At 59.0% G+C, this 44,925-nt stretch carries 42 protein-coding genes, 3 tRNA genes and 1 pseudogene; 28 read left to right on the top strand and 18 right to left on the bottom strand.

The genetic code is table 11. From position 1 onward, the window contains the following. The coding region (locus LN415_03595) for a PKD domain-containing protein (GenBank protein ID MCJ2556173.1) at window positions 1-2,762 on the top strand (2,762 nt) is incomplete at its 5' end. Window positions 2,763-2,766: 4 nt separating this feature from the next. Here LN415_03595 and LN415_03590 read toward each other — a convergent pair. The 3 genes from LN415_03590 to LN415_03580 all read right to left on the bottom strand — a co-directional run bounded on the left by LN415_03590 (window position 2,767) and on the right by LN415_03580 (window position 4,104). Next, window positions 2,767-2,855 (bottom strand) — tRNA-Asn (locus LN415_03590). 41 nt (window positions 2,856-2,896) lie between these two features. Next, entirely contained in the window at window positions 2,897-3,199 is a 303-nt protein-coding gene (locus LN415_03585) for a hypothetical protein (protein ID MCJ2556172.1), read from the bottom strand. A 62-nt stretch (window positions 3,200-3,261) separates the two neighbouring features. Next, window positions 3,262-4,104 carry an isoaspartyl peptidase/L-asparaginase gene (locus tag LN415_03580; GenBank protein MCJ2556171.1) on the bottom strand — a complete coding sequence of 281 codons (843 nt, stop codon included), beginning with the start codon at window positions 4,102-4,104 and terminating at the stop codon, window positions 3,262-3,264. Between the two features lie 109 nt (window positions 4,105-4,213). Here LN415_03580 and LN415_03575 point away from each other — a divergent pair, with 109 nt between their 5' ends. Genes LN415_03575 through LN415_03565 form a run of 3 tightly spaced genes read left to right on the top strand, consistent with a single transcriptional unit; the run spans window position 4,214 to window position 6,961 of the window. Continuing rightward, on the top strand, window positions 4,214-4,936 hold the full coding sequence (locus tag LN415_03575; protein ID MCJ2556170.1) for an ABC transporter ATP-binding protein: 723 nt from the start codon (window positions 4,214-4,216) through the stop codon (window positions 4,934-4,936). Beyond that, window positions 4,933-6,402, top strand: coding sequence for a hypothetical protein (locus LN415_03570; protein ID MCJ2556169.1), 1,470 nt, complete (start codon window positions 4,933-4,935; stop codon window positions 6,400-6,402). Before LN415_03575 ends, LN415_03570 begins: the two co-directional genes overlap by 4 nt. Next, complete coding sequence (locus LN415_03565) at window positions 6,368-6,961, top strand: hypothetical protein (protein ID MCJ2556168.1); 594 nt, start codon at window positions 6,368-6,370, stop codon at window positions 6,959-6,961. The genes LN415_03570 and LN415_03565 overlap by 35 nt, the downstream gene beginning before the upstream one ends. Here LN415_03565 and LN415_03560 read toward each other — a convergent pair. Next, window positions 6,958-7,248, bottom strand: a complete 291-nt coding sequence (locus tag LN415_03560; protein MCJ2556167.1) for a hypothetical protein — start codon at window positions 7,246-7,248, stop codon at window positions 6,958-6,960. The genes LN415_03565 and LN415_03560 overlap by 4 nt on opposite strands. A gap of 120 nt (window positions 7,249-7,368) precedes the next feature. On the opposite strand from LN415_03560, the gene LN415_03555 reads away from it, so the two are divergent. The 6 genes from LN415_03555 to LN415_03530 all read left to right on the top strand — a co-directional run bounded on the left by LN415_03555 (window position 7,369) and on the right by LN415_03530 (window position 11,625). Further along, the gene (locus tag LN415_03555) at window positions 7,369-7,680 is read left to right on the top strand and encodes a hypothetical protein (GenBank protein MCJ2556166.1); all 312 of its coding nucleotides are present in this window, start codon (window positions 7,369-7,371) and stop codon (window positions 7,678-7,680) included. Between the two features lie 106 nt (window positions 7,681-7,786). Further along, window positions 7,787-8,284, top strand: a complete 498-nt coding sequence (locus tag LN415_03550) for an ArsR family transcriptional regulator (GenBank protein MCJ2556165.1) — start codon at window positions 7,787-7,789, stop codon at window positions 8,282-8,284. Between the two features lie 11 nt (window positions 8,285-8,295). Beyond that, window positions 8,296-8,799 carry a hypothetical protein gene (locus LN415_03545; GenBank protein ID MCJ2556164.1) on the top strand — a complete coding sequence of 168 codons (504 nt, stop codon included), beginning with the start codon at window positions 8,296-8,298 and terminating at the stop codon, window positions 8,797-8,799. Continuing rightward, window positions 8,796-9,809, top strand: coding sequence for a tRNA (cytidine(56)-2'-O)-methyltransferase (locus tag LN415_03540; protein MCJ2556163.1), 1,014 nt, complete (start codon window positions 8,796-8,798; stop codon window positions 9,807-9,809). Before LN415_03545 ends, LN415_03540 begins: the two co-directional genes overlap by 4 nt. A 51-nt stretch (window positions 9,810-9,860) precedes the next feature. After that, window positions 9,861-10,922, top strand: coding sequence for a hypothetical protein (locus LN415_03535; GenBank protein MCJ2556162.1), 1,062 nt, complete (start codon window positions 9,861-9,863; stop codon window positions 10,920-10,922). Between the two features lie 31 nt (window positions 10,923-10,953). Further along, complete coding sequence (locus LN415_03530) at window positions 10,954-11,625, top strand: hypothetical protein (protein ID MCJ2556161.1); 672 nt, start codon at window positions 10,954-10,956, stop codon at window positions 11,623-11,625. Here the strand turns inward: LN415_03530 and LN415_03525 are convergent. Further along, window positions 11,622-12,020, bottom strand: a complete 399-nt coding sequence (locus tag LN415_03525; protein MCJ2556160.1) for a ParB N-terminal domain-containing protein — start codon at window positions 12,018-12,020, stop codon at window positions 11,622-11,624. The genes LN415_03530 and LN415_03525 overlap by 4 nt on opposite strands. Before the next feature lie 116 nt (window positions 12,021-12,136). Then, window positions 12,137-12,391: a PRC-barrel domain-containing protein gene (locus LN415_03520; GenBank protein MCJ2556159.1), complete on the bottom strand. Its 255-nt coding sequence runs from the start codon at window positions 12,389-12,391 to the stop codon at window positions 12,137-12,139. A 146-nt stretch (window positions 12,392-12,537) separates the two neighbouring features. Here LN415_03520 and LN415_03515 point away from each other — a divergent pair, with 146 nt between their 5' ends. Continuing rightward, window positions 12,538-13,806 (top strand): fibronectin type III domain-containing protein, encoded by a 1,269-nt coding sequence (locus tag LN415_03515; protein MCJ2556158.1) that lies wholly within the window; start codon window positions 12,538-12,540, stop codon window positions 13,804-13,806. Here LN415_03515 and LN415_03510 read toward each other — a convergent pair. After that, the gene (locus tag LN415_03510; GenBank protein MCJ2556157.1) at window positions 13,803-14,033 is read right to left on the bottom strand and encodes a hypothetical protein; all 231 of its coding nucleotides are present in this window, start codon (window positions 14,031-14,033) and stop codon (window positions 13,803-13,805) included. The two genes, LN415_03515 and LN415_03510, sit on opposite strands and share 4 nt — an antisense overlap. A 50-nt stretch (window positions 14,034-14,083) precedes the next feature. Then, window positions 14,084-14,233 (bottom strand): hypothetical protein, encoded by a 150-nt coding sequence (locus tag LN415_03505; protein MCJ2556156.1) that lies wholly within the window; start codon window positions 14,231-14,233, stop codon window positions 14,084-14,086. 229 nt (window positions 14,234-14,462) lie between these two features. Here LN415_03505 and psmB point away from each other — a divergent pair, with 229 nt between their 5' ends. The 4 genes from psmB to LN415_03485 all read left to right on the top strand — a co-directional run bounded on the left by psmB (window position 14,463) and on the right by LN415_03485 (window position 22,406). Beyond that, window positions 14,463-15,095, top strand: a complete 633-nt coding sequence (psmB, locus tag LN415_03500) for an archaeal proteasome endopeptidase complex subunit beta (protein ID MCJ2556155.1) — start codon at window positions 14,463-14,465, stop codon at window positions 15,093-15,095. A 31-nt stretch (window positions 15,096-15,126) separates the two neighbouring features. Then, window positions 15,127-17,037 (top strand): beta-CASP ribonuclease aCPSF1, encoded by a 1,911-nt coding sequence (locus tag LN415_03495; GenBank protein MCJ2556154.1) that lies wholly within the window; start codon window positions 15,127-15,129, stop codon window positions 17,035-17,037. A 165-nt stretch (window positions 17,038-17,202) separates the two neighbouring features. Next, window positions 17,203-21,882, top strand: a complete 4,680-nt coding sequence (locus tag LN415_03490) for a hypothetical protein (protein ID MCJ2556153.1) — start codon at window positions 17,203-17,205, stop codon at window positions 21,880-21,882. A 71-nt stretch (window positions 21,883-21,953) separates the two neighbouring features. Beyond that, window positions 21,954-22,406 (top strand): OB-fold nucleic acid binding domain-containing protein, encoded by a 453-nt coding sequence (locus tag LN415_03485; protein ID MCJ2556152.1) that lies wholly within the window; start codon window positions 21,954-21,956, stop codon window positions 22,404-22,406. On the opposite strand, the gene LN415_03480 is transcribed toward LN415_03485, so the two are convergent. Further along, a complete protein-coding gene (locus LN415_03480) occupies window positions 22,407-24,053 on the bottom strand; it encodes a TCP-1/cpn60 chaperonin family protein (GenBank protein MCJ2556151.1) in 1,647 nt (548 codons plus the stop codon). It lies immediately after the preceding gene. A gap of 165 nt (window positions 24,054-24,218) precedes the next feature. On the opposite strand from LN415_03480, the gene LN415_03475 reads away from it, so the two are divergent. The 6 genes from LN415_03475 to LN415_03450 all read left to right on the top strand — a co-directional run bounded on the left by LN415_03475 (window position 24,219) and on the right by LN415_03450 (window position 28,224). Beyond that, window positions 24,219-24,500: an AbrB/MazE/SpoVT family DNA-binding domain-containing protein gene (locus LN415_03475; GenBank protein ID MCJ2556150.1), complete on the top strand. Its 282-nt coding sequence runs from the start codon at window positions 24,219-24,221 to the stop codon at window positions 24,498-24,500. 13 nt (window positions 24,501-24,513) lie between these two features. Beyond that, on the top strand, window positions 24,514-25,341 hold the full coding sequence (arsM, locus tag LN415_03470) for an arsenite methyltransferase (GenBank protein MCJ2556149.1): 828 nt from the start codon (window positions 24,514-24,516) through the stop codon (window positions 25,339-25,341). 108 nt (window positions 25,342-25,449) lie between these two features. After that, a complete protein-coding gene (trxA, locus tag LN415_03465) occupies window positions 25,450-25,797 on the top strand; it encodes a thioredoxin (GenBank protein MCJ2556148.1) in 348 nt (115 codons plus the stop codon). 33 nt (window positions 25,798-25,830) lie between these two features. Further along, the gene (locus LN415_03460; protein ID MCJ2556147.1) at window positions 25,831-27,615 is read left to right on the top strand and encodes a DUF5591 domain-containing protein; all 1,785 of its coding nucleotides are present in this window, start codon (window positions 25,831-25,833) and stop codon (window positions 27,613-27,615) included. A gap of 43 nt (window positions 27,616-27,658) precedes the next feature. Continuing rightward, complete coding sequence (locus LN415_03455) at window positions 27,659-27,895, top strand: hypothetical protein (GenBank protein ID MCJ2556146.1); 237 nt, start codon at window positions 27,659-27,661, stop codon at window positions 27,893-27,895. A 254-nt stretch (window positions 27,896-28,149) separates the two neighbouring features. Continuing rightward, window positions 28,150-28,224, top strand: a tRNA-Gly gene (locus LN415_03450). 17 nt (window positions 28,225-28,241) lie between these two features. Here the strand turns inward: LN415_03450 and LN415_03445 are convergent. After that, on the bottom strand, window positions 28,242-28,445 hold the full coding sequence (locus LN415_03445) for a hypothetical protein (GenBank protein MCJ2556145.1): 204 nt from the start codon (window positions 28,443-28,445) through the stop codon (window positions 28,242-28,244). 233 nt (window positions 28,446-28,678) lie between these two features. Between LN415_03445 and LN415_03440 the strand changes: the two genes are divergently transcribed. Beyond that, window positions 28,679-32,860 carry a tetratricopeptide repeat protein gene (locus tag LN415_03440; GenBank protein ID MCJ2556144.1) on the top strand — a complete coding sequence of 1,394 codons (4,182 nt, stop codon included), beginning with the start codon at window positions 28,679-28,681 and terminating at the stop codon, window positions 32,858-32,860. Window positions 32,861-32,891: 31 nt separating this feature from the next. Here LN415_03440 and LN415_03435 read toward each other — a convergent pair whose 3' ends face one another. From LN415_03435 to LN415_03425, 3 genes are all read right to left on the bottom strand, one after another. Further along, the gene (locus LN415_03435) at window positions 32,892-34,037 is read right to left on the bottom strand and encodes an acyl-CoA dehydrogenase (protein MCJ2556143.1); all 1,146 of its coding nucleotides are present in this window, start codon (window positions 34,035-34,037) and stop codon (window positions 32,892-32,894) included. A gap of 53 nt (window positions 34,038-34,090) precedes the next feature. After that, window positions 34,091-35,161 (bottom strand): hypothetical protein, encoded by a 1,071-nt coding sequence (locus LN415_03430; GenBank protein MCJ2556142.1) that lies wholly within the window; start codon window positions 35,159-35,161, stop codon window positions 34,091-34,093. A gap of 251 nt (window positions 35,162-35,412) precedes the next feature. Next, window positions 35,413-35,979: a ribonuclease H-like domain-containing protein gene (locus LN415_03425; GenBank protein MCJ2556141.1), complete on the bottom strand. Its 567-nt coding sequence runs from the start codon at window positions 35,977-35,979 to the stop codon at window positions 35,413-35,415. A gap of 96 nt (window positions 35,980-36,075) precedes the next feature. Between LN415_03425 and LN415_03420 the strand changes: the two genes are divergently transcribed. Genes LN415_03420 through meaB form a run of 3 tightly spaced genes read left to right on the top strand, consistent with a single transcriptional unit; the run spans window position 36,076 to window position 39,096 of the window. Continuing rightward, complete coding sequence (locus LN415_03420) at window positions 36,076-37,755, top strand: methylmalonyl-CoA mutase family protein (GenBank protein MCJ2556140.1); 1,680 nt, start codon at window positions 36,076-36,078, stop codon at window positions 37,753-37,755. Between the two features lie 9 nt (window positions 37,756-37,764). Next, window positions 37,765-38,157 (top strand): cobalamin B12-binding domain-containing protein, encoded by a 393-nt coding sequence (locus LN415_03415; GenBank protein MCJ2556139.1) that lies wholly within the window; start codon window positions 37,765-37,767, stop codon window positions 38,155-38,157. Further along, the gene (gene meaB / locus LN415_03410; GenBank protein ID MCJ2556138.1) at window positions 38,158-39,096 is read left to right on the top strand and encodes a methylmalonyl Co-A mutase-associated GTPase MeaB; all 939 of its coding nucleotides are present in this window, start codon (window positions 38,158-38,160) and stop codon (window positions 39,094-39,096) included. Window positions 39,097-39,111: 15 nt separating this feature from the next. On the opposite strand, the gene LN415_03405 is transcribed toward meaB, so the two are convergent. The 4 genes and pseudogenes from LN415_03405 to LN415_03390 form a co-directional block, all read right to left on the bottom strand. Next, window positions 39,112-39,186, bottom strand: a tRNA-Arg gene (locus tag LN415_03405). Window positions 39,187-39,229: 43 nt separating this feature from the next. Beyond that, a complete protein-coding gene (locus LN415_03400; GenBank protein ID MCJ2556137.1) occupies window positions 39,230-40,126 on the bottom strand; it encodes a peptidylprolyl isomerase in 897 nt (298 codons plus the stop codon). A gap of 49 nt (window positions 40,127-40,175) precedes the next feature. Further along, a pseudogene (locus tag LN415_03395) lies at window positions 40,176-41,075 on the bottom strand (transcription initiation factor IIB). Between the two features lie 266 nt (window positions 41,076-41,341). After that, a complete protein-coding gene (locus tag LN415_03390) occupies window positions 41,342-41,824 on the bottom strand; it encodes an adenosine-specific kinase (protein ID MCJ2556136.1) in 483 nt (160 codons plus the stop codon). A gap of 75 nt (window positions 41,825-41,899) precedes the next feature. Between LN415_03390 and LN415_03385 the strand changes: the two genes are divergently transcribed. The 3 genes from LN415_03385 to LN415_03375 all read left to right on the top strand — a co-directional run bounded on the left by LN415_03385 (window position 41,900) and on the right by LN415_03375 (window position 43,924). Further along, window positions 41,900-42,703, top strand: a complete 804-nt coding sequence (locus LN415_03385) for a TIM barrel protein (GenBank protein MCJ2556135.1) — start codon at window positions 41,900-41,902, stop codon at window positions 42,701-42,703. 477 nt (window positions 42,704-43,180) lie between these two features. Then, on the top strand, window positions 43,181-43,447 hold the full coding sequence (locus LN415_03380) for a hypothetical protein (GenBank protein ID MCJ2556134.1): 267 nt from the start codon (window positions 43,181-43,183) through the stop codon (window positions 43,445-43,447). Window positions 43,448-43,768: 321 nt separating this feature from the next. After that, entirely contained in the window at window positions 43,769-43,924 is a 156-nt protein-coding gene (locus LN415_03375; protein MCJ2556133.1) for a hypothetical protein, read from the top strand. Window positions 43,925-44,246: 322 nt separating this feature from the next. Here LN415_03375 and LN415_03370 read toward each other — a convergent pair. Next, a partial coding sequence (locus LN415_03370; protein MCJ2556132.1) for a hypothetical protein occupies window positions 44,247-44,925 on the bottom strand: 679 nt, incomplete at its 5' end.

Genomic DNA, 44,925 nt, shown 5'->3' with positions numbered 1-44,925 from the left:
GGCCCGCCGGAACGCCTTGGACGAAGGGCACCGATGGATTCGGGTACTGGTGGGGGAGCGATGTCTGGAGCGGAGAGATCCTCCATATGACCTCCGACCAGCCCATAACGGTCATAAACGGGGACTATGACGAACCGCAGACCTTCGGCGCCTTCCTTCCGTACACGTTCATCGGACCGCAGCCCCCGGTCGCGGACGCCGGAGAGGACCAGGCCGTGGACGAGGGAGATACAGTCACTCTCGATGGCTCGGGCTCGTTCGACCCAGACGCTGAAGAGAACGAGGTGTCCGAGGTCCTTCACGTTTCGATCTTCATGCAAGACGAGGTCCAGAAGATCGTGGACAGCGTCGATCCAGGGGACCTCTTCGATATCACGCAAGTCAGCCTGCACGAGTTCAACACCGGTACGCCGGTAGACTTGAGCGACTACGACGCGATTGTCTTCGGAATAAACGACTGCTATGAGCAACCCGACGAGGGCGTGGAGCGGATAGCCGAGCTCAAGATGTTCGTCGAAGGCGGCGGTGGGATCGTCTGGACGCACGACGCCCTGGAGTACAAGTTCGACTACGGTCCCCTTGCTGAGGTCCCTGCGGGAGTTGACGATGTCGGTGCCGCTTGGAGCAGCGGGAACACGGTCCTCTTTCCCATGGACCACGAAGTGATGCACGCTCCCTTCGAAGTGGCAGTGCCCGGACAGATAATCCCCGTGCAGGACACGCACACCGTGGGTGGTGAGGTCACGACTGCCATGGCGGTGGCGATCTTTGCCGGCTCTCCGCCCGCGAACAACAACTTCTACCTGACTGTTCACGAATACGGCGAGGGCAGGGTCTCCGTGAGCGAGATCGGACACGTTGTCATGGGGTGCGACGGCACGGGTTTCACGCTCCCGTCTGAGGAAGAATCCAGACTCTTCGTGAACACGCTCAACTGGACGAGCAGGCCCGGAGGACCTGACCTCCAGTATGAATGGGACCTTGATGATGGAGTCGACTCGGACGGAGATGGTGATTACACGAACGATGCCGACGCGACAGGCGTGATCGTCAACCACACGTACGGCGACAACGGCATCTACAACGCCACGCTGACGGTGACCGATGCGCAGGGACTCCATGACAGTGACACCGTTCAGACAGCCGTGCTGAACGTACTGCCGGATGGACAGATGGGTACGCTCTTCTCGGGCGACGAAGGCTCCGAGATACTGTTCGAGATATCCGTGTCCGATCCAGGAAGCGATGACATCACCGTCCTGTGGTCGTGGGGAGACGGGACGAGCGATGCGGAGACGCACTACAACGACGGTTTGGCACCGGACCCATATCCGAGTCCTGAAGTGAACCCGGTGAGCCTCGACTTGGCACAGACGCACTCGTATGGTCACGCTGGAGCCTACGGTGTCATCGTTACATTGACGGACGATGACGGCGGCGAGACTGCCGTCTCCGCTCAAGCGAGCATCTCCAACCTGCCGCCCGAGGTGGTGATCAGCGTCGTCGCCCCCAATCCCGCGAACGAGGGCAGCTTCGTGAACTTGGACGGCTACTTCGATGACCCGAGCTGGCTCGATAGCCATACCGCAACTTGGGACTTCGGCGACGCCTCGTCGACATCTGGGAGCTTCGCTCCGGGGATCGGATCCTCACACCATGAGATGGACGCCGTCCAGCACGCCTACGGGGACAACGGCGTCTATTCCGTCGTATTGATGGTCGAGGATGATTTCCTCGACTCGGATTCCGACCAAGTGAGTGTCATGATTCTGAACGTCGCACCGAGTGTCTCGGCCTGTGTCAGCGGTACTGGATTCGAGCCCACGACACTCTCGTTTGACGGCAGCTTCGCAGACCCTGGCTGGCTGGACACCTGGGAATGGTGGTGGGACTTCAGGCCAGACCACGACTCGGACGGCGACGGCGATCCCGCGAATGATAGAGACGTTGAGGGGCAAACACAGGTCGCGGGACAGCTCCCGACCGTCCAGTGGACGTTCAACGACGATTACGACGGGCCCGTATACCTCTACGTACTCGACGATGATGGTGGGCTCGGAACGACCGCCGTCGATGTCACGATCGAGAATGTCGCCCCGCAGATGACCACGGAGCCCGTGTACTTCTTCAACGCATCCTTCGGTCTGAGAATAGCGGGAGAGAAGTGGCACGATGTCACGATTCACCTCTTCGAGGACGACGCGGAGATATGGACCGCCACTCTCGTGAGGTATCCAGGAAGCCCGAACGAGCAGATGGCGTGGTTCGAGAACTTCTCCGTCAACCTGTCCAGAGCGTATAGGGCCGAGGTCTACTACACTCCCACCGACGATCCGGTCAACGGGCAGATCTGGGGAGCGACTCCCGCCTGGTTGATCGCGGAGTTCGGGGACGGCTCGGAGTCAAGGATACACCACACGTTCAACGTGAGGCACGAGGACACATGGTTCTGGGATGTCCGGAACGTCTCGGACCTGTTCCTCGGGCACAACGTCACGTTCCTGGCGGATGGCACGGACCCGGGCAGTGATGACCTCGTGTTCGAATGGGACTGGGGAGATGGCTCCGTCAGCACCGTTCCGTACTACAACGACGGGGCGGCACCTGACACGTACCCGAGCTTCTGGTTCGGGACGTATCCGTTCACGGCGCACTGCGTCGCCACCCATGCCTTCGGTGGTCACGGGACCTATATCATCACGGTCAGCCTGCGTGACGATGACGGCGGAGCGGTCACGACAACGTTCCTGATAACGATATGAGAAGCGCCGCCGACCGGATTTGAACCGGTGACCCTCCGGTTTCTGCTGCAGCTATTAACAGCCGGGAGCTCCACCAGACTAAGCTACGGCGGCAACGAGCGTCCCATAAGGTGGACAACTAAAATAGCTTTTCGTCAGAGGGATTTCCTGAGTTCATCAATGATGTTCAGCGTCTCGTCAAGGCTCTTCTTGACGCGGTCTAGATACTCGGCGACCTTGTCCGTGACGAGGGCCCCGTCGGGTGTGGGCAGGATCAGACCCTCCTCTTCCAGGATGCGAAGGGAATACCTGACCTTGTGGCGCGGGTAGTTGAACATCTCGGAGAGCTTGATGATGCCGATGGGCTGGTTGTCCCTGATCGTCTTGAGCATCTCCACGTGCCTTTGGAGGAGCTCGATCCTCGATTCGAGGGTGCCTTCCTCCAACTCTTCCGTCATCTCCACCGAAAGCCTCCTGGCCTGCACCCTTGATGCGTTTCAGGGCTTAAAATGTTGCGGGGCTATATCTCTCCGATCCACGACGCCATCTGTCTGTTGCTGACCGCGGCCGAGTCGGACCGTGACACGGCCACGACCCCGACGGGGATCTCATGCGGGAAGAGCGTCATCCCCCACTCGCACGCTTCCTTTGCGGACATGCCCTCGCCCATCTTGTCGTGGACCCTGAGCGACATGACCTGGCGGACTATATCCTCCCCTATGCCCGTGGCGGAGACCGCTCCATGTCCTCCGCAGTATATCCCGGCGCCGATGATGGGCGTGTCCCCGACCCGCCCGGGAAGCATGAAGGAAGTCCCGCCAGTCGAGTTCCCCGACGCCATCTTCCCTTCACCGTCGACCGCGACCGCGCCAACGGTGCCGACGCGATAGTCCCTCCACTTGCCCGCCCAATCGGGAACGTCGCCCTCTTCGAGCTTCTTCTTGATCGTCTTCAACCACTCGACGGACTTCTCGGTCTTCGGGTCGAAGTACTCGAACCCCTGCTCCCTCGCGAAGGAGAGCGCACCCTCGCCCGCCAGCATGATGTGCGGGGTGTCCATCACCTTTCTCGCGACGGAGATCGGGTTCTTCACGTCCTCGATGCCGGCAACGCAGCCGCAGTTCATGTCGGAGTCCATCAGGGACGCGTCCATCTGCAACGAGCCGTCGAGCCTGAGCCGTGAGCCCAATCCCGCATTAGTGCGGGGATCGTCCTCCAGCACGATTATCGCCTCGACGACGGCTTCGATGGCGTCCCCGCCACCCTCCAGGACGGCCATGCCCGCCTCACCGGCTCTCTCGGCGAGGCCCAGAGCGTCATCGGTGGAACCCGCCCCGCAATTGGTGACCATGCGAAGAGTCATTGCCGCCGAAATGCAGAGGAGACGATTAACCCTTTTCATTGAGCCGGTTCAGAATCGATAACCGTATGAGAAACGCTAAATAACCGCCGACCATAGAACCAGCCGTCTCATGTCCGTCATTCAGACAGAGAACATATCGAAGAGGTTCGGCGATTTTTCAGCCCTCAAGGACATCAACATCACGGTCGACGAGGGCGAGCTGTTCGGCCTGTGCGGACCCAACGGAGCGGGCAAGACGACCCTGCTGAGGATACTGACGGGGCAGCTCGTGCCGTCGGAAGGGCATGCCAGCGTGCTCGGCACGGACCCGGTGAAGGAGCCCATCGGAGTCAAGAGCATCATGGGGATCGTGCCCGAGGTGGAGTCCCCCCCGAGCTATCTAACCGCCTACGAGTTCCTCTACTTCGTCTCCAAGGTGAGAAAGATCGAGGCGAGCGAGGGCAAGATAAGGAAGTGGATGGACTTCTTCGACCTGACCGAGAACGAGGGCGTAGTGTGCCGCGACCTGTCGAAGGGGAACAGGCAGAAGCTCATGCTCGCGGGGGCGTTCATGCACGAGCCCAGGGTCCTCTTTCTCGACGAGCCGCTGATCAACCTGGACCCGCTGTACCAGAGGAAGGTCAAGGACTACCTGTCCGGCTACGTGAAGAAGGGAGGGACCATCTTCATGTGCACGCACCTTCTGGAGATGGCCGAGAAGATCTGCAGTTCCGTGGCGATTATCAACGGGGGAAGCATAGTCGTCCGAGAGGGCATCGACCAGCTTGTCGGCGAGTTCGGAAGCCTCGAGGATGCTTTCATCAGCCTCGTCGGGAAGAGTGGAAACCGATGATGGAGTTCACCAGGCTCTTCCTGCGGGAGGAGTTCAGGATGCACACGTACTACACGAACCCCCGCATGTTCCTCGCCTTTCCGTTCATCGTGTGCATGTTCTCCTTCGGCGTTGCCCTGACCTCCGACAGGATCCTCGCGGACACCAACCTCGACGAGGTAATGCTCCTGCTCCACGTGTCGGTCTTCCTCTACGGCCTGAGCGTGGGGGCCTTCGGATTCATGGGAAGGGAGTATGTGGAGAGGCAGCACGGCCGACGGAAATACCTGGTCGCGAGCCCTCTGACCCTCCCGATATCGTTCAGGAAGACGTTCCTAGGGATGTATCTCCGAGACGTGATATTCTACGTGCTCCTGCTCCTGCTTCCCGCGACGCTCGGACTGCTGTTCTCCGTTCCGTTCAGCGGCTTCAGATGGACATCGATCGTCCTCCTCTTCCTGGCCGCCCTCGTCTCATTCCTCATCGGGATCTCGCTCAGCTTCTTCGCTTCCGTCGTGTACATCAGGAACCACGCCGCCTTCATCGGTGTCACGGTCCTCATCGTTGGGCTCTTCGTGGCCCAGGTCGGATTCGACGCCATCCCGCTCACGTTCCTTCTCCCGGGACTCGCCATGCAGCATTCGCTGCCACCGTACTCGTACGCGCTGACGAGCGAGCTGGTCCTCTCCGCGCTGGGCGGCGTTGCGCTCATCGCCATCTTCGTCGCGGCCGCATATGCCCTGATACCGACGAGGTTCAGCCCGGTGAGCCCGAAGACCGAGACGAGGGACCTACCCCGGATGTTCGAGAAGCTCGCCTTCGCGAAGCAGTACCGTCACCTCCTGGCGAAGGAGCTGGTCGACCTGAGGAGGAGCGGGACCATAACCAAGATGTTCTTCAGCTTCGTCACTCCTCTGCTCTTCCTGAGCTTCACCGCGTGGTTCGTCAGAACGGGGCTCGCGATCCCCGTCGGATTCAACACGGTCTTCTATGGGGCCATGGTCGGCTTCTTCGGTGTCATACTCTACAGCTGGCTCAACAATGTGGACATCATGGAGTACTTCGAGACGCTGCCCGTCCCGCCGACGAAGGTCATCAAGACGAAGATCATGGCGTTCCTCATGCTCACCTCCTGGATAAGCCTGATATTTCTGTTGGGGATCAGCTTCCTGAACGATGACATGTCCCTGCTGTGGCTGGCCATACCGGTCATGTTCGTGGTCTCCATATACATGGTCGTGATGACCGCCTATCTCACTGGTCTGCGGACGAACACCTTCCTCTTCGACGCCAACATCCTCCTCAAGTTCACCGCGATGTCCATGCTGCCAGACGTCTGCCTCGTCATCATCTCCTTCACGATAGACAGGAGCCTCTTCTTCGCCTCGCTCGGGATCCTCGTCGTCTGCTCAATATTAATATTGACGACCTTCATCCTGTACAAGGGGATAGATGACAAGTGGAAGAGAGCTGAGTTCACGGATTAGGGCCGAGGAGTCTGCCGTGAGAAGGCTCGTTCATCTCTGTCTCCCAGTCTTCCTGCTCTACTACATAATCCCAGATGACACTTGGATAGGGGTAGACAAGAGGCTCGTTCTGCTGGGCGCCCTGTTCGTCTTCATCATCTTCGAGTTCCTCAGGCTGGCGTATCAGATCCGCGTGTTCGGAACCAGGGAGTATGAGATGGACAACGTGGCGGCCTACCTGTGGGCGGGGATCGGGTTCACGGTGGCCTTCCTCCTCTTCGATTATGCGCTCGTCGTTCCAGCGCTCCTCGGTATGGCGTGGATTGACCCGCTCAGCGGCTTCCTCCGCAGCAGGAAGAGCGGACTGTACCCGTGGCTGCCCTTCGCCTCATATCTCGTCCTTGCGGCAGTCGCCTTGACCGTCGTCTCGAGTTTCGCCCCGCTGAGCATCGTCCTCATCGCCGCTGCGGGCGCCGCATCTGGCATCGCCGCCGAGCACAGAAGGGTCAGATTCGTGGATGATGACTTCCTGATGCTTGTCGTCCCGCTCGTTGTGATGACCGTCGTGTCGTCGATCTAGACGATCTCGAGCTTGCCCTTCCTTCCGATGCTGACCTGCAGGTCGCCCTGCCATTCCTTTACCCATCCGTTCGATATCCTGATCTTGTCACCAACACCGACCTTGTCAATCTCATCATTCCAGAGGGTGAGGGAGACGCCGCCACCCATCCCGTCCTCGCACTTGACATCGCAGACCCTACCGCTCGATCCGTACCTGCTGGTGAAGTCCCTCGCCTCTCCCTTGGAGACGACTGAGAGCTCGATCGTATCGAACGAAGAGTTGGCCTTGAGATCCTTGATAAACATGGGAACCACCGACACGGGAATTGCGACCAAAGACTTGAACCTTACTATCTCGGGGCGGCGTCCCGCGGGCAATGGACTAAGTCTATATATCCCCAATCCATTACTATCCACGGTGCACTCATGAGAGAGATTGAACGCATTTTCGAGAGCATAGACCACGAAATCCGCGACCTCAAGGATGCGGAGAACTCCAACATGGATGAGGTGAAGAAGATACTCAACCGCCAGGCGGAGGTCATCACCTTCCTGGTCAGCCGTGTCAGGGACATGGAGACCCGCCTGGAAAGCGAGACGAAGTGGGACAAGGAAGTGGAGGACATCATCAGGATCATGGCGATTGACGATGCCAGGATCTGGAAGTTCAGAAAGCACCGGGACATATACGAGGACATAGCCAGAAAGGGCGTCGAAGGAGTGGACAAAGAGCTCTGATCCTCGCGACCAGACTGTCCGGATGCGGTGCTGGCAGATGTCGCTTTCACGACGGATGATATAAAAGCTTTTATTCGGTGAGACCAATATACCCATAGGTCGAATAATGAATCGCATCAAATTCGTGAACGAGCCAGCAGAGCTTGTCCCCATCCTCATGGCGGTCGACAAAGAGGTCAAGAGGGAGGTCCTGAAGGACGTGTCCGATAACTGGCGGACCGCGAGAGAGATCGAGGAGAAGTTCGGAGAGGAGGGTCTCGAAGCTCTCAAGTTCTTCGAGAAGATGAACTTGGTCGAGACGAAGTGGCAGACGAGCGAGTCCGACCCAGATCCCGAGAAGTCCTACCATGCTTTTTACACGTCGTTTCACATAAACGCTTCATCGCCCGTGAACGAGATGTGCGACATTCTAGCGGCAGTCGTGATGCCGGAGAACGAGTATCGCAAGATCGAGGATAAGATACTCAAGGAAGTGGACGAAGAGGGGAAGTTCTCCGGGGACATCGCCGACGACCTGGGAGTCTCGCAGACGATGCTCAAGGGTCTCATAAAACGATCCGCCAAGCTGGAGTACAAGGGTCACCAGATTAGGAAGCTGAAATAGGAGCACCTGATATGGAAGGCGATTCCGAGAATCCGTTCGAGAATCGTCCTACCGACGATGAGTCGTCCTACGAGGAGAGCCCTTTTGAGAACGTTCCTTCCACGGCAGAGGACGAGTTCGACGACCTCCCCATAATGGCGGACGAGTTCGACAGGAGCAAGCTCGCCATGATATCCGGGGTCGGTTTCGTGTCGCTTGCCATATTCCTCTACTTCTTCGTCATCCTCACATGGGACACGATGCTGATGATGCTGTCCATCACGGCGATTGTCGTATCCGCCCTCGTGGCCCTCTTCTACATGCTCGACGATCTGAGAATCAGGCCCAAGTCCATGACGGAGAGGGGTGCGCACTTCCTTGCGGGAATATCCCTCGGCGTCCTCGTGCTCCTGACCATTTCAACCGCGATGGTCTACCAAAGCGACGTACTGATGGCCATGCCCGTATTCGTGGTCATGATCGTGACCAACGCCAGCGTCGCACTGTTCCTCTATTCTATGATGTGGGAAGAATGATCTCCGTCCTACGGCTCGGTCACAGGATTCCCAGAGACCGCAGAGTCACGACGCACGTTGCCTTGGTCGCGAGGGCCTTCGGCGCGGACTGCGTCCTGGTCTCCACGAAGGACTCGGTACTAGAGAGGAGCGTGAGGAATGTCGTGGAGAAGTTCGGCGGGGACTTCCACATCTCCACGGGCGTCAGCTGGCGCAAGACGCTCAAGGAGTGGCGGGGGACGGTCGTCCACCTCACCATGTACGGAGAGAGGCTGAAGGACGCGCTGCCGAAGATCGGAAAGAAGGACCTGATGATTGTGATCGGCGGGGAGAAGGTCCCTCCCGAGGTCTACGACATCGCGGACGTCAACGTCTCCGTGGGGAACCAGCCTCATTCGGAGGTCGCCGCGCTGGCCGTCTTCCTCGACAGGCTGCTCGAGGGCAACCCGCTCGAGCGGGAGTTCGGGGGGAGGATGAGCATCGTCCCATCCAAGAAGGGCAAGAATGTAATCGAGAGGGCCGGAGAACTCCCGTCCCGGAGGGATTGTCTCGAAGCCCTCCGAGAGGCCGGATGCGACCGTGCGGTTGTCGAGCACTGCAAGAGGGTCTCCAGGCTGGCGAAGAAGATCGCCTCCCTGTGCGGTGCGGACGAGAGCCTGTGTGAGCTGGGCGGGCTGCTCCATGACATCGGTCGCGGGAGGACCCACGATATAGACCACGGACACGCGGGCGGGCAGATCCTCCGGGAGAAGGGTTTCCCGGCGGTTCTGGCGGGGATTGTGGAGAGGCACGTTGGAGCGGGCATCCCGAAGGACGAGGCCAAGAAGATCGGCCTCCCCGCCAAGAGCTATGTCCCCAAGACGCTGGAAGAGAAGGTCGTGGCCCACGCTGACAACCTCGCGGAAGAGGGAAAGATAGATGTGCTCATCGACCGGATGGAGGAGCGGGGTCTCCCGACCGCCGCGAAGAGGATAAGGCGCCTCCACGACGAGCTCAGCGAGAAGTGCGGGATGGACCTGGACGACCTGTGAGACAACATACTTATATCCCCGCATCAATCCAAACACTGGGTCGAGAAAGAGATGCCACTTAGGTCCCGCCTATCGGTTCTTCTGGTCATTATCCTCTACCTTGGGACAGCGGTGAGTGTGACCGCCGAGGCCGAGGAGCCTGCCCTCTCGGTGGGCAACGAGTGGGAGTATTCCGTTCACATGTCGCTGGATAATCTCATCGGCCAGGTGGAGGGAGGGTTCGAAGACGTGTCCGTCGAGGGGACGATCAGGATGGCCGTCGAGTCCAGACGGATGGTCGAGGTTCTCGGCAGGACGTACGATGCATGGATCATCGCCCTGGGAGGGGATTTCGAGGTGACGTTCACGTACACTATCCAGGATCTGGGCCCTCTCACGATGACCGCGCCAGCGTACTTGAAGGGGTCCCTCTTCCTCGACAACGAGTCCTTCGAGTACGTCAAGTCGTCGCAGGAGATAACGTCGAGGTTCTCCAAGTTCTCAGTGCTCTTCGAGATGGCCGTCGAGGTGGAGACCTCTTTGGACATAGAGAGCGACACTTGGCATTTCCCCTTCGACGCCGGGGACACTGGGATGACCACGGGACAGGGTCAGAGCCATGTCCACTACGTGGCAAAGGTGAACGGCGACGTGGTTGAGGAGGACGAGGCGACGGTGCCATTCGCGTACAGCTCTGCCTACGAATGCGAAGGGCTCCAGCAAGTGGATGTCGAGGCGGGCAGGTTTCAGGCGTACGAGCTGAACGTCTCCTCCCCCGGGATGTACCTCTTCGGCTACTCCGAGGGCTACAGGCGCGAGTTCTATTCGAACGAGGTCAACAACAGCGTCGAGGTCGACATATATGACAGCGAGGACGAGCTTATAGGAGTGTGGAGCCTCGTTTCCTACGGGGAGGGCCAGGACGGATCGGGCGACTGGACCGCTGGTCTGCTCATCGCGCTTGCGCTTCTCCTGATCGTCGGACTGATCGTCGCCCTCCTGCTGAGAAAGAGGTCCCGAGAGGCAGCAGCTGAGCGGACTCCATCCTCCGGCGAAAGGGTGTGCAGAAGGTGCGGATCGGAGATTCCAGAAGGACAGGGGGCGTGCCCGGCCTGCGGAAGAACAATACGGTGAAATAGCGGTAGAGGAATAACAGGTGAGCACAATGAACGTAGGCAAGTCCCACATCGGAACGGTCCTCGCCATCGTCTGTCTGGTACTGCTCGTGTCGAGCTTCTTCCTCCCATGGTGGACCATCGAGCGCGAGGAGAGGTCCCCCACGGTGAACCCTGTCATCTATGTCAACAGCACGCACGACTTCAAGCTTCTATGGGTCTCCACATACCACAAGGACACGACCCTCGGTGAGCCCCACGAGAGGAGTTGGGACGCATCCTACTGGGAAGTCGAAGACTCCGCCCTCGGTTTCCATTCCGTGATCATGGCCTCGATGGTGACGCTGGGGATTGTCTTCATCGTGCTCTTCTTGGTTCTGAACCGTCTGTCGGAGCGGAAGAAGGCCTACAGACTGATCGCCCTGGGACTTGCGTTCGCTGTGGCGCTCCTCGTCCTGGGATCTGCAGCCTATATGAACGTGAACCTCCCCTCCGCGGTCGGGGACTCCGGCGAAAACCTGGAACAGACTCTGGAAACAGTCCTTCCGGACATTCACACGTTCGCGGGCACTGACCTGAATGAGACATTCGCACGAAGCGTCCAAACGACATGGGGACCACAGATCGGGTGGTATGCGGCCTTCGTGACATGCGTCATAATGCTGTTCTCGATCTGGTTCGTCGAGTCTCCTCCGAAAACCGAAGAGGAGCCGGAGGACTAGCGGAGTTTCGGGAGCTCCACCGGCCTGTCCTCGAGAATCACCCTGATGATGTGCCTGGACGTCTTTGGCGGGTACACGTTGTCGCTCAGGCCCATGGCGATGATCTCGTCCTTCGATATCTCATTGACAACTGCCCCGGGCCAGGTCACGACCTCGATTGCAGTGTCCATGTAGTCGACGAGAAATACGGGTATCCTCTTGCATCCGAGCCGCTTGAGGGCCTCGAACCTGTGATGGCCGTCCAGAATGACGTAGGTCTTCTCGTCCACGACTATGGGCTTGAAGAGGGCGCCGTCCTTGGCGATCTGGTCCGCGAGGCAGTCGAGGATGTCGGGCTTTATCTCCTCGTGGCTGTGCAGAACCTCGATCTCCAGGATCTCGAAGCGGGACCTCATCCAAACTCCCTCATCCTCGGAATACATGATTCCCTGCAAAACGAACCCCCGCCCGTGAGGACTCAGCATGCCCCATGCGTCCGAATATGGCTAGAGGACTTAAAACATTTCCTGGGCTACTTCCCCTTCTTGATGCTCACGCGCTTGGGGAAGTACTTCAGTATTATGACGTCGCCCACGCTCTGTATCCATCGATAGGGAACGGCCACCGATCTCGCACCTTCGACGAGCAACGGGTTGGGTTCTCCGATGAACAGTCTCTCGACCGTGGACTTCTCGACGTTCACTATCAGGTTGTTCACGTTACCGAGGAAGACCCCTTCGTGAGTGTAAACCTGCAGCCCTATAATCTCAGAAATTTCCTCCAACATGGCAATCCCATCTGTCCCCTGTATGCGAATCTCAGTATTTTATGTTTTGTGTGGAAGGATTCCACGCCTCTGGGATGAGCGGGCAGGATGGACTCCGCGGACCTGCCGAAAGGTTTTAAAGCCAAGGATTCATCAAACGGATGACAATGGAGATCGGAAGCAATCGGAACCGCAACCTGGCCATCATCGTGATCGTCGTCACAGCGACGGTTGTCGTGGCGTCGATACTCTACGTCCTTCAGATGGAGCTTCCGGAGGACCGCACGCCCCCGAGCAAGGTGGAGGGGCTTGAGATATACGACCTGCGTGACGGCAGGCTCTTCCTCTTCTGGGACGAGGCGACAGACAACAGAAAGGTTGTTGTCTATCAGATATACCGGGACGGCAATCTGCTCCCGAGCGAGCCGTCGTACCCGTTCTATGTTGACACTGCCCTCATTGATGGCACCCTATATTTCTACCAAGTACGGGCGGTGGACAGCTCGGACAACGTGGGTGACTTCTCTGGCACGGTCTCGGGCATGCCCACACCCTCTGACAACGTCCCGCCCAGCCGCGTCGAGGGGCTGGTGGTGGAGAATGCATTCGACGGAAAGCTCAATCTGACATGGGACGAGGCTTTCGACAATGTCGCGGTCGATCACTACACGATTCACAGGGATGGCGTCGCTCTCATCGATGAGCCGCTGACAACATTCTTCCAGGACACTGACCTCACGAACAATCAGATCTACGCCTACGAGGTCGCCGCAGTTGACACCTCGGGAAACGAGGGGCAGAGGTCGGTGCAGGTGAGCGGCATGTCCACGGAGTATGATTCCGAGCCCCCGTCCAAGGTCATGGCCCTCGTTGTCACGGACGCGAGGGACGGGAAGCTCAACCTCACTTGGGACCCAGCCACTGACAATGTTGGCGTTGCGAAGTACTATGTCTATCGGGACGGTTCGAGGCTCACCGACGAGCCTACAGGGACAGCGTTCCAGGATACTGGGCTAGTGGACGGCCAGCTGTACGAGTTCGAAGTGAGCGCTCTGGATTTCCAGGGCAACGAGGGTCCGAAGTCCGATCCAGCAACGGGAGCCCCCACGTCGTCGGTTCCAGGAGTGTCCGTCTTGGGCTCTTTCTACGACAACGTCACGTGCAACATCACCGTGGACTTCGTCTCCGAGGCCTTGGACATAGGCCTCTTCGGGGCCTTCCTGAAGACCGATTCGAACGAGACGGACAGAATGGACCCACTATCGGACGGTACGTCAGCGGGGAACATCACGTTCCTGGACATGGACTCGGACGGGCTGCTGACCGTCGGGGACGTGTTCGTCATAAGCGTCTCAAGCGGACACATCTACGATCTGTCGGTATTCTGGCGGGCGACCGACGACAACTTGGACACGCATTCGTGGGCCGTACCTTAGTCCATCCACCAAAGCCAACCCTTGTGCTCGATGGACAACTCTCCGTTTATCTTGCCGCTCAGCCTCATCTTGTTGAGGAAAAGGGCGGCCGAGTCCGGGCACTCGGCGTTCTGCGACCTGAAGACCTCCTCGACCTGGATCGTGGTCATGGGACCTTCCTCCTTGAGGATGTCCAGGATCATCTCCTCCGCGGTCTCTTTGCTGACCTTGCTACCTTTGCCTGACATCGATCTGCCCTCCCCAGAAGACGAGGAAGGCGGGGCTGCTTTCCCGCGCCTTACTCCTCTGGCTCTTCCGGCGGTGCCTCGTAGGTCTCCTCTGGCGGGTTTGTCTCGGCTCTGCTCTGAGGCGACACCATAATCAGTGTGCTCCCGAGCAGGAGGACGGCCATCAACACGACCGTAAACATACTTCCATTTCTTCTCATCTTTAGACCTCTCATAACATATCCCATCCCATAACCTTTCGACGAAAATTGACAACCGACTATAAAAATGTAGCCTTGAACATGTCATGAGTGATTACAGCAACCAAGGACCCTGACCAGCGCCGAATCTCATGGCCTGAACACGAATAGTCTCAAAATAGTTATATAGCAGGACAACAATAGCTCAGGCGTCAGTTTTCCCAGTTTTCGAGGGTATGATATGACGCAGATGGCAAATGAGGTTAAGACAGGGACAACCACACTAGGTATGGTCTGCAAGGAAGGTGTGGTCTTGGCGGCTGAGCGAAGGGCAACCATGGGGACGCTAATCGCTCACAAGGCGACGAAGAAGGTGTTCAAGCTGGATGACAATCTGGGCTTGACGACCGCCGGTCTGGTGGGAGACATCCAACTGCTGGCGAGGTATATCACCGCAGAGGTCGAGCTCTTCAAGCTCAAGCGGAACGCTCCCATGCCAGTGAAGTCGTGCGCTACGCTTCTCTCGAACATCCTGGCGGGAAGGAGGTACTTCCCCTATTGGGTGCAGCTCGTCATCGGCGGCGTGGACGATGATGGTAATCACGTGTACTCCCTGGACATGGCAGGAGGGAGCATACCCGACAAGTACGTGACGACAGGCTCAGGATCTCCCTACGTGTACGGAGTGTTGGAGGACCACTACAAGGACGACGTGAGCCTGGACAACGGCATAGACCTCGCGATAAGGGCCCTGACGGCCGCCATGAAGAGGGATGCGGTCTCGGGTGACGGGATTGACATCGTTTCCATAACGAAGAAGGGTTACGTTCACCTCGATGACAAGGAGGTCGAGAAGAGGAAGTCAGCGATGAAACTGAGCTAGCTCTTCTCTATACGTATTCAAGTGAAACCAAATGAGCGTGGAAAGTATTCTTCGGGACGCTGAGAAGGTAGTCCGAAAGGTCGTCCCCAAAGATGTGGAGATAACGGAGATTGAACTCGAAGGTCCAGTCGTGGTCATATACACCAAGAGCATGGAGGAGTTCGCGGAGAACAACGACATCGTCAGGCAACTGGCGCAGGGAATGAGACGAAGAGTGGCCATAAGGCCCGACCCCTCGCTCCTCTCCCCGACCGAGGAAGCGGAGAAGAGCATAAGGGAGATAATCCCTGAGGACGCCAAGATCACCGACATCTATTTCGAGCACGAGAACGGCGAGGTCACGATAGAGGCCCTTTCTCCCGGTCTGGTGATCGGGAAGCGCGGGACCATTTTGAACGAGATCAAGAAGAGCATCGGCTGGGCGCCCAGGGTGGTGAGGACCCCGCCGATACCGTCGAAGACTGTCGCGGATATCAGGAGCTTCCTCAGGAAGTACCGCGACGACAGGGAGGCGTTCCTGAAGCGGGTGGGGAGAAGACTCGCCCGCGACACCGCGGAAGGAGAGAACTGGGTGAGGTTGACGACCCTTGGCGGGTTCAGGCAGGTGGGAAGGTCATGCTCGCTGCTGATGACAAGGGGAAGCAAGATAATGATAGACTGCGGCGTCGACGTCTCGTCCGATAACAACGGAAGCCCGTATCTCCAGGCTCCTGAGGTCATGCCCCTGGAAGCGCTCGACGGCGTTGTCGTGACCCACGCTCATCTCGATCACTCCGGGCTCGTTCCCGTCCTGTTCAAGTACGGATACGACGGGCCCGTCTACTGCACGCCCCCCACGCGCGATCTCATGTCGCTTCTCCAGATCGACTACGTCAAGGTCGCCTTCGGGGAGGCGAAGAAGTCCCCGTACGACTCCAGCCACATAAGGGACACGGTCAAGCACTGCATCCCGCTGAAGTACGGCGAGACCACTGACATCTCGCCCGACGTGCGGCTGACGCTCCAGAACGCCGGTCACATACTCGGCTCATCGATCGCCCACTTCCACATCGGGGACGGATTGTACAACGTCGCGCTCAGCGGGGACATCAAGTTCGAGAAATCGTGGCTGTTCAACGCTGCCACGAACAGGTTCCCGAGGCTCGAGACGCTCGTCATAGAATCCACTTACGGAGGCTATCACGACCTGCAGCCGAGCAGGAGGGAGGCCTCGGGCCAGGTGAAGGGCATAGCGGCGAGGATCCTCAACAGGGGCGGCAAGATGCTCGTCCCCGTCTTCGCTGTAGGACGATCGCAGGAGGTCATGCTGGTCCTGGAAGGGCTGATGAGGATGAAGCGCATCCCCACCGTCCCGATATATCTGGACGGGATGATCTGGGAGGCGACGGCCATTCACACGGCCTATCCGGAGTACCTCAACAGCTCGCTGAGGACCCAGATATTCCAGACCGGGCAGAACCCGTTCCTTGCGGAGGTCTTCAACCGCGTGGACAGCCAGGAGATGAGGGAGAGGATCATCAACGACACGGACCCGTGCATCATTCTGGCGACTTCAGGCATGATGAACGGAGGGCCTGTGATCGAGTACTTCAAGGCATGGGCCGACAACCCAAAGAACGCGCTCATGTTCGTGGGCTATCAGGCGGAGGGCACGATCGGCCGCAAGATCCAGAAGGAGTGGAAGGAGATAACCCTGAACGACAGGGGCAATGTCCTGACTCTGAAGATCAAGATGGACGTGGAGGTCGTCGACGGCTTCAGCGGGCACTCGGACAGGCTTCAGCTCCTCAACTACGTGGGAACGCTCGAGCCGCGGCCCGAGCGGGTGATCATCGGCCACGGTGAGGAGTACAAGTGCTCCGACCTCGCGAGCAGCCTGTACAAGAAGTTCGGGATGGAAACGAGAGCGCCCATGAACCTCGAGACAATCAGGCTGAAGTGAACCGCCCAGCGTGGCTGGCTTTTCTGCGGGATTGTGCACGCCAAGGCTATAACTGGGTAATATTGATATACGCATAGACGAATATGCCCCGCTAGGAGGAGGCAGGGCATGAAGAGATTAACGCTAGTTTGGGCCTCGTTATTGTGTTTCTTGCTTTTGAGCAGCGTGCTTCTCGTTCACGTGGAATCGGATGATTCCCCGGGGCCGACACCGGCGGCAAGGTGCCGTGGCGGTTCGAGCCAGAGGGCCGTGCTCGTGGACGTGAATACTGCGGACTGGTGCGTTTGGTGCCCAGGTCAGAAGCACTCTCTCGATAGGCTGTACAACGAGCTGGGACATGATAATCTGGTGATCTTGGAGTATCACGCTTCTGGTTCAGATGAGTTAACGAGTGCGTACTCCCAGCAGAGGAGCTCATACTACAGGAATCCCGGTCTGGCATTTCCCGCCGTAGGCTTCGACGGGGGCGGTCCGTACAATGACAACCGCCTTTGGGAGTCCGGATCGGCCATGAAGTACGGGAAGTATGACGAGGACAAGGCTCTGTACAACCAGGAGAGGCAGGGGAACGCCATGAGCAACATGACCATATCTCTCACTGGGAACATAACCGCGAACACCGTCAACGTCAAGGCGACCATCGAGGCCACCGACCCGATAACCGTCGGCAATCTGTGGGTGCGATTCGTGCTCTACCAGAACAACATATACCACAGAGATGGAAACACCAACGAGAACAACGGCATCCTCCACAGAGTGTTCAACCATGTTGTCAGGGATGGGTCACAGACGGCTCTGCCGCCTGCCTTCAGCATGGGTGATACCTTTGAGACTGAGACGATATTCACCATCAACCCGTTCTGGTACCCGTCGACAGATCGAAGAGAGCTCGGAGTCGCTGTTTTCGTCCAGACGGACAGCAAGACCCCCTGGATCACTGACCCGAACCGCTACAACGCAGAGGTCATGCAGGCCGCATCCATGGAATTCGTCCAGAGCCCGATCGTGTTGATAAACAAGGACCTGAACGACCCATACGATGACGGATTCGACCGCTATGACGAGTTCCTGACGAAAGCAGGTCTCGGACACAAGAACTGGGACACTATGGAAGCCTTCGAGACCGAAATGACGAACATGAGGAACCCGCCGACCTATGGCGCAATCCAGGACTATGCCGTTCAGCTGTGGTTCACAGGGACGAGCGGTAGCACGTTTGACCCCCCGCAGATGACCGCGATTGACAGTGGCCTGTCGGCGGATCAGGCAATCTACGTCGTCGGGGAAGAGATTGCGTACCAGGCATTCTCAACGGGGAACTTAGGATGGCTTCAGGGTAGTCTTCACGCAGACTACAGCGGTGACAATGCCGGTGCGGCAACGGTCGACGGCATCCCTGCCGATCCTATATCAAATGGTATGATGGGTCTGCAAATCTCTGGCTTTGACCCGGACGTGATCACAAGCGGTCCAGGAGCGTTCGAGGTCTTCAGGTACACAGGAGTGGGTACTACTGCCGCGGTCAGAATGAACCATGACCTCAACTCGGGCGTCTTCTACATGGCCTTCAACTACTTCGAAGGCATCGGTTCGTACTTCGGGGATTTCAACTACGACCCGAACGGCGAGGTGCTGATGGGGAACGTGCGCAATTACCTGGACGGCGTAGCGGCGCCGAGGGTGGATGTGGTCCGGCCTGACGGCGGAGAAGTCCTGACACCGGGTGGACTCTACGAGATCTGGTGGGACGCCAAGGATGTTGACATACGGCAGGACGGCATTGAAGTTCAATACACCCTGGACTCTGGTTCCCCGGTGTGGATGACGATCGTGAGTGGGGAGCCCAACGATGGCGTTCATCTCTGGAACGTCCCGGTCGCGCAGACAGACAAGGCCAGAGTGAGGGTGTGTGCCATCGACTCCCAGGGCCAAAGCAACTGCGTCATGAGCGACGCCGACTTCACAATCGGGACTCCTGGTGATACCACGCCACCAACGATCCAGAGTGTCCTTGTTGATGGTCTGACCTCTATCATAGTAGCAGAGGGAACGTCGGTCGCTTTGACAGCGCAGGTGTCGGACTTCTTCACTGGTGGATCCAACCTTGGTGGGGCGAACTACACGATTGGTCAACAGGTCTGGCCGGGAATGGCAATGTCTGCCACGGACGGAGCGTTCGACGAGGTCACGGAGAACGTGGATGCCACCGTCGACACGACGGGCTGGTTGCCTGGAGACTACGACATCTACGTCTACGGCTGGGATGACGTGCCAAACTACAACACGGACTCATTGGCGCACGCGACAATCACCATCATCGGTCCGGATACTGAGCCGCCCGGAGTATTCAATGTCTGGATAGACGGGGCACCCAGCCAGACTTATTACATCTCGACGAAGCCTCCAACGGTGCGGCTATCTGCGAGCATCGATGATACCCCCACGGGAAACAACGACATAGGTGGTGCCAACTACACGACGGCTCCAGCGGCTTGGCCAGGAACAGCCATGTCACCGCTGGACGGATCGTTCGATACCCCGACCGAGACCGCCTATATCGACATTCCGACACTTGGTGTGGGAACCTATGACTACTACGTCCACGCATGGGACATAGTCCCCAACTACAACAACACGGGACCTTCCGCCTCTTTGACCATATCGGATGACATCCCGCCAGAGATATCGAACGTGCTCATCGACGGTCAGCCCAGCGCTACCATCGCTGAGGGTACACCGTCTGTGACTCTGGCTGCGACAGTGGACGACAGCAGCACCGGTGATTCCCTAATCCTTGCAGCCAACTACACCGTCGGCGTTCAAGCGTGGCCAGGTTCGGTCATGAACCCGATAGACGGGTCCTTTGACACATCCATGGAAGATGTCGATGCGATCGTGGACACATCCGCTCTTGTCCCGGGATTCCACAATCTGTGCGTCTACGCTGTGGATGATGGCCTGAACGAGAACACGACGGGACTGTGCGCGCAGCTAGAGGTCGTCCCGGAGACGGCGGCACCGGAGGTCACGACCGTCCGCGTTGATGGTCAGCCCGCCAAGATTGTACCCCTGTCGACCCTTCCAGTCATCTGCACGCTGACAGCGACGGTAGATGACAGCGGCACAGGCGGCTCGAACATCGCGGGCGCGAACTACACAACACCCACACCCGCCAGTTGGCCTGGTACTTTCATGAACCCGGCTGACGGCAGTTACGACTCGCATTTGGAGGATGTTGAGTCCTCCTTCTCCGCACCTTCGATTGTGGGCACATACGCCTACTACGTCTATGCGTGGGACGTGAAGGGCAACTTCAACAACACAGCGCCGTTCGCTTTCCTGATTATCCAAGACGATATCCCGCCAGAGATCTCGACCGCGCTCGCGAACGGGATGCCTTCCATCACGATCTCGCAGGGAACTATTTTCACACTGACGGCCACCGCGAGCGATGTCTCGACGGGCAACAGCAACATCGCCTCGGCGAACTACACCGAGGGGCTTGCGAACTGGGCAAGCAGCGTGGCCATGAATCCCGGCGACGGTTCGTTCAACTCGCCAAAGGAGGACGTTGAAGCCTCAGTCGACACGAGCGGCTGGACCATGGGCATTCACGACCTGTATATCTACGCGACGGACGCTGCCAGCAACGGGAACGTCACGTCCGTGGAGCACGTGAGCATTAACATCACGATTCCTGACATCTGGCCGCCGATGATCCTCAACGCGCGCGTGGACGGGAACACTTGGGTCGGCGTCAATGAAGGCGATCTGGTCGCTCTCACTGCAACGGTTACCGATCTGACCACCGGAGATTCGGTGATAGCCGGCGCGAACTATACTCTTGGCGCCCAGAACTGGCCAGGCATTCCGCTTGACGCGGTGGACGGATCCTTCGACTCCTCCGTCGAGGACGTGACGCTCAACATCGACACGACCGGATGGACGATGGCGAACCACACGCTCTGCATATACGCGTCGGATATCGTGCCGAATGAGAACACGACCTCAACGGAGTGCGTGAACATCGAGATCCTGGCCGTGAAGCCGCTGGCGCCGATGATGACGGGAGCGGATCTCGTCAGTCCCGGACTGCCCGACGTAGAGATACGATGGGACCGGTCAGGGGACGACGGCCTCGGAAAAGACGACGTCATCGAGTACGACGTTTACCAGGGAACAAGCTTCGCGGGACCGTACATCTACGTCACGAGCGTGCCCGCGACGGACTCGCCGACGTACAGCTGGACATGCGTCGGTTGTGGCGTAGGCGATGCTGACAACTACTTCTACTACGTCGAAGCGGACAACGGTGCTCTGACGGAGCCTGCGCCCAACAAGGCGTCCAAGTTCACGCAGCCACTCACGGCCGCTGCCCAGCTGATATCCGTTCCGTTGGTCCTGTCGAGCAACGACATCGCCCTCGCCCTCCAGACGGTCCAGTTCGACATGGCCTACTACTACGATTCCTCGGACGCGAGCGACCCGTGGAAGTCCTACATGCCATTCAAGACGTACAAAGGCGATCTCTGGACAGTGAACAGGACGATGGCATTCTGGGTCAACGTGACCTCGGCCAGCGACTTCGTCGTGGCGGGCCTCGTGCCGGAGACGACTACCATCACGCTTCGAGCGGGCTGGAACCTCGTCGGATTCCCGTCCTTCGCATCCGCGTACACTGTCGCTGACCTGAAGGTCGACGTCAACGCCTCGAACGTCGAGGAACCGGACCCGTTGGCGCTGCCCTTCTGCTTGAAGCGGATGATCGATTCGGACGTTCTTCTGGCGGGCCGCGGATATTGGATCGAGGTCCCCGAGGATGTTGTCTGGACGATTGTGAACTGAGCGTTGCGACCGGGACAAATCCAGCGTTCATGTTATATTCCTAGACAGCGCTATCGAACCGGATGAGAAGCGTGAGGGATTCCTTCGAGGATGTCAGGGACCTCGTCACCTACGACGAGTTCCGCGAGAGAATGTCGGACACGGTGAGCAAGTTCGGCGGCCTCCTTACGGAAGATGTCGCCGCGCTCCTTGTATTGGAGGAGCTGGGGAGGTACGAGGTGACGTACGACAGCATCTCGGACATCCAGCCCGATCAGACTGTCCGCGTGCGTGGTGAGGTCCTCAGAGTCAGTCCCGTCAGGGAGTTCCGCAAGAAGGAGCGCCTTGGGCGGGTGGCGAACGTCACGATCTCGGACGGGAGCGGGGAGTGCAGGCTCGTTCTATGGGATGAGGACACTGAGCTGGTCTCGAATGGGGCGCTGAAGACCGGAGGAAACCTCAGAGTGATCAATGGCTACGCCAGAATGACCGACTTCGGACTCGAGATATCGAAGGGCAGGTACGGGGCCGTTGTTGTGGAATGATTACATCATTCCTGGGGGCATGCCGCCCATTCCTCCGGGGCCACCTGCTCCTGGCGGGGGGCCCTCCATCTGCTTCGAGGCGATGATATCGTCTATCCTCAAGATCATGGCTGCGACGTCAGTGGCCGACTTGACCGCCTGGGTCTTCACGCGGATGGGCTCTATGACGTTCAGCTTGATCATGTCCTTGACCTTGCCGCTGTAGACGTCCACGCCCGCGTTCTTGTTGGCCTTCTTGCCCTCGTGCTTCGATCTAAGCTCGATGAGCAGGTCTATAGAATCCAACCCGGCGTTCTCGCCCAGCGTCCACGGAATGATCTCCAGAGCGTCCGCGAACGCCTCGATCGCGAGCTGTTCTCTTCCGCCAACGGTGGAAGCGTAGTCCTTGAGCCTGAGCGACACCTCGATCTCGGTGGCTCCTCCGCCCGGTATGGCCTTGCCGTCCTCGATCGCGACACCGACGACCCTGATGGCGTCGTGCAGAGCCCGCTCGACCTCATCGACCACGTGCTCCGTCCCGCCGCGTACGATGATGGACACGGCCTTGCTGTCCTTGCAGCCAGTGACGAACGTCATGTCATCGTCGCCAATCTTCTTCTCCTCGATCAGAGCGGCCTTTCCGAGCTCCTGCCGACCGAGATCGTCGAGATTGGTGACTATCTTGCCACCCGTCGCCTTCGAGAGCTTGTCCATGTCGCTCTTCTTGATCCTTCTGAGCGCGTAGAGGCCATCCTTCGCCAGGTAGTGCTGGACGAGGTCGTCGATGCCCTTCTGGCAGAATACTGCGTTGGCCCCGCTCTTCTTCAGCTTGTCGACCATTCTCTTCAGGGTCTTCTCCTCTTCCTGGAGGAACCTCTCCATCTGGGACGGGTCGGTGATCTGGATCTTCGCATCCACCTCGGTCTTCTTGATCTCGAGAGCGGAGTTGATGAGAGCGATCTTCGCGTTCTTCACCCACTTGGGCATCCGCGGATGGACCCTCTCCTTGTCGATGATCATGCCATCGATGAGCTCCGATTCGAGAACGGAAGCCCCGTGCTTCTTCTCGACCTTGATGTTGTCCGTGTCCGCGATGAACCTGCCGTCCCTCTCCTCGACGATCTTCGAAACGGCGTCCACGGCCATCGTTGCCAGGTGCTCACGAATGGCACCCATGCTGCGGCCGCCTATGGAGGTCGTGGCGATACTCAACAGCTTCTTCTTGTCGCCTCTCCTGACGTTCACAGCCATCTTGTCCAGGACCTTCATCGCCTTCTCGGCGGCCATCCTGAAGCCGTTCACCACGATCGTGGGATGAACATTCTGCTCGATCAGATCCTCGGATTTCTTGAGGAGCTCACCAGCGAGAACGACAGCGCTCGTGGTCCCGTCGCCGGCCTCATCGTCCTGCGTCTTCGCGACCTCGACCACCATCTTGGCGGCTGGATGTTCGATGTCTATCTCTTTCAGAATCGTTGCACCGTCGTTTGTGATTACGACATCACCCATGCTGTCAACAAGCATCTTGTCCATTCCTCTTGGTCCAAGCGTGGACCGCACGGCTTCGGCGACCGCCTTTGCCGCGGCGATGCTGTTAGACTGGGCGCTCTTTCCTCTTGTTCTTTCAGTACCTTCCTTTAGGAGTATTATTGGTTGTCCTGCAAACATGCTGAACCTCCTTCAGAGTCCCTATGTTTGTTCTTCTATATAAATCATTACATTGGGGTTGCAGCAACGAACGGACCACCTGCAGCAGACCCAAACATCAGAACATTCTGATTATTCAGAAAAGCATAAGTACTCTGAGAGACGTATCATATCGAGGCGAGGAACATGGGAACGGAAAGCGAGAACGGTTCGTGCTGCGGATCCTCGGACAAGGAGACCGCCTGCTGCAAGGTGGAGTCGGTGGTGAGCATCGATGAGAGGGGGCAGATGGTGCTCCCCAAGGACATCAGGGACAGGGCTGGGATCGGCGCTGGAGACAAGTTGGCAGTCGTCATCTGGGAAAGGGGTGATGAGATCTGCTGCATCACACTGATCAAGGTCGAGGGGCTGGCAGAGATGGTCAAGGGTCATCTCGGGCCCATCATGAAGGATGTACTGGAGGAGTAACAGAGGTGAAGGAATGAAGGACGATGAGGTCAAGAAGGCAGTGAAGGAAGGCTATGCGAAGATCGCAAAGAAGAGCTGTTCATGCTGCGGACCCACGGTCGATGCTTGTGGAACTCCGAGGGGGTCCCAGGTCAGCAAGGGCGTTGGCTACACGGACGAGGAGCTGAAGGCCATTCCCGAGGACGCGGACATGGGTCTCGGATGCGGGAACCCGGTCGCCCTTTCCACTCTCAGGGAGGGCGAGACCGTCCTCGACCTCGGCTCGGGCGGGGGCATCGACTGCTTCCTCGCGGCCGGGAGGGTCGGCGAGAAGGGGAGGGTCATCGGCGTTGACATGACCGCAGAGATGGTCGAGAAGGCCAGAGAGAACGCCAAGAGGGGCGGTTTCGAGAACGTGGAGTTCCGGCTCGGCGACATCGAGGACATTCCGGTCGATGACGGCTCGGTCGACGTGATAATCTCGAACTGCGTGATCAATCTCTCACCGGACAAGGGGAAGGTCTTCAGGGAGGCCTTCAGGGTCCTGACACCAGGGGGCAGAATGTTCGTCTCCGACATCGTCCTGCTGAAGGAGCTGCCGGAGGCGGTCAAGGCCGACATGGGAGCGTACGTCGGCTGCCTTTCCGGGGCGGTCCTCAGAGAGGATTACATCGGACTGATTGAGCGGGCCGGCTTCCAGGACGTGAGCATCAGGACGGAGTCCAGCTGTTCCATGGAGGTCCTGTCGAACGACCCGACGGTGAGCGCCATGATGAGCAGCTTCGACCTGTCCCGGGAAGAGGCGGAGGAAGCCATCCGCTCCGTGATCAGCGTGATAGTCGAGGGCACGAAACCCGTTTGAGGGCGAAGAGCTTCGGGCGGTTCTCGCGCGTCCCTCCGAACCGCATCCCGCGACAAACGATTTATACTGACGGAGCATTGCGCCATCACTGGTTCTGAAGGAGATCTCATGGGAAGTTCTGATTCACCATCCGAGCTCATGGAGCTGAACGACGGCAACTTCGACAGCGTCGTATCGACGAACGACAACGTGGTCATCGACTGCTGGGCGCCCTGGTGCGGTCCCTGCCTCGCTCTGGAGCCTGCGATCAAGGAGCTCGCGAAGGAATACGAGGGCAGGATACTCTTCGCGAAGATGAACACGGACGCGAACCTGGATACCGCCAGGAAGCTCGGGATAATGTCCCTGCCGACCATACTGTTCTTCAGCAACGGCGAGTACGAGGACAGGATAACGGGCGGGGTCCAGAAGCGCGTCATCCAGGAGAAGGTCGAAGAGCTGATGGGCTCGAGATAGGTTTTTATCTCCGCCATCTCTTGCACAGACCGATTGCTCGAAACGCTGAGACGAGACTGGCTGGCCCGCATAGGGAAATGGGACCTGATGGACTGGACCGTGGAGACGCCCAACGTCCTCTTCTTTCAGAGCGACAGGGTGCGTCCTCCTGAGAGCTCGGAGGTCCTCCTCCTCTCGAAGGAGACGGAGACGGACAAGCCGTTCGTCCTGGACGCGGGGAGCGCCTTTCTACCGTCGGACCTGTCAGGGGAGAACGTCATACCGCCAGACCTGGGCTACCCGATGAGCCTGGACGAGATCAACGTCACGGGGGACGGGGACGACTTCGTCGTCGTCCGCGACCGGAGCAGGGAGCTTGCAGAGCGCGTCAGGGAGCTCCACGAGCGGGTCTTCGTCCTCGGGAACGCCATGGAGATGCTCAGGCACCCGCTGGAGTTCGCGAAGAGGGTGATGGCGGTCAGGTCCAACATGTCGCCCCACGGACTGGCATACGCCCCGGGCATCGCCACGCCCGCGAACCTGAGCGTGCTCATCTACTGCGGGGTGGACCTCGCGGACTCCCTGAGGGTGGTCGTGGAATCGGGCTACGGCAGGTTCCACACGGAGAGGGGGTCAATGCCCTACGAGGAGGCTGGCAGGAAGATCTGCCACTGCCCGACCTGCGAGGAAGGAGTAACCAAAGACAACCTGAGGGACCACAACTCCCACGTCCTGATGAGGGAGCTCCAGGTGTGCAGGAACGCCATCGAGCGCGGTCGGTTGAGGGAACTAGCGGAGAGGAGGATGCTCTCGAGCGCTTGGTGCGTTTCGGTCATGAGGCACATGGACCGGAGGCTCTACGCCGCGGTGGAACCGAGCGTCCCCGTGACGGGCGGGGAGGTTCTTGCCCTGTCCGAGGCCTCGCTGTACCGACCGGACGTGCTCAGGTTCAGGATGAGACTGCTTCAGCGCTACTCGAGGCCGCCAGCTGCGGCGGTGCTCCTGCTGATCCCGTGCTCGGCCCGCAAGCCGTACTCGCTCTCCAAGTCCCACAGGATATTCAGGCGGGCTGTCAAAGCGTCCGGGAACAGGTCTGCGATCCACGAGATGATAGTGACGTCTCCCCTCGGACTCGTCCCGAGGGAGCTGGAGCTCTTCCATCCCGCCCAGGACTACGACATACCGGTCACGGGAGACTGGAGCGGGGAGGAGGCAAAGATCATCCGCGAGGAACTGCAATCTTTCCTGGAGGGCAACGAGTACACCCGCATGGTCGTCCATCTCGGGGCGGAGAAGGAGCTCCTCTCCGACATGCTGGAGGACGCCGTGTTCATGACGGAGGGATCGCTGACCTCGTCATCCTCGATCGTGGCTCTCGGGAAGGCCCTTTCCGAGGCGACCGAGGACGTCGAGCGGACGGGGAGGAAGGAGAGGCTCATCCAGGACGTCAGGAACCTGGCCGTGTTCCAGTTCGGGGACGTGGGCGGGGACCTCGTGAAGGACTGCGGGCTCAGGGGAAGGTACCCGAACGTCAGGATAATCGGGGAGGAGCATCTCGCAACGCTCGTGCCGTCAAGGGGGATGCTCTCGCTCACGCTGGAGGGAGGGAGTGTCCTTGCGCGGGAGAAGTCCTACTGCGTCACGATCGAGGACTTCCGCCCTGAGGGGAACATCTTCGCGATCGGCGTCACGGGCGCGGACCCGAACATAAGGGAAGGGGACGATGTCGCCGTCGTCTGCGGGGACGAGGTCCGAGCGGTCGGCGTGGCCCGCATGCCCGCCAAGGAGATGGTCGAGAGCAAGCGCGGCGAGGCCGTGCGCGTCAGGCACAAAGCATAAGGATTTATTAGAGAGAATCACTATACGTCACAAGGATGGGATAATGGACGCTCTTGTTACCGCGCTAGTCTCGGGGACCGTGCTCTTCGTGGCTCTTGGAATACTCATTCTTTTCCTTGACGATATCGACCTCAAGGTGCTCTTGGGAGCCTTCTTCGTCATCGTGGGCATTTCCCTGGGGCTCTTCGCTCTCGGGGTCGCTGACTGGGGGACGGTCGTGCTGTCCCTCTCCTTTGCGCTCATCGTGAAGCAGGTGCTCTCTCACACACAGTTCTATTGACGCGAGCACTTTCACTCCACTCCCCCCTTCTTACGTATTTAAAGGACGAGGACTTCTCTCATCTCACAGGGGTGAAGAAAGATGGACGAAAACCACTACAGTTGGGAAGATGTCTACCGCTCATACGGTTGCTCCACTGACTATGAAGATGACTGAGTTCCGTGCCCATCCCGTTAAGATAGCTGTGGGGTGATCCCCACCTATCTTCTTTTTTCGAAAAGGTAATGAAGAGAGGCTTGTTTATGCTAGGACGGGCAGGCGTGATCCAGCCTGGTCTAGGATTTTGGCCTTCCAAGCCAACTGCCCGGGTTCGAATCCCGGCGCCTGCACTGCACGCTGCTCTACGTCAGTCTGACTGGTCGTCAACGATATGCGCGATGTCCTCGAGTTCCCGCACGACCTCAACCATATCCTGCACGTCCTTTCCTCTGCTTGAGATCTCACAGACGAGCTCCTTGGCGTCCTCGATCGTGTGATGCTTCATCCAGTCCATGGCTTCCGCATCGTTCATCTTGACCTTCTTCTTCCTGACTGCCTTTTTCCGTACCACTGATATCACATCCCATCTCATTGGTGTCCGATAATTGTCAGACAAATCAACTGTATATGGCTGCCAATATAAAAACGTTCCCCTCTTCCCACCAAGGGACGTTGATCGCACGCTAGACCGTTTCCGTGCGACTCGAAGGGTCGCGCATCCGTCCCGGGACCCGCTCTCCAGCAGCGCTGGTTGTCCGAAGATTATAAATCGACCGCCATCCATTGACGTTCGGGTGGAAGGGCATGGGGTTTCTGGATTCCCTCTTCGACAAGGAGAAAAGGACTTTAGGCAAGGCCTCGAAGAACATCAAGAGAGGCAAGGAGTGTGTCCAGAAGGGTTCCAGAGATGCCGCCTACGTCTACTTCGCCAAGGCGTCCCAGACCCTTGAGAAGAACCGGGAGCTCATATCGAAGCTGACGACCGACTTCTCGGACGTGTACGACGAGCTTGGGTATGGCTTCCACGAGATAGGCAGGGACACAGAGGCGAACGGACACATCGACTATGCTCTCCAGCTGGACCCGAACAACATAGACGCGCTCAACCACAAGGGGCTCATGCTCTACCATGGAGGGGAGGCCGAGGAGGCTCTCGGGCTTTATGACAAGGCGCTGAACCTGGCCCCCGCCAGAAAGGATGTGTGGTCGAACAAGGGCGATGTCCTCGTTGACCTTGGGGACACGCAGGATGCCGAGAACTGCTTCTTCGAGGTCCTGAAGATTGATGACACCGACATCCCCACTTACACGAAGCTCCTCAGCATCCGTCCGGAGGACGGGAGCCTGTGGAAGAGGAAGGGGATGGCCTACTTCAGGCTGAGCCAGTACGAGGAGTCCGTCAGGACCTTTGACGAGGGGCTGAGACTCGAGCCCTCGGACAAGGACATGTGGCTGAAGAAGGCGGAGGCGCTGGAGAACCTCGGCAAGAAAGAGGACGCCCTCTTCTCCCTGGAGAAGTGTCTGGAACTGGACTATGAGAACACTACCCTGTGGAAGCGGAAGGGAAGGATTCTTCACGAACTTGGGAAGAGGGACGAGGCCCTCGGATCCTTTGAAAAGGCCATCACGTACGACCCGAGGGACGGGGAGAGCCACCTCTTGAAAGCGAGGATACTCATGGAGCTCGAGGAGCACGAGGCTGCGGTCAGAGCCTTCGACGAGGCCCTCGCCATAGACGCGAAATCCCTCGAGGCGCTCAGGGGGAAAAAAGCCGCCTTCACGGTGATGAAGAGATGGGAGGAGGTCGTGAGCGTTGGCGAGTCGATCGTCGAACTGGACCCGAAGGATCAGGAGGCCTACCTGGACATGGGAAACGCCTACATGAACCTGGGAAAGCACAAGGAGGCCGTGAGCGCCTACAACGGCGTCCTGAGGATCAACGCGGAGAGCGTCGAGGCCCTCACGGGCAAGAAGGAGGCGCTGATCAAGCTGGAGGACTGGAGAGAGGTCGCGAACGTCTGCGACTACATCATCAGATCGGACCCTTCGAACAAGGAGGCGCTCTTTCACAAGGGCGTGGCCCTCCTGGAGCTGGACGATCTGCGGGAGGCGAAGAATGCGTTCGACATCGCCCTCGAGATGAGCCCGAGGGACCTCGAGGTCCTCAGGAAGAAGCTCACCGTCCTCAAGAGGCTGCGCGCAAGAGAGGAGATCGTTGCGTGCGCGGACGCCATAACCGGGCTCGATCCCGATGACGCTGAGACGTGGAAGGACAGGGGAATGGCTCTGAGCGCCCTTTCGCGACCCGTGGAGGCGCTGACGTCCCTCGACCGGGCTCTCGGGCTGAGCCCGGAGGACTACTCGGCTTGGATGGAGAAAGCGGCCATATACGAGAGGATGAAGGACCGCGAGAAGGCGGTCTCGGCCTACGACAAGGCTGTGGAGATAAACCCCAAGGACGCGAAGGCCTGGAAGAACCGGGGCCAGGCGCTGGGGAGGCTCGGTCGCTTCGAGCAGTCGCTGGACAGCTTGCAGAGGGCGATTCAACTCGACGCAACGGACAGGGTCACATGGTACAGCAAGGGTCTGGCATTGGAAGGTCTGAAGAACTACGAGGAGGCCCTCGTCGCGTACGACAGGGCGCTCAAGCTGGACCCGAAGGACAAGCACGTGTGGTACAGCAAGGGTCTGACGCTTTCATCGCTCGAGCGGTACGATGACGCCCGCGCCAGCTTCGAGAAGGTGATCGAGTTCGACCCCTCGAACAAGCTCGCGCACGTGAGGATGGCCGACGCCCTCGTCAAGCTCGGAAGGGACAAGGAGGCGCTCGGCTCCTACGAGAGGGCACTCGAGATAGACCCGAACGACCTCGAGACCGCCAGAGCCAGGAAGGACATATTCAAGAGGCTGGGCGAATGGAAAGGAACCTACGAGGCCGCGGACCTGATGACCACTATCGACTACGGAAGCATCGAGGGGTACTACGAGAAGGCCCTGGCGGCGAAGAACCTGGGATGGAACGATGACGCCCTCAACGCCATAGAGTCCGCCATATCCATGGACCCGAAGGACCTGAGACTGCTGCAGGTGAAGAAGGACGTTCTTGAACGGACGGGCGACTACGAAGGCGTTATCGAGACGTGCAACTACATACTCCAGATGCAGCCCAACCATCTGGATTCTATCAGGGCGAGGGGGCACTCATTGGCCAAGATGGGCAAGTACGGGGAGGCCCTGAAGAGCTTCGACCAGGCCGTATCGCTGGACACTATGGACAAGCACACGTGGAACATGAGAGGCGACGCGCTCCTGACGATGAGGAACTACGAGGGGGCGATCCAGAGCTTCGACAAGGTCCTTGAGATAGATCCGGGCAACTCCCACGCATTCGCGAAGAGGGGCGAGATCTTCTTCGGCCTGGAGAAGTTCGAGAGGGCCCTCAAGGCCTACGAGGACGCCCTGACCATGGACCGGGACAACACGGCGCTGCTGAACCGAAAGGCCCTGACGCTCTCCAAGCTGCAGAGGTTCGACGAGGGCCTGGCCGTTGTGGATGACATACTGACGAAGGAGGCGAAGAACCTCGAAGCCCTTGTGACGAAGGGCAGGATCCTCGCGGAGCAGAACAGGTATCCAGATGCCCTCGAGGCGGTCAACGGCGCGCTCAGGATAAGGGACGACAACCCGACGGTGTGGCTTGAGAGAGGAAGGATACTCGAGAAGATGAAGAGGTTCGAGGATGCGGATGGAAGCTACGAAAGGGCCATCGAGATCGACTATCACAGCTTCGCAGCCTGGAAGGAGAGGGGGCTCCTCGCGGCGAAGACGAGGAACTACGAGCTGGCGCTGAACTCGTACGAGAGGGCCTCCGAGATCAACGAGGAGGACAAGAGCATCTGGCAGCTCATGGGACTGGCCCTCGAGAAGATGAACAACTGGGAGGAGGCGATCGCGGCCTACGACAGGGCGATCGGTCTCGACCCGAAGGACAAGGTCCCTTGGAACAGCAAGGGGCTCGCGCTGATGCATCAGGGAAGGTTCGAGAGCGCCGTGAGAGCATTCGAGAGCACTCTGGCGATAGATCCCAACTACGAGCCCTCCATCGAGGCGAAGAAGATATGCGAGGATAGGAAGAGGAAGAGACAGCTGAGCGAGTATGGGAAGAGGGTTCTGGAGTTCGAGTTCCAGAACGGAAGGGCCATCACGAAAGAGGAGGCTTTCCGCGACCTGAACATACCGTTCGACTACCTGGGCGAGGTCATCGGCCACCTCCGCGAGAGAGAGACCATCGACATTGCGAAGATGACATCGGCCGAGCTGGAGGACATGGAACGGGCGTCGATCCCCGTCCTGAGGAGCTGCATCGAGAGCGGTGGCAGGTATGGCCTAAGGCTCTGCGACATCACCGCCAGCTTCCCGCAGTACGACGTCGAGAGGTCGAAGAAGATCCTCAGCTACATCGAGACCGTGGACAGGATGAGGGTCGAGCCGAGATACGACCAGGAGCTCGATTCCCTGCTGAGGCAGACGCTTGACCTCCCGCCGGAGAAGAGGACGGTACTGGCACTCGTCAGGCACTTCAACATCGGGATCTACAAGGCGAAGAGGCTGGAGGCGTCGCTGAAGGAGTTCGCACCGGACGAGGGTCCACCGGAGGTCGTGAGAGTGAAGTCGCTGATGGGCGAGGACTACCACGGTGGCGCTCCAAAGATGCCCGCCAAAGCGGCAATGCCCACCACGAAAGCGGCGAAGCCTCCCGCCAAGAAGGGTCCCCTCGAGGGAAAACACTGCGGGATGCACAACGGGAAGGCGGTCATGAAGCACGACTGCGGCGAGTACTTGTGCGCCGCATGCACGAAGGATGAGGAGTTGTGCCCGTACTGCCAGGAGCCGTTGCGGAAGGCTGCCGTGCTGAGACCGAAGCCGCAGCCCGAGCGGCGGGAAAGGCCGCCGAAGGACGAGACGAGGGACTTCTCCAGACTGTGACGCTCCCGAGCGGCGGGAATGCCCTGCCTAGTTATGTGCCTTTCAGGATCTCGCGGGCGATGACGAGCCGCTGAATCTCGCTCGTTCCTTCGCCTATCTCCGTGAGCTTGACATCCCTGAACATCCTTTCGACGGGGTAGTCCTTCGTGTATCCGTACCCGCCGTGGACCTGTATCGCCTTGTTCGCGGCCCGCATGCCCACCTCGGACCCGAACAGCTTGCACATGGCCGCATGTTTCTTGAACCTCTTGCCCTGGTCTTTCAGGAACGCGGCCTTGTAGACGAGCAGTCTCGCGGCCTCGATCTCTGTCGCCATGTCCGCCAGCATCCACTGCACGGCCTGGAAGTTGCTTATGGGCTGCCCGAACTGCTCCCTCGTCTTCGAGTATTCGAGGGACGCTTCAAGACATCCCTGCGCGATTCCAACCGCCATCGCGCCGATGCTTATCCTCCCCCCGTCCAGAACCTTGAGGACGTCTCTGAAGGCAGTGTCCTTCTCACCGAGCAGGTTCCCTTCCGGGACCGCGCAGTCCTCGTAGATCAGTTCTGATGTAACGCACGCGTTGAGCCCGAGCTTCTCCTCCTTCTTCCCGAGGGAGAACCCGGGCGTTTCCTTTTCAACGGCGAAGGCGCTGATGCCCCTAGTGCCCTTCGACTTATCGGTGGAGGCGATGATGACGAATGTCTCCGCTTCGTGGCCGTTCGTTATGAATGTCTTCCTGCCGTTGAGTATCCATTCCCCGCCCTTCAGCTCGGCGGTCATGGCGACGGCCCCGGCATCCGATCCAGCGCCAGGCTCCGTGAGCCCCCATGCGCCCATGACCTTCCCTCCCGCCAGGGCGGGCAGGTACTTCCTCTTCTGCTCCTCGTTCCCCGCGATATCTATGTGCCCTGCGCAAAGGGAGTTGTGGGATGCCATTATCAGCCCCGTCGAGCCGCACGCACGGGAGACCTCCTCGACCGCAATGGCGTAGCAGATCGTGTCCATGCCCGCCCCGCCGTGCTCCGGGGCGACCGTCATACCCATGAGGCCCAGCTCCCCCATCTTGCGGACATTGTCCCTGGGGAACTCTCCGGTCTTGTCTATCTCCGCCGCGACGGGCTTGAGCTCCTTCTCGGCGAAGTCCCGCACCATCTTTCTGAGCATTGTCTGTTCTTCAGTGAGCGCGAAATCCATACTCTCACCCCTCCAATGAAAAAGGGAGCGCTCTTAAAAACCTTGGCGGGAAATCAGAACGAGGACTCGAACCGGTTCAGCAGCAGCGAGGCGATCTCGACCTCGGCCTGTGAGCTCTGATGGTTCCCCTTCTTCAGTTCCCTCTCGGCCCTCGACATCATGTCCTCCAGGTCGTCCGGGACATCCGATCCTATGCGATTCATATCCTTCCTGAGCGCCTTGATCCTCTTGACCAACTTCCCGTACCGCCTGCACGTCTGGCTCGCCATCGCGGCGGCTTTCTCCGCGAGGTCCACGCACTTCTCGTAGTCCCCTTCCCTCATCGACATGCACGCCTCGACAAGCGTTTCTTGGGCCTCGCCCGACCTGGCGTTTATCTTCTCGACAGAGATGGCGGCCCTCTTCGCCCTCTTGAGGGCTCGCACGGCGGACCGATGCCTCTCCCTCAGCTGGATAGCCTTCTCCTCGATGACCTCCGACAGCTCCCTCACGCGATCGAATCTCCCGTTCAGGAATGCGGTTCTTGATATCCTCAGTATGTCCTCGACCTCCTGCGTCGTGACGCCCTCATTCTTCAGGTCCTCGAGGATCGTCTCGCAGTAGCGGTAGATCTCGGCGTTCTCCTGGCACTCCTTCCTGACCTTCCTGGGAAGGGTCCTCATGCCCCGCAGGAGAGCGTGCACGCGCTCGAAGTCACCGCTCCTGAGGAAGTGCCTGGATTCCTTGAGCATGTCGAGGCTGGGCGACAGAATGAGATGCTGGAACACGTTCCCGTGGATGTCCCCCTGCTTCTCGTATTCCTCCCTGATGAGCTCCTCGGCCTTCTCGATGGCGTCCGAGGTGGCACGGAAGGACGAGAGTATCTCCTGACCTTTTTCGAGGCCCTCGGCCGCCGTCCTGGCCGCGTCCGTATAGGACGGGACTAGGTTCACGTCCGAAAGACCTTCGACCGCCTCGATGCTCTCGAGGAGCATCTCGTCCAGCTCTGGGACGTCCAGGCCCAGTCCCCGAATTTCCTCCACGACCGCTCCCAGCTCGTCCACGTTGGCCCTGGCAAGGCTCTCATCGATCTTCTCCTCCCTGCCCTCGGGCACCTCGCGGTCAGCCGACCTCAGATGAGTCACCTCCCGCGAAATCCTTCAAACTAGAACGAGGCCCCCGCAGTGGAGAGCGAGGGAATGCGGTGTCGATTACACCCCGGAGCGGTCGCATCGCTGTCACGAATCCCCCTTTTCTTCGAGTGTCCACAGTAGTCTCTCTTGCTCCCTATCCTCCGGTTTTTCAATTTTATTGGATGTATTTATATTTTTCCCGGACGGGGCAAACGAGGTCTGGCTCAGAGAACGGGAGATCGTCCAGTTGCCGGGCGGAAAACCTACGCTTCGGGCCCTTCCACGCGCTTCCTCTTTCTCGTTCCGAAAGTTTCCAAAAGGCTCGCGACTTCCCGGTACAATGCTATCGTCTCCTGCTTCTCCGTTTCGATGTACGACATTATCTCATCGTACTTCCTTTCCCGGTACCAGATCGGCACCTGGACACCCTTCTGCTTCCCCGTGAACGCGTCCAAGCCGGAGCCCTTGAACTTCCCCCCGTTCATCAGCACGAGCACCGAGCGGATGTCGATCATGGCCTTCCTGTAGAAGAAGTATCTCACCTCGCCAGCACTCCACTCTCGCAGTCCGTACTGCTGCGCCTTCTCCATGACGAAGACGATGTCGAACCTCAGGTTGTTACCGATAGGAACGAAGGTCCAGTTCGGGTCGAGGATCCCTTCATCGAGGATCCTCTCGACGATCTTCTTCTCGCCCTCCTCCCACTCCTTGAGAACGTGGAAGTCCCCGACCGGCTTGCCCCCGTCGAGTTCCTGGAACTGAATGGTGATGATCTTGTCCATGAGCGGGTCCGTTCCCTCCGTCTCGATGTCGAAGTAGTATTCGGTCATCTGAGAAGCGAATCGGGCTACCCGTATTTATGTGTCCTAGTCCCCGCAAATTAGATAAGCGGACTTCTCTTTCCATGAATGGCAAGGGGCTAGGCGATGTCTGAAGAGGGCGACATCAAGGAGATAGCGAAGAGCAAAAGGGATTGGGAAGGCTCGACCCTGAAGAGGTCGCTCGACGCCCTTCCGGAGAGAAGGAAGGCCTTCACAACGACGTCCAGTGCCCCCATCGACAGGCTCTACACTCCGGACGACACTCCGGATTTCGACTACTTCAAGAAGCTCGGTCTGCCGGGCGAGTACCCCTTCACGAGGGGCGTCCACCCGACGCTCTACAGGAGCAAGCTGTGGACGATGAGGATGTTCTCGGGCTTCGGGACCGCGGAGGAGACGAACGCGAGGTACAAGTACCTCCTCGAGCACGGGGAGACGGGACTGAGCGTCGCCTTCGACTTCCCCACGCTGTACGGTTATGACACCGACCACACGATGGCGAGGGGGGAGTTCGGCAAGTGCGGCGTCGCGATAAGCTCGCTAAAGGACATGGAGATCCTCTTCGGCGGAATCCCGCTGGACGAGATAAGCACGTCCATGACCATCAACGGCCCCGCCCCGGTGGTTTGGGCGATGTACATCGCGGCGGCCGAGAGGCAGGGCATCCCGTCCACGAGGATCAGGGGGACTATACAGAACGACATCCTCAAGGAGTACATCGCCCAGAAGTCCTACATCTTCCCGCCGGAGCCGTCCATGAGGCTCATCGTGGACACGTTCGAGTTCGGCTCCAAGGAGGTCCCGCTCTGGAACACCGTCTCCATCAGCGGCTATCACATCCGCGAGGCCGGCTCGACTGCCGTGCAGGAGCTCGCCTTCACGCTGGCGGACGGTTTCGAGTACGTGCGCGCGGCGAAGGAGCGAGGGCTGGACGTGGACGATTTCGCTCCCCGCCTGTCCTTCTTCTTCAACGCTCACAACGACCTCTTCGAGGAGATCGCGAAGTACAGGGCCGCGAGGCGCATATGGGCGAGGGAGATGAAGGAGACCTTCGGCGCCAAGAACCCCAGGTCCTGGTGGATGAGGTTCCACACGCAGACCGCCGGGTGCTCGCTCACCGCCCAGCAGCCGGAGAACAACATCGTCAGGGTGGCCATCCAGGCCATCGCCGCCGTCCTCGGCGGGACGCAATCGCTCCACACGAACTCCATGGACGAGGCCTACGCGGTGCCCTCGGCGAAGGCCGTGAAGATCGCCCTAAGAACGCAGCAGATAATCGCGCACGAGAGCGGCGTCGCCAACACGATAGATCCGCTCGGCGGCTCCTACTTCGTCGAGTACCTCACGGACAGGATGGAGGAGGAGTCCTACGAGTACTTCGACAAGATCGAGAATCTGGGAGGGGTCATACCGGCCCTCAAGAAGGGGTTCTTCCAGAAGGAGATCGCGCTCGCGGCGTACCGCTACCAGAAGGAGACGGACGACAAGGAGAGAATCATAGTCGGCGTCAACGAGTACGCGGAGGAGAAGCCCATCGAGATCGCGCTCGTCGACATGGACCCGGAGGGCGAGAGGAAGCATCTGGACAGGCTCAACAGGCTCAAGAAAGAGAGGGACCAGAAGGAGACCGAGAGGAGCCTCGACAGGCTGCGCAGGGCGGCGGAGGGCGAGGAGAACGTGATGCCCTTCATACTCGACTGCGTGAAGGCCCATGCCACGCTCGGGGAGACCTGCGGCGTGCTCAGAGAGGTGTTCGGGGAGTACACGGAACCAATCATCTATTGAGGAATATCAATGACGAAATTGAGAGTCTTGGTCGCAAAACCAGGGTTGGACGGTCATGATAGAGGCGCGAAGGTCGTGGCCCGCGCGCTCAGGGATTCGGGCGTGGAGGTCATCTACACGGGCCTGCACCAGACGCCGGAGCAGATCGTCGAGGCCGCCATCCAGGAGGATGTCGATGCCATCGGAATGAGCTGCCTCTCCGGCGCCCATATGACGCTTTTCAAGACCGTGATGGACATCCTCAAGGAGAAGGGGATCGACGACATCGTCGTGACGTGCGGTGGGATAATACCGGACGAGGACGTCACCAAGCTGAAGGAGATGGGGATCGCGGCGGTCTTCGGTCCAGGGACGCCGCTCCGAGATATCGTGGATTTCCACAGGAAGATCGCGGGGAAGTAGATGGAGCTAGTCGAGCGCCTGCTCAGAGGTGACAAGAGGGCGGCGGCAAAGGCGATATCGCTTCTGGAGGACTATGACAAGAAGGCGGCCGAGGTCCTCGGGGCGATCTACCCTCACACGGGAAAGGCCCACATCATCGGGATCACTGGTCCGACGGGGACGGGGAAGAGCACGCTCGTCTTCGCTCTGGCCAAGGAGTTCAGGAAGCGGGACAAGAAGGTGGGCATCATCGCCATCGACCCCACGTCCCCGTTCACGGGCGGCGCGCTGCTCGGGGACCGGATACGGATGGGGAACCTGACCCTCGACGAGGGCGTGTTCATCAGGAGCATGGGCACTCGCGGGCACGCGGGCGGGACGTCGAGGGCGACCGCGGACGTGATCAAGGTGCTCGACGCCATGGGCATGCAGATAATCTTCGCGGAGACCGCCGGTGCGGGCCAGTCGGAGGTCGACATCGCGAGGATAGCGCACACGTCGATCGTCGTGGAGATGCCGGGCCTTGGAGACGACATCCAGGCCATGAAGGCAGGCATCCTCGAGATAGGCGACATCTTCGTCGTGAACAAGGCGGACCTGGACGGTGTGGACAGCACCTTGGCGAACCTCAGCCTTGTGGTCGAGCGGGAGAAGCCGAGCGGGTGGAAACCGAGGATGCAGCTGACCGTGGCGACGGAGGACAAGGGCATAACGGACCTCGCGGACCTGATCGAGGAGCACTACGACTTCCTCAAGGAGAGCGGGACGCTGGAAACCGAGCGTGTCGAGCGGGCGAAGGAAGAGCTCCGTGCGGCGCTGTCGCAGCACCTGTTCTTGAGAGTTCTCGAAAGGCCCGAGCTCATCGGGGAGTTCAACAACCTGGTCCAGATGATCACCAAGAAGGAGATGGACCCGCACTCGGCGGCGGAGAAGCTTCTCGGATTGGCGGGGATCGCCTAGACCACTTCTCGGGAGCGGACGCGGGGGGATTTGAACCCCCGACAGCCAGCTTAGGAGGCTGGTGCCCTATCCAGACTAGGCCACGCGTCCCAATGATGCAGAATGCACGAACTTATAAAACTGTGTCGAGGGGTTACTCTTCCGCCTCGGGCTCGGGCGCCTCTTCGGCGGGGAGCTCCTCCGGTGCTCTCTCTTCCTCCGGGGCTTCCTCGCTCGGTTCATCTTCGACGGTTTCCTCATCATCCTTCGCCCCTTCAGCGGGGAGTTCCTCTGGTGCTCTCTCTTCCTCAGGAGCTTCCTCGCTCGGCTCGTCCTCGGCGGGCTCCTCCGTCTTCACGTACTCCTCGACGAAGCGTATGGAGTCAAAACCTGCGATGTCCCTCAGGTCGCTGACGACCCTGTACTTCGCGACGAACCATAGCTCGTCGTACTTGCAGACGTCCGGCAGCTTGATCATCACGTCCTCACCGATGACCTTCACGTCGAACTCCTCCGGGTCGCCGTAGTCCATCTCGATAACCCCCCTCGCCTTGTCAGCGGGCGACTCGGCTCTTTTCGTGACAGTGTATTCGTACTTCAGGGTCCTTCCCGCCAGCGGGTTGTTGAAGTCCACGCGAACACGGCCCGCCGTGACGGCGGTGATCGTGCCCTTCTTGTTCCCAAGGACGACCATCTTCCCGACCTCGGGGGCGATCTCCTTTCTGGCGAACTCCCTGATCGAGTGCAGCTCCACCAGTCGGGGGTCCCTCTCTCCCGCCGCCTTGTCCGGTGGGATCTCGACGACGGTCTTGTCGCCGACCTTCGTGCTCCTCAGGGACTCCTCCCATCCGGGGAATATCCTGCCCTTGCCCACGACAATCGGCTGCGGGGCGTAGACCTTCTTCTCGTCGAAGTTGTCATGCTCTTCGGCGAGCTCCTTGCTCGTCGTATCGAATAGGTCTTCCTTGCCGTCAGGGAGTATAACCCAAACGCTGTAGTCGACGTATACCAGGTCTCCATCTGAGATTGTCTGTTCGGCTTCCTCGGGCATCAGAGCACCTGCGGTCGGATATGACACTTGGCATAAAGCTTTTTGCCAGTTAGCTCCTCAAGTTCAGGTCGAGGCTCGCGATTATCCTCTTGTACCTGTTCCTTATGGTGACCTCTGTCACTCCTGAGACCTCGGCGACGTCCTTCTGCGTGCACGGCTGGCCGCATATCGCGGAGGAGATGTATATCACCGCCGCGGCGACGCCCGAGGGCGCCACACCCGACGCGAGCTCGGCCTGCTCGACGTCCTCCAGGATCTCCTTGGCCTTCCTCTGGACCTCCATGCCCAGCCTGAGCCTGTTGCAGAACCTCGGGATGTAGTCCCCCGGGCTCTGGGGCATCAGCTTCAGGTTGAGCTCCCGGGCGATCGTCCTGTACGTCCTCCCTATGCTCTTCCTGTCCACCCTGGCCTCGTTCGCCATCTCGTCCAGCGTTCTCGGAACCTTGCACTTCCTGCATGCCGCGTACAGGGTAGCCGCAACGACCTCGTCGATGCTCCTTCCCCTCACGAGGTTCTTCGAAGACGCCTTTCTGTAGAAGACGGCGGCTGTCTCCCTCACGTGCCTCGGGAGCCCCATCTTGGAGGCCATGGTGTTGATCTCCGTGAGGCCCTGGGCCAAGCTTCTCTCCCCCGCTTTCGACGTCCTGATCCTGTGCTGCCACTTCCGCAGCCTGTATATCTGCGACCTGGACTTGTGCGGGATCGCCTTGCCGTACGCGTCCTGATTCCTCCACCCGATCTGCGTGGAAAGCCCGTAGTCGTGGGACATTATGCTCAGTGGCGGTCCCGTCCGCTCGCGGCTCTCCCTCTGATCGGCGTCGAAGGCCCTCCATTCTGGACCCTCGTCTATGATGGAGTCAGAAAGCACGAGGCCGCAGTTACCGCAGATGACTTCCGCGCGCTCGTAGTCCCTAACTAGTCTCTCGCATTGGCATTCCGGACAAACAGTCCTCCCCTCGTCCGATTCCATAAGCTGATATAAAACTGATGTCTAACTATAAAAGGGTTGCTTGCGAAGAATTGACATTATGTCGAACAATCTCACCAAAGTTTGGGTTCTGGGAAGCTCGGAAGCTTTTGTCCTGGCAGTTCCTTGCAGTTTGGGGGGCGGACACATCCGAATCTGAGGAGGCGTTCACGACCCACACCTGTGATTCGAGAGGCGACGTTCACCCAGCGGGAGGAGCCAGTCAATGGATGAGCCCCTCGCCCCGCTCACCTCTTGTACCCGATCTTCCTGAGGAACTCCTTCCTCTCCTCGGCCTGCTCCTCGGTCTCCACTCCCTTCGGGCTCTCGCCGTCGATGACCCCCACGATCCCCCTGCCCTGCTCCGATTCGGCGACTATGACCTGGAGTGCGTTCGCGGTTGCCGCGAATATGCCGCAGACCTCTGGCACGCTCTTGATCCGCGGAAGCAGGTTGATCGGATAGGCGCCCCGCATCAGGATCACGAACGTGTGGCCCGCTCCGATCCTCTCCGCGTTCTTGACCGCCAAACCGCGAAGCTCGTCATCCGTCCCGTCCGATCGGATGAGGCACTCCGCGGACGCCTCACAGAAGGCGATGCCGAACTCGACGCCTGGAACGGACGTGACGACGGCCTCGTAGATGTCCTCCACGGTCTTGATGAAGTGAGTCTGACCCAGGATGAGGTTCACGTCATCGGGCTTCTCGATCTGTACTGTCTCGAGCTCCATGTTCCGAGAATCGCGTTCCCGCTAAAAAGGATTGCTCAACAAAGCCTTTATCGATGTCCTGCCGATTCACGGACGATGTTCTACCTCGGCCCCGCGGGCGCCCCGTTCGACGCGAAGGGGATGGAGGACGGCCTTCCCATGCTTAAGGAGATGGGGCTCAACGCCATGGAGGTCCAGTACACGTACGGGATCCAGACGAAGCTGGAGACGGCGGAGAGGCTGGGGAGGATCGCGAAGGAGAACGGCATCCGCATAAGTTGCCACGCACCATACTATATCAATCTCAACTCCAGGGACAGGGGCGTGCTCAAAAAGAGCTGCACGTGGATCCACCGCACCGCCGAGATGATGAACGCCTGGGGCGGGTACATGCTCGTGCACCATCCGGGCTTCATGCACGGGATGAAACCATCCGCTGTCACGAGGAACGTCAAGAGGAGGCTCGCGGGCTGCGTGAAACGCATCCGGGATGAGGGCTGGGAGATGTTCATCGGCCTCGAGATGACGGGGAAGTTGGCGGGCTTCGGGACGCTGGACGAGATCATCAGGATCTGCGAGGACATCGAGGGCGTTTACCCCGTCATCGACTGGGCCCATGCCCACGCCCGCGAACAAGGGCGCTTCAAGAGAGTGCAGGACTTCGAGGACCTCCTCCAGGAGTACGAGGAGTTCACGACGGATTTCCTCCACTGCCACTTCAGCTGCATAGAGTACGGTGAGAGGGGGGAGAGGAAGCACCTCGAGATCGAGGCGAGGTCGCCTGACTTCGCGAAGCTGGCAACGGTGCTGAAGAAGCGGGAGTACGACATGACGATCATAAGCGAGAGCCCCGTCAGAGACAGGGACTCACTGAAGATGAAGCGCATTCTCGGGTTGTAGCATCTTGGCGGACCGAACGCTCCAGGCGAGAGGCTGAGTGCCATGCCCGGTTCCTCGAGGGGAAAGGGGCCAAAACGCCACTTCGTGAAATGGGAAAGAAAGGTCAGCAGGACTTTCCAGAATGTCAAGTATTCTTTGCATGCAAGGAACATGTCGAAAGCGTCTTAATATCTGACATTCCTTTTTCATAGGACCCATGGTTTGTGAGCGGATCTCTGCATCGCTCCGAGACGGGTCGAATGATTCTGTGGAACAACAGTCGAAGCAGTCCACGCCGGAAAGGACACGAAACGTGCACGATTCGTCGCTCGTCCACCAGTCAGATCCTTCCGACAGCTACTGGATCCTAACGTTGGGGAATCACCTCCTAAGAATCCGAAAATGGTTCTACGGAGCGGTAGAAGTAGGTCCTCGATTTTCTGACCTGACTCTTCTTGAGCAGGAATCCGCCCCAAACCTACTACTGGAGGATGAAAAATGACAAGATGGGAAGTTCTCAAGGAACATGTGCATGACGTGAGAAGGTTGAGAAATCTGGCTATGCTTCTCCGGGTGATCGAGTCGCACTTCAACGGGGAAGTGAAGATGGAGAAGAACCTGACGGAATACATGGCCAAGAAGTACCGGTGGGGAAACAAGACAACGAGGAAGAATCTGGACATCCTCGTGAACCTCAGGCTCCTGAAGTGCTTGAGGAGTCCGAAGGACCACTGGACCAAGATCTACTACTTACTCGACTCTTAGGTCGCCCCTTCCTCCTGGGGACTACATTGTTGGGGAGGCCTCACGGCCTCATAGGGTGGGTGGGATCGGTTTTATTCGGGTAGTAGAACATGCGGTCTCCCAGGGGGCTCTTGGCGACAAGCGAAGAGCTGGCTGCGATCTCCTCCAGCTTCTTCACCTTTTCACCGCGGAACGGAGACCCGTGAGCCCGTACTTCTCTTGATGGCTGAGAATCAATTCGCGGTTCTTGCACCGAGATAGTCGGCGTTTCCCAAATCCGCTCAAACTCCTCGGAAGGCGACCTCGCTCCTTATCCGTGCGCAGTATCTCTGTGTGGTCTCGATGCTTGTGTGCCTGAGCATCTTGGAGATGGGCACCTGCCTCGGGTTCATCCCCACAGAGGCTGGAAAGAAGATGCTCATTGCCCTCGTTGACATGCTGAGGGCGATGTGCGTCCAGTGCCTCGTGTTGGGCGGAGAGCCAGAAAGCTCTCTCTAGCCCTCGTCTAGTTCCCTTGTACACGAAGCTGCACCTGAACACACATTTCGTGACAGCTCCTCGGCTTGTCCTAGATTCCGGGAACTGCGAAAGGATTAACTACATTCAACGCTTGCCTGTGCCGTTGCGGTGGTGGAACTTTTTAATCCCTCCACAACCTCTGCCATCGCGACCTACGGCTCGCACACTACAAACCAGAGCCTCTGAGATGGAGGCAAGACGGAAGCTAACGACGATTCGGTATTATCGCTCACGCTCTTGTGAGGGCTTGCTCTACTGTGCGATCTCGTGTGTTGCCGAAGGAACCGTGATGCGGATGCGATCAGGATGGGTAGAAGACCGCGACTACATTCCCCCTCCAGAATTGGTCGTCAACAGCCCCGGTATCGAACATCGCCCCATTCACGTAGAATGTGTAACTTCCTGGAGTCACTGAAAAGACATTCTGGGGGGCGGCAGTCCTCCAAATCGCCGTGTCGCTTGGGTTGCCCTCGGAGATAGTCTCCTGATAGCGATAATCAGCGGGTTGAGAACACTCAGTCGGCGAATCCGCAATCATGACGACCCAAACATCATCAGTCCCTGCTGTATGGACCATGCTTAGCCACGTCGTTGCGCTGACGACAACATACCCGTCGGAGGGTACGTCGATCGTGACACTCAATCCGAAGTGCGTGCATGTCGCCCACATTTCAATGGTCACATGAGTGGCACTTGAGGCATAGGCCATAAGTGATCCCGGGCCAGGCGGTCCCTGTATTCCCTGCGGCCCGTCCGGTCCCTGTGGTCCTGCGCAGTCCAGCACATCCACGACGAGGTCCCCGTTTATGTCTTCATCTGGGAGATCTCCTGTTCCGTTTCCGTTGAGGTCCCAGCAGGCCGCGCCGTCCGCGCCTGAGGGTCCTTGAGGTCCGGTTGGTCCCTGTGCACCATCGCTCCCATCGCTTCCATCGTCTCCATCATCTCCATCCAGCCCCTGGGGTCCTATTTCGCCTTGCGGG

It is taken from the genome of Candidatus Thermoplasmatota archaeon (assembly GCA_022848865.1).
In the GTDB taxonomy this organism is placed as follows: Archaea; Thermoplasmatota; Thermoplasmata; order RBG-16-68-12; family JAGMCJ01; genus JAGMCJ01.
Note: the sequence above shows the minus strand (reverse complement) of the source record. Positions and strands in the feature narration are given on the sequence as shown.

Coding starts and splice junctions, on each gene's coding strand:
- LN415_03585 (MCJ2556172.1), bottom strand. CDS start 3,199: ATGACGGAAGAGTTGGAGGAAGGCACCCTCGAATCGAGGATCGAGCTC.
- LN415_03580 (MCJ2556171.1), bottom strand. CDS start 4,104: ATGACTCTTCGCATGGTCACCAATTGCGGGGCGGGTTCCACCGATGAC.
- LN415_03575 (MCJ2556170.1), top strand. CDS start 4,214: ATGTCCGTCATTCAGACAGAGAACATATCGAAGAGGTTCGGCGATTTT.
- LN415_03570 (MCJ2556169.1), top strand. CDS start 4,933: ATGATGGAGTTCACCAGGCTCTTCCTGCGGGAGGAGTTCAGGATGCAC.
- LN415_03565 (MCJ2556168.1), top strand. CDS start 6,368: ATGACAAGTGGAAGAGAGCTGAGTTCACGGATTAGGGCCGAGGAGTCT.
- LN415_03560 (MCJ2556167.1), bottom strand. CDS start 7,248: ATGTTTATCAAGGATCTCAAGGCCAACTCTTCGTTCGATACGATCGAG.
- LN415_03555 (MCJ2556166.1), top strand. CDS start 7,369: ATGAGAGAGATTGAACGCATTTTCGAGAGCATAGACCACGAAATCCGC.
- LN415_03550 (MCJ2556165.1), top strand. CDS start 7,787: ATGAATCGCATCAAATTCGTGAACGAGCCAGCAGAGCTTGTCCCCATC.
- LN415_03545 (MCJ2556164.1), top strand. CDS start 8,296: ATGGAAGGCGATTCCGAGAATCCGTTCGAGAATCGTCCTACCGACGAT.
- LN415_03540 (MCJ2556163.1), top strand. CDS start 8,796: ATGATCTCCGTCCTACGGCTCGGTCACAGGATTCCCAGAGACCGCAGA.
- LN415_03535 (MCJ2556162.1), top strand. CDS start 9,861: ATGCCACTTAGGTCCCGCCTATCGGTTCTTCTGGTCATTATCCTCTAC.
- LN415_03530 (MCJ2556161.1), top strand. CDS start 10,954: ATGAACGTAGGCAAGTCCCACATCGGAACGGTCCTCGCCATCGTCTGT.
- LN415_03525 (MCJ2556160.1), bottom strand. CDS start 12,020: ATGAGGTCCCGCTTCGAGATCCTGGAGATCGAGGTTCTGCACAGCCAC.
- LN415_03520 (MCJ2556159.1), bottom strand. CDS start 12,391: ATGTTGGAGGAAATTTCTGAGATTATAGGGCTGCAGGTTTACACTCAC.
- LN415_03515 (MCJ2556158.1), top strand. CDS start 12,538: ATGGAGATCGGAAGCAATCGGAACCGCAACCTGGCCATCATCGTGATC.
- LN415_03510 (MCJ2556157.1), bottom strand. CDS start 14,033: ATGTCAGGCAAAGGTAGCAAGGTCAGCAAAGAGACCGCGGAGGAGATG.
- LN415_03505 (MCJ2556156.1), bottom strand. CDS start 14,233: ATGAGAAGAAATGGAAGTATGTTTACGGTCGTGTTGATGGCCGTCCTC.
- psmB (MCJ2556155.1), top strand. CDS start 14,463: ATGGCAAATGAGGTTAAGACAGGGACAACCACACTAGGTATGGTCTGC.
- LN415_03495 (MCJ2556154.1), top strand. CDS start 15,127: ATGAGCGTGGAAAGTATTCTTCGGGACGCTGAGAAGGTAGTCCGAAAG.
- LN415_03480 (MCJ2556151.1), bottom strand. CDS start 24,053: ATGTTTGCAGGACAACCAATAATACTCCTAAAGGAAGGTACTGAAAGA.
- LN415_03475 (MCJ2556150.1), top strand. CDS start 24,219: ATGGGAACGGAAAGCGAGAACGGTTCGTGCTGCGGATCCTCGGACAAG.
- arsM (MCJ2556149.1), top strand. CDS start 24,514: ATGAAGGACGATGAGGTCAAGAAGGCAGTGAAGGAAGGCTATGCGAAG.
- trxA (MCJ2556148.1), top strand. CDS start 25,450: ATGGGAAGTTCTGATTCACCATCCGAGCTCATGGAGCTGAACGACGGC.
- LN415_03455 (MCJ2556146.1), top strand. CDS start 27,659: ATGGACGCTCTTGTTACCGCGCTAGTCTCGGGGACCGTGCTCTTCGTG.
- LN415_03440 (MCJ2556144.1), top strand. CDS start 28,679: ATGGGGTTTCTGGATTCCCTCTTCGACAAGGAGAAAAGGACTTTAGGC.
- LN415_03435 (MCJ2556143.1), bottom strand. CDS start 34,037: ATGGATTTCGCGCTCACTGAAGAACAGACAATGCTCAGAAAGATGGTG.
- LN415_03425 (MCJ2556141.1), bottom strand. CDS start 35,979: ATGACCGAATACTACTTCGACATCGAGACGGAGGGAACGGACCCGCTC.
- LN415_03420 (MCJ2556140.1), top strand. CDS start 36,076: ATGTCTGAAGAGGGCGACATCAAGGAGATAGCGAAGAGCAAAAGGGAT.
- LN415_03415 (MCJ2556139.1), top strand. CDS start 37,765: ATGACGAAATTGAGAGTCTTGGTCGCAAAACCAGGGTTGGACGGTCAT.
- meaB (MCJ2556138.1), top strand. CDS start 38,158: ATGGAGCTAGTCGAGCGCCTGCTCAGAGGTGACAAGAGGGCGGCGGCA.
- LN415_03400 (MCJ2556137.1), bottom strand. CDS start 40,126: ATGCCCGAGGAAGCCGAACAGACAATCTCAGATGGAGACCTGGTATAC.
- LN415_03390 (MCJ2556136.1), bottom strand. CDS start 41,824: ATGGAGCTCGAGACAGTACAGATCGAGAAGCCCGATGACGTGAACCTC.
- LN415_03385 (MCJ2556135.1), top strand. CDS start 41,900: ATGTTCTACCTCGGCCCCGCGGGCGCCCCGTTCGACGCGAAGGGGATG.
- LN415_03380 (MCJ2556134.1), top strand. CDS start 43,181: ATGACAAGATGGGAAGTTCTCAAGGAACATGTGCATGACGTGAGAAGG.
- LN415_03375 (MCJ2556133.1), top strand. CDS start 43,769: ATGCTTGTGTGCCTGAGCATCTTGGAGATGGGCACCTGCCTCGGGTTC.